The organism is Caulobacter sp. GW821-FHT09H08 (assembly GCF_059415885.1).
Genome location: NZ_JBWKOC010000002.1, coordinates 1 through 53,260 on the forward strand (window position 1 = coordinate 1; position 53,260 = coordinate 53,260).

At 67.2% G+C, this 53,260-nt stretch carries 65 protein-coding genes and 2 pseudogenes (1 of these 67 cut by a window edge); 52 read left to right on the forward strand and 15 right to left on the reverse strand.

The genetic code is table 11. From position 1 onward, the window contains the following. Positions 1-102: 102 nt before the first annotated feature. A complete protein-coding gene (locus AC07NN_RS05265) occupies positions 103-729 on the forward strand; it encodes a YdeI/OmpD-associated family protein (RefSeq protein WP_494638220.1) in 627 nt (208 codons plus the stop codon). 5 nt (positions 730-734) lie between these two features. On the opposite strand, the gene AC07NN_RS05270 is transcribed toward AC07NN_RS05265, so the two are convergent. Together AC07NN_RS05270 and AC07NN_RS05275 are read right to left on the reverse strand one after the other, a co-directional pair. After that, positions 735-1,040 (reverse strand): UBP-type zinc finger domain-containing protein, encoded by a 306-nt coding sequence (locus AC07NN_RS05270; protein WP_494638222.1) that lies wholly within the window; start codon positions 1,038-1,040, stop codon positions 735-737. Positions 1,041-1,052: 12 nt separating this feature from the next. Continuing rightward, complete coding sequence (locus AC07NN_RS05275; protein WP_494638224.1) at positions 1,053-2,696, reverse strand: FAD-dependent oxidoreductase; 1,644 nt, start codon at positions 2,694-2,696, stop codon at positions 1,053-1,055. 119 nt (positions 2,697-2,815) lie between these two features. Between AC07NN_RS05275 and fdhD the strand changes: the two genes are divergently transcribed. From fdhD to AC07NN_RS05295, 4 genes are all read left to right on the forward strand, one after another. Then, positions 2,816-3,631 carry a formate dehydrogenase accessory sulfurtransferase FdhD gene (fdhD, locus tag AC07NN_RS05280; protein WP_494638226.1) on the forward strand — a complete coding sequence of 272 codons (816 nt, stop codon included), beginning with the start codon at positions 2,816-2,818 and terminating at the stop codon, positions 3,629-3,631. Beyond that, the gene (locus AC07NN_RS05285; RefSeq protein WP_494638228.1) at positions 3,631-5,922 is read left to right on the forward strand and encodes an FdhF/YdeP family oxidoreductase; all 2,292 of its coding nucleotides are present in this window, start codon (positions 3,631-3,633) and stop codon (positions 5,920-5,922) included. The genes fdhD and AC07NN_RS05285 overlap by 1 nt, the downstream gene beginning before the upstream one ends. 57 nt (positions 5,923-5,979) lie before the next feature. After that, entirely contained in the window at positions 5,980-7,131 is a 1,152-nt protein-coding gene (locus tag AC07NN_RS05290) for a GNAT family N-acetyltransferase (RefSeq protein ID WP_494638230.1), read from the forward strand. Between the two features lie 193 nt (positions 7,132-7,324). Next, a complete protein-coding gene (locus AC07NN_RS05295) occupies positions 7,325-8,167 on the forward strand; it encodes a GIN domain-containing protein (protein ID WP_494638232.1) in 843 nt (280 codons plus the stop codon). A 96-nt stretch (positions 8,168-8,263) separates the two neighbouring features. On the opposite strand, the gene AC07NN_RS05300 is transcribed toward AC07NN_RS05295, so the two are convergent. Beyond that, entirely contained in the window at positions 8,264-9,025 is a 762-nt protein-coding gene (locus AC07NN_RS05300) for an outer membrane protein (RefSeq protein WP_494638234.1), read from the reverse strand. Between the two features lie 403 nt (positions 9,026-9,428). Here AC07NN_RS05300 and AC07NN_RS05305 point away from each other — a divergent pair. The 28 genes and pseudogenes from AC07NN_RS05305 (at position 9,429) to rplQ (ending at position 24,078) form a co-directional block, all read left to right on the forward strand. Continuing rightward, positions 9,429-9,617 (forward strand): annotated as a pseudogene (locus AC07NN_RS05305) (hypothetical protein). A gap of 13 nt (positions 9,618-9,630) precedes the next feature. Then, a complete protein-coding gene (gene rpsJ / locus AC07NN_RS05310) occupies positions 9,631-9,939 on the forward strand; it encodes a 30S ribosomal protein S10 (RefSeq protein ID WP_004616952.1) in 309 nt (102 codons plus the stop codon). Between the two features lie 13 nt (positions 9,940-9,952). Beyond that, the gene (rplC, locus tag AC07NN_RS05315; protein WP_494638236.1) at positions 9,953-10,720 is read left to right on the forward strand and encodes a 50S ribosomal protein L3; all 768 of its coding nucleotides are present in this window, start codon (positions 9,953-9,955) and stop codon (positions 10,718-10,720) included. Further along, the gene (gene rplD / locus AC07NN_RS05320) at positions 10,720-11,358 is read left to right on the forward strand and encodes a 50S ribosomal protein L4 (RefSeq protein ID WP_492809530.1); all 639 of its coding nucleotides are present in this window, start codon (positions 10,720-10,722) and stop codon (positions 11,356-11,358) included. The genes rplC and rplD overlap by 1 nt, the downstream gene beginning before the upstream one ends. Beyond that, on the forward strand, positions 11,358-11,654 hold the full coding sequence (locus AC07NN_RS05325) for a 50S ribosomal protein L23 (protein WP_172265586.1): 297 nt from the start codon (positions 11,358-11,360) through the stop codon (positions 11,652-11,654). The genes rplD and AC07NN_RS05325 overlap by 1 nt, the downstream gene beginning before the upstream one ends. A 3-nt stretch (positions 11,655-11,657) precedes the next feature. Then, entirely contained in the window at positions 11,658-12,497 is an 840-nt protein-coding gene (gene rplB, locus AC07NN_RS05330) for a 50S ribosomal protein L2 (RefSeq protein WP_494638238.1), read from the forward strand. 3 nt (positions 12,498-12,500) lie between these two features. After that, positions 12,501-12,779 (forward strand): 30S ribosomal protein S19, encoded by a 279-nt coding sequence (rpsS, locus tag AC07NN_RS05335; protein ID WP_099442405.1) that lies wholly within the window; start codon positions 12,501-12,503, stop codon positions 12,777-12,779. Positions 12,780-12,781: 2 nt separating this feature from the next. Further along, complete coding sequence (gene rplV / locus AC07NN_RS05340; protein WP_010919132.1) at positions 12,782-13,162, forward strand: 50S ribosomal protein L22; 381 nt, start codon at positions 12,782-12,784, stop codon at positions 13,160-13,162. Then, a complete protein-coding gene (gene rpsC, locus AC07NN_RS05345) occupies positions 13,162-13,914 on the forward strand; it encodes a 30S ribosomal protein S3 (protein WP_223394543.1) in 753 nt (250 codons plus the stop codon). The genes rplV and rpsC overlap by 1 nt, the downstream gene beginning before the upstream one ends. Positions 13,915-13,927: 13 nt before the next feature. Beyond that, a complete protein-coding gene (rplP, locus tag AC07NN_RS05350; RefSeq protein WP_223394544.1) occupies positions 13,928-14,359 on the forward strand; it encodes a 50S ribosomal protein L16 in 432 nt (143 codons plus the stop codon). Between the two features lie 2 nt (positions 14,360-14,361). Continuing rightward, positions 14,362-14,553 carry a 50S ribosomal protein L29 gene (gene rpmC / locus AC07NN_RS05355; protein ID WP_047413099.1) on the forward strand — a complete coding sequence of 64 codons (192 nt, stop codon included), beginning with the start codon at positions 14,362-14,364 and terminating at the stop codon, positions 14,551-14,553. Between the two features lie 10 nt (positions 14,554-14,563). After that, positions 14,564-14,803, forward strand: coding sequence for a 30S ribosomal protein S17 (rpsQ, locus tag AC07NN_RS05360; RefSeq protein WP_354073205.1), 240 nt, complete (start codon positions 14,564-14,566; stop codon positions 14,801-14,803). Positions 14,804-14,820: 17 nt separating this feature from the next. Continuing rightward, positions 14,821-15,189 (forward strand): 50S ribosomal protein L14, encoded by a 369-nt coding sequence (rplN, locus tag AC07NN_RS05365; protein ID WP_125159663.1) that lies wholly within the window; start codon positions 14,821-14,823, stop codon positions 15,187-15,189. Next, complete coding sequence (gene rplX, locus AC07NN_RS05370) at positions 15,189-15,503, forward strand: 50S ribosomal protein L24 (RefSeq protein WP_494638241.1); 315 nt, start codon at positions 15,189-15,191, stop codon at positions 15,501-15,503. Before rplN ends, rplX begins: the two co-directional genes overlap by 1 nt. Continuing rightward, positions 15,496-16,053 (forward strand): 50S ribosomal protein L5, encoded by a 558-nt coding sequence (rplE, locus tag AC07NN_RS05375; protein ID WP_494638243.1) that lies wholly within the window; start codon positions 15,496-15,498, stop codon positions 16,051-16,053. The genes rplX and rplE overlap by 8 nt, the downstream gene beginning before the upstream one ends. Positions 16,054-16,074: 21 nt before the next feature. Beyond that, the gene (gene rpsN / locus AC07NN_RS05380; RefSeq protein WP_494638245.1) at positions 16,075-16,380 is read left to right on the forward strand and encodes a 30S ribosomal protein S14; all 306 of its coding nucleotides are present in this window, start codon (positions 16,075-16,077) and stop codon (positions 16,378-16,380) included. A 10-nt stretch (positions 16,381-16,390) separates the two neighbouring features. Next, positions 16,391-16,789 (forward strand): 30S ribosomal protein S8, encoded by a 399-nt coding sequence (rpsH, locus tag AC07NN_RS05385; RefSeq protein ID WP_099579526.1) that lies wholly within the window; start codon positions 16,391-16,393, stop codon positions 16,787-16,789. Between the two features lie 18 nt (positions 16,790-16,807). Next, positions 16,808-17,341 (forward strand): 50S ribosomal protein L6, encoded by a 534-nt coding sequence (gene rplF, locus AC07NN_RS05390; protein ID WP_492923356.1) that lies wholly within the window; start codon positions 16,808-16,810, stop codon positions 17,339-17,341. 3 nt (positions 17,342-17,344) lie between these two features. Further along, a complete protein-coding gene (rplR, locus tag AC07NN_RS05395; protein WP_013078658.1) occupies positions 17,345-17,695 on the forward strand; it encodes a 50S ribosomal protein L18 in 351 nt (116 codons plus the stop codon). Between the two features lie 10 nt (positions 17,696-17,705). Further along, complete coding sequence (gene rpsE / locus AC07NN_RS05400) at positions 17,706-18,311, forward strand: 30S ribosomal protein S5 (RefSeq protein ID WP_096051657.1); 606 nt, start codon at positions 17,706-17,708, stop codon at positions 18,309-18,311. Between the two features lie 3 nt (positions 18,312-18,314). Further along, entirely contained in the window at positions 18,315-18,500 is a 186-nt protein-coding gene (gene rpmD, locus AC07NN_RS05405) for a 50S ribosomal protein L30 (protein WP_494638248.1), read from the forward strand. A 172-nt stretch (positions 18,501-18,672) separates the two neighbouring features. After that, positions 18,673-19,158, forward strand: coding sequence for a 50S ribosomal protein L15 (rplO, locus tag AC07NN_RS05410; RefSeq protein WP_494638250.1), 486 nt, complete (start codon positions 18,673-18,675; stop codon positions 19,156-19,158). A 220-nt stretch (positions 19,159-19,378) separates the two neighbouring features. Then, entirely contained in the window at positions 19,379-20,734 is a 1,356-nt protein-coding gene (gene secY / locus AC07NN_RS05415; RefSeq protein ID WP_494638252.1) for a preprotein translocase subunit SecY, read from the forward strand. 133 nt (positions 20,735-20,867) lie between these two features. Next, on the forward strand, positions 20,868-21,437 hold the full coding sequence (locus AC07NN_RS05420) for an adenylate kinase (protein WP_494638254.1): 570 nt from the start codon (positions 20,868-20,870) through the stop codon (positions 21,435-21,437). A 174-nt stretch (positions 21,438-21,611) separates the two neighbouring features. Beyond that, on the forward strand, positions 21,612-21,980 hold the full coding sequence (gene rpsM / locus AC07NN_RS05425) for a 30S ribosomal protein S13 (RefSeq protein WP_252634399.1): 369 nt from the start codon (positions 21,612-21,614) through the stop codon (positions 21,978-21,980). 13 nt (positions 21,981-21,993) lie between these two features. Next, entirely contained in the window at positions 21,994-22,383 is a 390-nt protein-coding gene (rpsK, locus tag AC07NN_RS05430) for a 30S ribosomal protein S11 (RefSeq protein WP_013078663.1), read from the forward strand. 78 nt (positions 22,384-22,461) lie between these two features. After that, positions 22,462-23,478 (forward strand): DNA-directed RNA polymerase subunit alpha, encoded by a 1,017-nt coding sequence (locus tag AC07NN_RS05435; RefSeq protein WP_047413138.1) that lies wholly within the window; start codon positions 22,462-22,464, stop codon positions 23,476-23,478. 186 nt (positions 23,479-23,664) lie between these two features. Beyond that, the gene (gene rplQ, locus AC07NN_RS05440) at positions 23,665-24,078 is read left to right on the forward strand and encodes a 50S ribosomal protein L17 (RefSeq protein WP_492081018.1); all 414 of its coding nucleotides are present in this window, start codon (positions 23,665-23,667) and stop codon (positions 24,076-24,078) included. Between the two features lie 65 nt (positions 24,079-24,143). On the opposite strand, the gene AC07NN_RS05445 is transcribed toward rplQ, so the two are convergent. The 5 genes from AC07NN_RS05445 to AC07NN_RS05465 all read right to left on the reverse strand — a co-directional run bounded on the left by AC07NN_RS05445 (position 24,144) and on the right by AC07NN_RS05465 (position 27,785). After that, positions 24,144-24,608, reverse strand: coding sequence for a hypothetical protein (locus tag AC07NN_RS05445; RefSeq protein WP_494638256.1), 465 nt, complete (start codon positions 24,606-24,608; stop codon positions 24,144-24,146). A gap of 106 nt (positions 24,609-24,714) precedes the next feature. After that, positions 24,715-25,560, reverse strand: a complete 846-nt coding sequence (locus AC07NN_RS05450; protein ID WP_494638258.1) for a DUF6624 domain-containing protein — start codon at positions 25,558-25,560, stop codon at positions 24,715-24,717. A gap of 72 nt (positions 25,561-25,632) precedes the next feature. Further along, complete coding sequence (locus tag AC07NN_RS05455) at positions 25,633-25,947, reverse strand: hypothetical protein (protein ID WP_494638260.1); 315 nt, start codon at positions 25,945-25,947, stop codon at positions 25,633-25,635. A 96-nt stretch (positions 25,948-26,043) separates the two neighbouring features. Continuing rightward, the gene (locus AC07NN_RS05460; RefSeq protein WP_494638262.1) at positions 26,044-26,871 is read right to left on the reverse strand and encodes an ABC transporter permease; all 828 of its coding nucleotides are present in this window, start codon (positions 26,869-26,871) and stop codon (positions 26,044-26,046) included. Next, positions 26,871-27,785 carry an ABC transporter ATP-binding protein gene (locus AC07NN_RS05465; RefSeq protein ID WP_494638264.1) on the reverse strand — a complete coding sequence of 305 codons (915 nt, stop codon included), beginning with the start codon at positions 27,783-27,785 and terminating at the stop codon, positions 26,871-26,873. Before AC07NN_RS05465 ends, AC07NN_RS05460 begins: the two co-directional genes overlap by 1 nt. A 181-nt stretch (positions 27,786-27,966) precedes the next feature. On the opposite strand from AC07NN_RS05465, the gene AC07NN_RS05470 reads away from it, so the two are divergent. Continuing rightward, positions 27,967-29,205, forward strand: coding sequence for an alkaline phosphatase family protein (locus AC07NN_RS05470; RefSeq protein WP_494638266.1), 1,239 nt, complete (start codon positions 27,967-27,969; stop codon positions 29,203-29,205). 101 nt (positions 29,206-29,306) lie between these two features. Here AC07NN_RS05470 and AC07NN_RS05475 read toward each other — a convergent pair whose 3' ends face one another. Further along, positions 29,307-29,963, reverse strand: a complete 657-nt coding sequence (locus tag AC07NN_RS05475) for a class I SAM-dependent methyltransferase (RefSeq protein ID WP_494638268.1) — start codon at positions 29,961-29,963, stop codon at positions 29,307-29,309. A gap of 82 nt (positions 29,964-30,045) precedes the next feature. Here AC07NN_RS05475 and AC07NN_RS05480 point away from each other — a divergent pair, with 82 nt between their 5' ends. The 10 genes from AC07NN_RS05480 to AC07NN_RS05525 all read left to right on the forward strand — a co-directional run bounded on the left by AC07NN_RS05480 (position 30,046) and on the right by AC07NN_RS05525 (position 37,888). Next, positions 30,046-30,741 (forward strand): AraC family transcriptional regulator, encoded by a 696-nt coding sequence (locus AC07NN_RS05480; RefSeq protein ID WP_494638270.1) that lies wholly within the window; start codon positions 30,046-30,048, stop codon positions 30,739-30,741. A 63-nt stretch (positions 30,742-30,804) separates the two neighbouring features. Further along, positions 30,805-31,263, forward strand: a complete 459-nt coding sequence (locus AC07NN_RS05485; RefSeq protein ID WP_494638272.1) for a VOC family protein — start codon at positions 30,805-30,807, stop codon at positions 31,261-31,263. After that, the gene (locus AC07NN_RS05490; RefSeq protein ID WP_494638274.1) at positions 31,260-31,595 is read left to right on the forward strand and encodes an MmcQ/YjbR family DNA-binding protein; all 336 of its coding nucleotides are present in this window, start codon (positions 31,260-31,262) and stop codon (positions 31,593-31,595) included. The genes AC07NN_RS05485 and AC07NN_RS05490 overlap by 4 nt, the downstream gene beginning before the upstream one ends. After that, complete coding sequence (locus AC07NN_RS05495) at positions 31,592-31,921, forward strand: ArsR/SmtB family transcription factor (protein WP_494638276.1); 330 nt, start codon at positions 31,592-31,594, stop codon at positions 31,919-31,921. The genes AC07NN_RS05490 and AC07NN_RS05495 overlap by 4 nt, the downstream gene beginning before the upstream one ends. Beyond that, positions 31,918-32,412, forward strand: a complete 495-nt coding sequence (locus AC07NN_RS05500; protein WP_494638278.1) for an SRPBCC domain-containing protein — start codon at positions 31,918-31,920, stop codon at positions 32,410-32,412. The genes AC07NN_RS05495 and AC07NN_RS05500 overlap by 4 nt, the downstream gene beginning before the upstream one ends. Beyond that, the gene (locus tag AC07NN_RS05505; protein ID WP_494638280.1) at positions 32,413-33,675 is read left to right on the forward strand and encodes a TCR/Tet family MFS transporter; all 1,263 of its coding nucleotides are present in this window, start codon (positions 32,413-32,415) and stop codon (positions 33,673-33,675) included. Between the two features lie 92 nt (positions 33,676-33,767). Next, positions 33,768-35,204 carry a Do family serine endopeptidase gene (locus tag AC07NN_RS05510; RefSeq protein WP_494638282.1) on the forward strand — a complete coding sequence of 479 codons (1,437 nt, stop codon included), beginning with the start codon at positions 33,768-33,770 and terminating at the stop codon, positions 35,202-35,204. 47 nt (positions 35,205-35,251) lie between these two features. Further along, on the forward strand, positions 35,252-36,553 hold the full coding sequence (locus tag AC07NN_RS05515; protein ID WP_494638284.1) for a replication-associated recombination protein A: 1,302 nt from the start codon (positions 35,252-35,254) through the stop codon (positions 36,551-36,553). Next, entirely contained in the window at positions 36,550-37,359 is an 810-nt protein-coding gene (locus AC07NN_RS05520; RefSeq protein WP_494638286.1) for an RluA family pseudouridine synthase, read from the forward strand. Before AC07NN_RS05515 ends, AC07NN_RS05520 begins: the two co-directional genes overlap by 4 nt. A 19-nt stretch (positions 37,360-37,378) precedes the next feature. Continuing rightward, positions 37,379-37,888 carry a CC0125/CC1285 family lipoprotein gene (locus tag AC07NN_RS05525; protein ID WP_494638288.1) on the forward strand — a complete coding sequence of 170 codons (510 nt, stop codon included), beginning with the start codon at positions 37,379-37,381 and terminating at the stop codon, positions 37,886-37,888. Here the strand turns inward: AC07NN_RS05525 and AC07NN_RS05530 are convergent. Beyond that, positions 37,885-39,114, reverse strand: a complete 1,230-nt coding sequence (locus AC07NN_RS05530; RefSeq protein ID WP_494638290.1) for a hypothetical protein — start codon at positions 39,112-39,114, stop codon at positions 37,885-37,887. The two genes, AC07NN_RS05525 and AC07NN_RS05530, sit on opposite strands and share 4 nt — an antisense overlap. Before the next feature lie 163 nt (positions 39,115-39,277). Between AC07NN_RS05530 and crcB the strand changes: the two genes are divergently transcribed. Further along, positions 39,278-39,661 (forward strand): fluoride efflux transporter CrcB, encoded by a 384-nt coding sequence (gene crcB, locus AC07NN_RS05535; RefSeq protein ID WP_494638292.1) that lies wholly within the window; start codon positions 39,278-39,280, stop codon positions 39,659-39,661. After that, on the forward strand, positions 39,658-40,653 hold the full coding sequence (locus tag AC07NN_RS05540; RefSeq protein WP_494638294.1) for an RluA family pseudouridine synthase: 996 nt from the start codon (positions 39,658-39,660) through the stop codon (positions 40,651-40,653). Before crcB ends, AC07NN_RS05540 begins: the two co-directional genes overlap by 4 nt. Before the next feature lie 34 nt (positions 40,654-40,687). Here the strand turns inward: AC07NN_RS05540 and AC07NN_RS05545 are convergent, their stop codons facing one another. Both AC07NN_RS05545 and AC07NN_RS05550 read right to left on the reverse strand, forming a co-directional pair. Further along, entirely contained in the window at positions 40,688-41,977 is a 1,290-nt protein-coding gene (locus AC07NN_RS05545; protein WP_494638296.1) for a DUF1501 domain-containing protein, read from the reverse strand. Further along, positions 41,974-43,425, reverse strand: a complete 1,452-nt coding sequence (locus AC07NN_RS05550; protein WP_494638298.1) for a DUF1800 domain-containing protein — start codon at positions 43,423-43,425, stop codon at positions 41,974-41,976. Before AC07NN_RS05550 ends, AC07NN_RS05545 begins: the two co-directional genes overlap by 4 nt. A 55-nt stretch (positions 43,426-43,480) precedes the next feature. Between AC07NN_RS05550 and AC07NN_RS05555 the strand changes: the two genes are divergently transcribed. From AC07NN_RS05555 to AC07NN_RS05570, 4 genes and pseudogenes are all read left to right on the forward strand, one after another. Next, complete coding sequence (locus AC07NN_RS05555) at positions 43,481-44,203, forward strand: ATP12 family chaperone protein (RefSeq protein ID WP_494638300.1); 723 nt, start codon at positions 43,481-43,483, stop codon at positions 44,201-44,203. Then, entirely contained in the window at positions 44,203-44,529 is a 327-nt protein-coding gene (locus tag AC07NN_RS05560) for a YnfA family protein (RefSeq protein ID WP_494640017.1), read from the forward strand. The genes AC07NN_RS05555 and AC07NN_RS05560 overlap by 1 nt, the downstream gene beginning before the upstream one ends. 129 nt (positions 44,530-44,658) lie before the next feature. After that, a complete protein-coding gene (locus tag AC07NN_RS05565) occupies positions 44,659-46,191 on the forward strand; it encodes an acyl-CoA carboxylase subunit beta (protein ID WP_494638302.1) in 1,533 nt (510 codons plus the stop codon). 360 nt (positions 46,192-46,551) lie between these two features. Continuing rightward, a pseudogene (locus AC07NN_RS05570) lies at positions 46,552-46,646 on the forward strand (hypothetical protein); the annotation flags it as partial. Between the two features lie 397 nt (positions 46,647-47,043). Here AC07NN_RS05570 and AC07NN_RS05575 read toward each other — a convergent pair. Then, positions 47,044-47,457, reverse strand: a complete 414-nt coding sequence (locus tag AC07NN_RS05575; protein ID WP_494638304.1) for a DUF1761 domain-containing protein — start codon at positions 47,455-47,457, stop codon at positions 47,044-47,046. A gap of 169 nt (positions 47,458-47,626) precedes the next feature. Between AC07NN_RS05575 and metG the strand changes: the two genes are divergently transcribed. Both metG and AC07NN_RS05585 read left to right on the forward strand, forming a co-directional pair. Next, positions 47,627-49,336 (forward strand): methionine--tRNA ligase, encoded by a 1,710-nt coding sequence (metG, locus tag AC07NN_RS05580; protein ID WP_494638306.1) that lies wholly within the window; start codon positions 47,627-47,629, stop codon positions 49,334-49,336. Between the two features lies 1 nt (position 49,337). Continuing rightward, positions 49,338-50,537 carry an MFS transporter gene (locus AC07NN_RS05585; protein ID WP_494638309.1) on the forward strand — a complete coding sequence of 400 codons (1,200 nt, stop codon included), beginning with the start codon at positions 49,338-49,340 and terminating at the stop codon, positions 50,535-50,537. 128 nt (positions 50,538-50,665) lie between these two features. Here AC07NN_RS05585 and cysN read toward each other — a convergent pair whose 3' ends face one another. Continuing rightward, the gene (gene cysN / locus AC07NN_RS05590) at positions 50,666-52,573 is read right to left on the reverse strand and encodes a sulfate adenylyltransferase subunit CysN (RefSeq protein WP_494638311.1); all 1,908 of its coding nucleotides are present in this window, start codon (positions 52,571-52,573) and stop codon (positions 50,666-50,668) included. Beyond that, positions 52,573-53,260: the 3' portion of a sulfate adenylyltransferase subunit CysD gene (gene cysD, locus AC07NN_RS05595; RefSeq protein ID WP_494638313.1), read on the reverse strand. It continues 278 nt past the right edge of the window; only the last 688 of its 966 coding nucleotides appear in the window; the start codon falls outside the window, past its right edge; it ends in the stop codon at positions 52,573-52,575. Before cysD ends, cysN begins: the two co-directional genes overlap by 1 nt.

Genomic DNA, 53,260 nt, shown 5'->3' on the forward strand with positions numbered 1-53,260 from the left:
TAATCGATCGATCTCAGCAACAGCTGACCTGATCTAAGCGAAGGCCCCGGAGAGCAATCTCCGGGGCCTTTTGCTTTGTCCCGAATGGTGGAAGGAGAAGGCATGGCGATGATCACCGATCCCGACGACTTCTTCACCAAAGGCTGTGGCCGCTGCGCCCGGTTCGCGACGCCGGACTGCTCGACCCGGCCGTGGATCGATGGGTTGAACGCCCTGCGCCGGATCTGCCTGGACGTCGGGCTGCAGGAAACAGTGAAGTGGGCTCACCCGTGCTACATGCACGCCGGGCGCAACATCGCGATCATGGGCGCGTTCCGCGACGATTTCCGGTTCACGTTCCTGAACCCGGGATTGCTGGTCGATAGCGAAGGTGTGCTGGAGCCTCAGGGACCCAACAGCGGCACGCCCGGCATGATCCGCTTCACCGCCAACGACCAGGTGGCCGAGAAGGAGCCGGTGATCCGGGCCTATCTGCGCCAGCTCATGGAGCACGCCGAAGCGGGGACCAAGCCTCCGAAGGTCGAGCGCGAGATCGAGATGCCCGACGAGCTGATCGACGCGCTGGACGCGGATGCGGAACTGGCCGAGGCCTTCCATGCGCTGACGCCGGGGCGCCAGAAGAGCTACTTCTTCGCCCTGAACCAGGCCAAGCAGTCGGCGACCCGCGTGGCGCGGATCGAGAAATTCCGGGGCAAGATCATCGCCGGCAAGGGCGCCCTGGAGCGCTAGACGCGCTAGTCCTTCACGAACCGCGGGATCGGCCCGACCTGTTCGGTCTGGTCGGGAAGCTCGACGAACTCCTCGTCGACGAAGCACCAGCCCCAACCCTCTGGCGGATCGTAACCCTCGATGATCGGGTGCTTGGTCGCCCGGAAGTGGGCGGTGGCGTGCCGCGCGGGGCTGTCGTCGCAGCAGCCGACGTGGCCACAGGTCCGGCACAGGCGCAGGTGCACCCACCAGCCGCCCGCCTTCAGGCAGTCCTCGCAACCCTTGGCGCTGGGGGTGACCAGGCGGATGGCGTCGCCGTGCATGCAGGTCATGGCGGAGGTCTCCTAGGCGTCGGCCAGGTAGGCGTGGATGGCGGCCACGGCCTGGGCGCCTTCGCCCACGGCGGCGGCCACGCGCTTGACCGAGCCGGCGCGGACGTCGCCGATCGCGAACACGCCCTTGCGGCTGGTCTGCAGCAGCGGATGGCCCGGAGAGAGGTCTGTCCCGGTGCGGACGAAGCCGTGGTTGTCCAGTTCGACATGGCAGTGGGTCAGCCAGGCCGTATTGGGCGCGGCGCCGATGAACAGGAAGAGGTGGCTGATCGCCTGGCTGGTCTCCTGGCCGTCGGGGCCGCGCCAACGGATGGCCGACAGCTGGCCGTTCTCGCCCTCGAGGTCGACGACCGCGCTGCGGACCACGACCTCGATATTGGGCGTGCTCTCGATGCGGTCGATCAGGTAACGGGACATGGTCGCGGCCAGGCTCTCGCCGCGCACGATCATCAAGACCTTCTTGACCTGGCTGGCCAGATAGACCGCCGCCTGGCCCGCAGAGTTGCCGGCCCCGACCAGGGCGACCTCCTGGCCCGCGCACAGCTTGGCCTCCAATGGCGAGGCCCAGTAGTGGACCGACGCGCCTTCGAACTGGTCGAGGTTCTCAACCTCCAGCCGCCGATAGCGGGCGCCGCTGGCGATAACGATGGTGCGGGCCTGGGCGGTCTCGCCGCTGGCCAGGGTCAGGCGGTAGCGGTGCGCGCCGTCCTGCTCGCAGACGAGGTTGGCGACCTCGTCCGGGATGGCCAGTTCGGCGCCGAACTTCTGGGCCTGGCCATAGGCGCGGCCCATCAGGGCCATGCCGGTGATGCCGGTCGGGAAGCCCAGATAGTTCTCGATCCGCGCCGAAGCCCCGGCCTGACCCCCGAAGGCGCGGGTATCCAGGACCAGCACCGACAGGCCTTCCGAGGCGGCATAGACGGCCGTGGCCAGGCCCGCCGGTCCGGCTCCGACCACGGCGACGTCATAGAGCCGGTCGGCGTCGATCGGCCCGACCAGGCCGATGCAGCGACCCAGCTGGTGGTTGGTCGGCTGGCGCAGGATGGCCCCGTTCGGGCACAGCACGATCGGCAGCTCGCTCTCGTCCACCTCGAACCGCTGGATCAGCACCTTGGCGCAGTCCATCTGGTCGGGATCGAGATGCTGATAGGGATGGCCGTTGCGGGCCAGGAAGCCGGACAGGCGGATGACATCGCTGTCGGCCTCGCGGCCGACGATGATCGGACCACCGGCGCCGGTCTCGATCAGGCTGACCCGGCGCAGGATCAGGGCCCGCATGATCCGCTCGCCCAGCTCGGCCTCGGCGACCAGCACGGCGCGCAGGCGCTCGGGTGCGATTAACAGGGCCTCGACTTCGGTGAGCGCGGTGACGTCGACCAGGGAAGGGCGGCCCGACAGCTGGGCGATCTCGCCGACGAACTGGCCGGCGTCGTGTTCGACGATCGGCTGGCTCTCGTTGTGGGCGTCGCGGCGCGCGATCGCCACCCGGCCGGCCAGGATCACGAAGAGGCCGGGTGAGGGCACGCCCGAAGTCGCCAGCGCTTCGCCGACCTGGGCGTGCATCACCTGGCCGAAGCGGCGAAGGCGGTCGATCTCCGCCGGCTCCAGCCGGGGAAACATCTGGGCGCGTCGGGTGTCGAAGGTGGTGCCAGCCATGGGCCCAGATTGCGCCAGGAACGGCGTTCGGTCATCCGCCGAACGATGATGGTTTTGTACAATCCTGCGATCGCATCACCGGGTGTACCCATCGGCGCCCGAAGAGTAGGCTCCGGCGCATGTCGCGTTCTTCCGCCACTCCTCGTCCGGCCGTGCAATGGCGCGCCGGGTGTTCTCCGCAATCCCTTGCCCGTGACCTGCCCAGCGAGGTCGCCGTCGGGCTCTCGTTCGATGGCCGCCCGCACACCGTGCTGATGGCGACGCCGGATCAGGTCGAGGACCTGGCGCGGGGTTTCGTGATCACCGAAGGGATCGCGCGGGCGGTCGAGGTGCTGGAAATCGTCCGCAAGGACGAGCCGCAGGGCATCCTGATCGACATCCGCCTGGCGCCGGGCGCGACGGCTAGGAAGGCTCGGCCGCGCAACCTGGAGGGCCGGTCCAGTTGCGGGCTCTGCGGGGTGCAGCGCCTGTCCGACGCCGTTCGGCCGCTGCCGGAACTGGGCGCGGGCGTTCGCATCGAACACGCCGCCATCCCCCGCGCGCTGGCGGCGCTGGAGGCCGAGCAGGCCCTGGGCCGCCTGACCCGCGCCACCCACGCGGCGGCGTTCTTCACGGCCGAAGGCGCGCTGGTCGCCGTCCGCGAGGACGTCGGTCGCCACAACGCGCTCGACAAGCTGACTGGCGCGATGGCGCGCGAGGGGATCGACGCGGCGAGCGGCTTCGTCGTCGTCACCAGCCGGGCCTCGTTCGAGATGGTCGAGAAGACCGCGCGGATGGGCTGCGCCATCCTGGTCGCGGTCTCGGCCCCGACTGAGCTGGCGGTGGCCAAGGCGCAGGAGGCTAACCTGACCCTGGTGGCCCTGGCCCGCGCCGACGGCCACGCGGTGTTCGCTGGCGGCGAGCGCCTGTTCGAATCCGAGATGGAGCCGGCCTGATGTCCGACACCAAAGTGCCCGGCGTCCGCCCCTACAACCAGCCCGCCGGTGGCTGGGGCGCGCTGAAGGCCGTGGCCGGCGCCCTGGCCGACCAGGAGACCATCGTCGAAGGCGGCAAGACGCTGATGCGGGCCAACCAGCCCGAGGGCTTCGACTGCCCCGGCTGCGCGTGGCCCGATCCCAAGCACACCAGCTCGTTCGAATTCTGCGAGAACGGCGCCAAGGCCGTGGCCTGGGAGGCGACCTCCAAGCGCGCCACGCCCGAGGTCTTCGCCCAGCACACGGTCAGCGAGCTCCTGACCTGGACCGACCATAAGATCGAGGACCTTGGCCGGCTGACCGAGCCCATGGCCTATGACCCCACCGACGACCGCTACAAGCCGATCACCTGGAACGAGGCCTTCGCCCGCACGGCAGCGGGGCTGAAGGCGCTGGCCGATCCCAATGAGGCGGAGTTCTACGCCTCGGGCCGGGCCAGCAACGAGGCGGCGTTCCTCTATCAGCTGATGGCGCGGCGGTTCGGGACCAACAATTTCCCCGACTGCTCGAACATGTGCCATGAGCCGACCAGCGTCGGGCTGCCGGACTCGATCGGCCTGGGCAAGGGCTCGGTGACCCTGGAGGACTTCGACCACGCCGACCTGATCATGTGCTTCGGCCACAACCCGGGCACCAACCATCCCCGGATGATGGCCACGCTGCGCGAGGCCAGCCGGCGCGGCGCGACGATCCTGGCCTTCAATCCGCTGAAGGAGCGGGCGCTGGAGAAGTTCGCTTCGCCGCAGGATCCGGTCGAGATGGCGACCCTGGGCTCCACGCCCATCGCCTCGGCCTATTATCAGCTGACCATCGGCGGCGACGCACTGTTCGTGCAGGGCATGATGAAGGCGGTGCTGGCCCTGGAGGCGCGCGACGGTGGCGTCCTGGATCACGGCTTCATCGCCGAGCATACCGCCGGCTTCGAGGCGATAGCGGCGCATCTCGAGGCGCTGGACTGGGCGACCATCGAGGCCGGCTGCGGCCTGTCGCGCGCCCGGATCGAGGAGGCGGCGGCGACCTACGCCAAGGCCAAGGCGGCCATCCTCTGCTACGGCATGGGCCTGACCCAGCACCGCGACAGCTCCGGCACGGTGCAACAGCTGGTCAACCTGCTGCTGCTGAAGGGCAATATCGGGCGGCCGGGCGCGGGGATCTGTCCGCTGCGGGGCCACTCCAACGTCCAGGGCAACCGCACGGTCGGCATCGCCGAGAAGCCGTCGGCGGCCATGCTGGACTCCATAAGAGACGTCTTCGGCTTCGAGCCGCCCCGCGAGCACGGCCACACGGTGGTGGAATCCATCGCCGCCATCGAGCGCGGCGAGAGCAAGGTGTTCATCGGCCTGGGCGGCAACTTCGCGGTGGCCGCGCCCGACCCGGTGCGGACCTTCGCGGCCATGCGCCAGCTGGACCTGGCCGTCCACGTCGCCACCAAGCCCAACCGTACGCACCTGCTGATCGGCAAGGAGTCGATCCTGCTGCCGTGCCTTGGCCGCACCGAGAAGGATGTGCGGGCCGGCGTGCGCCAGTCGGTGACGGTCGAGGACTCGATGTCGATGGTCCACGCCTCGCGCGGCCTGAACCCGCCGGCGTCCGAGCACCTGATGTCGGAACCGGCCATCGTGTCCGGCATCGCGGCGGCGCTGTTCGGCGATGACCCGTTGGTCGACTGGCTGGGCCTGGCCGACGACTACGATGCCATCCGTGACCTGATCGCCCGGGTCTTCCCCGGCGCCTTCGACGACTACAACGACAAGGTCCGCGTACCGGGCGGCTTCCGCCTGCCCGTCGGGCCGTCGGACCGGGTCTGGAAGACGGCGTCGGGCAAGGCCAACTTCCTGGTCTTCACGCCCAACGGCGGCGACCCGCGCCGGGGCGATGCGGGGGTGATGCTGCTGACCACCTTGCGCAGCCACGACCAGTACAACACCACCATCTATGGCGACGACGACCGCTATCGCGGCGTGTTCGGCCGGCGCGACGTGATCTTCGCCAATCCCGACGACATGGCTCGGCTGGGGCTGGCGCAGGGCGACCTCGTAGATCTGGGCGCGGCGTTCGACGACACCGGCGAGCGGATCGCCCAGGCCTTCACGGTGGTGGCGCGGGACATCCCGACCGGCTGCCTGGCGGCCTACTATCCCGAGACCAATGTGGTGATCGCGCTTGACGACCACGACCGGCGCTCGGGCACGCCGGCCTACAAGTCCGCCCCTGTGCGGCTGCGCAGGCACCAGGGGACGTGGCTCAACTAAAGCGCTTGTTAAAGCCCTTTAGGCTTAATGGCCTCCGACCCGTAGGGAGTGGGCCGCGTGCAACGAGACGGTTTGGAGGTCGAGACCATCCAGGTCTCGCAGCTGGGCGCGACCGAGCTTGAGCTCTGGCGCGGTTTCCGCGCGGCCGATCCTGTCCTGGCCAGTCCCTATTTCGATCCGCGTTTCGTCCAGGCCGCCGGCGAGGTCACGCCCGGCGCCCAGGTGGCGATCATCCGCGAGGGCGGGGCGATCCGGGGCTTCCTGCCGTTCCAGCAGCGCGGCGGCCTGCTGCAGCCCCTGGCCGCGCCGCTCACCGACTTCCACGGCGTGATCGGCGAGCCCGGCGTGGCCGTGTCGAGCCTGCTGCCCCGCATGGAAGGCATCCGCCGTGCGCGGTTCAACGGCTTGGTCGGCGCTGGCGGCTCCGACCTCGAGGGCCTGTCGCCCCGCCGGGCCATGGCCGCCGATCTGTCGCAAGGTTTCGAGGCCTATCTGGCCGGTCGCGATGCGCGGTTCCTGAAGGACAAGCGCCGCCGCCGTCGCGCCCTGGAACGAGACCACGGCCTGGTGTCGTTCGTGTTCAAGCGTCCGACGGCGATCCAGGTCGACCACATCATCGAACGCAAGCGGGCCCAGATCGCCCGGACCCATCAGTACGACGTCTTCGCCTGCGGCTGGACCAGCGAGCTCCTGCGCCGGCTGGCCGAGGGGGATGACCCCGACTTCGGCCTGCGGGTCGCGGCGCTGAAGGCCGGCGACACCTTGGTCGCCGCCGAGCTGGGCCTGACCTCGGGCGGGCGGCATCACCTGTGGTTTCCGATCTACGATCCGGCCTATGCCCGCTACTCCCCGGGGGGTCTGATGACGTTGGATACGCTGCAGGCGGCGGCCAGCGCGGGAATCACGCGGGTCGATTTCGGCGTCGACGCCGACGCCTACAAGCACGACTTCGCCGACCCGGCCGAGATTGTGTTCGAGGGGCTGATCGAGCGCCGGATCTCCTCGCGCGGCCGGCGGATGCGGGCCATGGGCGCTTCGCGCCTGGCCCGGCGGTTCGACCGCATCGTCGCCTGCGAGCCCAGCCTGGTGGGGCAGATCAAGGGCGGGACCAACTTCATGGCCGCCATGGCGCGCCGCCACCCGAAGGTGGGCGCGGGCGTGGGGTTGGGCGTCGGACTGGGCTTGGGCTTGGCCTTGATGGTCGACTAAGCGCGCGAGGCGAAAGTGTGAGCGGTTTCGCCGCCCGAGTGCGCGCCCTGGATATCTAGCTTAGAGCCTTCTTGGCTCTAAGCGACGGCCTTTCCATGACTTTTGGGTCATGACCTCGAATTAAGTCGAAACCTGGGCGGCCCGTCGCTAGCTTCCCCTCATCGAATTCAACGCATCCGAGGGGAACGTATCGATGCGCACCGCCACCACCCTGGCCGTCCTGGCCGCCGCCACTCTCACCGCCGCCGCTGGCGCTGCTTCGGCCGCGCCGTCCGTGAAGATCAAGGACGCGGTCGCCCGCGTCGTGATCATCCCCGAGAACCGCACCGACGTGAAGGTCGAGGTGCTGACCACCAACGCCAGCCTGCCGCTGGACGTCCGCACCAACGGCGACGAGGTGATCGTCGACGGCGACCTGCGCCGCAAGATCAACGGCTGCAACAGCCGCAACGGCAAGGTCTGGGTCAAGGTCCGCGGCGTGGGCGAGGTCGCCTATGAGAACTTCCCGCAGATCGCCATCCGCACGCCGATGAACGTCAAGGTCCAGGCGGGCGGCGCGGTTTTCGGCGACATCGGTCGCTCGGACAGCGTCAACCTGGGCAACGCCGGCTGCGGCGACTGGACGATCGCCAACACCAAGGGCGAGCTCGAGATCAGCCAGGCCGGCTCGGGCGACACCAAGGCCGGCTCGGCCGGTTCGGTCGAGATCAGCATCGCCGGTTCGGGCGATGTCAGCACCCAGGCGGTCGCCGGTGACCTCGAGGTCAACATCGCCGGTTCGGGCAACGTCGCGGTCGCCAGCATCGCGGGCAAGATGGAAGCCAACATCGCCGGCTCGGGCGACATCAGCGTCACCGGCGGTCGCGCCCGCTCGGTCGACATTAGCGTGATGGGCTCGGGCGACGTGAGCTTCGGCGGCGAGGCGGAATCGGCCGACGTGTCGGTGGCCGGCTCGGGCGACGTGAAGATCGCCAAGGTCAACGGCCCGGTGAAGAAGCACGTGGCCGGCTCGGGCGACGTCACCATCGGCCAGTAAGCGGCCGGCGTCTCAGGCGCACATAGTATATAGAGAGAGAAGGCCCCGGGGATCGCTCCCCGGGGCCTTCCTGCATCTGGACCTGAAGTCCTGAGCTTAGCGGACGCCGAAGCCGAACAGGTCGCCGGCCGTGGCCAGGTCGGCGCCGGCGCGGTCGCGATCCTTCAGGCTGCCGCCGAAGGTGTAGCGCAGGCCCACCTTCACGGCGTCGGCGTTCAGGTCGGCCAGGTCGTTGGACTCGCTGTGGACGTACTTGGCGAAGGTGCTCCAGCCGCTGCTGGCGAACTTGTACTCACCGCCGACATTCACGTCCCACAGGTCCGCGTTGATGTTGGTGTCGATGCGCGACCAGGCCGCGCCGGCGTCCAGGCGGAAGTTGTCCGAGACGAAGTAACGAACGTCGCCGCGCACGGTGTAGAGGTCGGCGTTCAGGTCGTTCGACTGGCCATAGGCCGCGACGCCCGACAGGGTCGCGTTCGACAGGTACTTGTGCGCCTCGCCGCCGACGGCCCAGACGGTGTCGTTGGCCGGGCGGGAGAGGGCGGTAAAGCCGCCGACGCGCCAGCTGTCGCCGATCTTGGTGGTCAGGTGGGCGGCGCCCGAGGCGACGGTGTCGTTGCTGAGGTCGTTGTCAGAGATCGAGACGTCGCCGTTGGCGGTCACGGTCCAGGCGCCCTTCAGCGGGATGGCGACCGAGCCGTCGATCACGACGGACGAGCCGTTGCCGTTGAACAGCTTGCTGTCGACGTCGGTGTAGTTCACCGCGGCGCCGACCGAGCCGACGTTTTGCGCGAAGGCCGGAGCCGAGACGGCGGTGGCGGCGACCAGGGCGGCGGTGGCGAGAAGCTTGGTATTCACTTGGGTTATCCCCTTACACATGAGTGGCTCCTCCGGCTGGCTGGACGGTCGTTGGATGGGGGAGGGGCCGCCCAGTCCGTCGGGGAGGAGCGGCATCTATGCCGTCAGGAGGCGCGCTCAAGGCCAGCGGCGGCGCTCGACGGCAGAACAATGCAAATTTGTGACAGTTGCGGAGGCCAGGATTTCGCCTATGCGCCAGCGAGCGCACGTTCTTGCTCTCATTGCCGCCAGGGTGGTTAAAAGCAGACCGACGTTATGTTTCGGCAGGTCTTGCACGAGCGGGGCGAGGCGCCTATTCAGAACCGGCCCGACGACTCGCGTCTCCCAAAGTCGCGACGAACCGGACAGAGCGCTTGACGAAACCGATTCCGGCTCGTACAAGCGCGCCTCTGTTGGACCGGCTGTGAGCTTTCGAGCTCAAACGCGGTTCGCGAGACGCCCGGACATAGCGCCCTAAAGGCGCAATATCTGGTCATCACCCCTGGCAGGCGACTGTTGGGGACCTTTGTTTTGCGGACGCTGCGTACGGACTCCCATCTGGGGGTTCGGGTTGGTCTTTGAAATGGTTCGAGACGCGGGCGCAGCCCACTAGGAAACCGAGCGATATGGATCGTCAGAACATCCGCATCCGGCTCAAGGCCTTCGATCACCGCGTGTTGGATCATTCCACGCGCGAGATCGTCAATACGGCCAAGCGCACGGGTGCGACGGTGCGGGGCCCCATCCCCCTGCCCACGCTTATCGAAAAATTCACCGTCAACCGTTCGCCGCACGTCGACAAGAAGTCGCGCGAGCAGTTCGAGATCCGTACGCACAAGCGCGTTCTCGATATCGTTGACCCGACTCCGCAGACCGTGGACGCGCTGATGAAGCTCGACCTGTCGGCCGGCGTTGACGTCGAAATCAAGCTGTAAGGAGGGCCGATCCATGACTCTCCCCACCCAACGCACTGGCGTCCTCGCCAAGAAGCTCGGCATGACCCGCTTCTTCGATGAAGCCGGTCAGCACGTGCCGGTCACCGTCCTGTCGCTCGACGGTTGCCAAGTCACGGGCCAGCGCACGGTCGAGAAGGACGGTTACACCGCCCTGCAACTCGGCGCCGGCGCTAAGAAAGCCAAGAACACCTCGAAGGCCCTGCGCGGCCACTTCGCCAAGGCGGCCGTTGAGCCGAAGCGCATCGTCGCGGAATTCCGCGTCGAAGAAAGCGCCCTGATCGAAGTTGGCGCCGAGCTGACCGCTGATCACTTCGTTGCCGGCCAGAAGGTCGACATCCAAGGCATCACCGTCGGTAAGGGTTTCGCCGGCGCCATGAAGCGCTGGAACTTCGCTGGTCTCCGCGCCACCCACGGTGTCTCGGTCTCGCACCGCTCGCACGGTTCGACCGGTAACCGCCAGGACCCGGGTCGCACGTTCCCGGGCAAGAAGATGGCTGGTCACCTCGGTCAAGAAACCGTCACGACGCTGAACGTCACGATCTGGAAGGTCGACGTTGAGCGCGGCCTGATCCTGGTCAAGGGCGCCGTCCCGGGCCACGAAGGCAGCTACGTGAAGGTTCGCGACGCCGTGAAGAAGGCTCTGCCTGCCGACGCTCCGCGTCCGGGCGCCTTCCGCAAGGCTGGCGAAGCCGCTCCGGTGGCCGCTGAGACCCCCGCTGAAGAGGCCCCCGCGGCTGCGACCGAAGAGGGCGAAGGCTAATGAAACTCGACGTCATCAAACTGGACGGCGGCAAGGCTGGTTCCGTTGATCTCGACGACGCCATCTTCGGCATCGACGACATCCGCGGCGACATCCTTCAGCGCGTCGTGACCTGGCAGCTGGCCAAGCGCCGCTCGGGTAACCACAAGATTCAGGTTCGTAACGAGGTCTCTCGTACGAGCAAGAAGATGTACAAGCAAAAGGGCACCGGCGGCGCTCGTCACGGTTCGCGCCGTGCGGCTCAGTTCGTCGGCGGCGCCAAGGCCCACGGCCCTGTCGTCCGTAGCCACGCTTTCGACCTGCCGAAGAAGATCCGGGCCCTGGCTCTGCGCCACGCCCTGTCCTCGAAGGCCAAGGCCGGTTCGCTGGTCGTGGTGGACAGCGTCGCTCTGACCGAAGCGAAGACGGCCGCCCTGCGCGCCACCTTCGACAAGATCGGTCTGAAGAACGCCCTGGTCATCGCCGGTCCGGAAGTGGACGCGAACTTCAAGCTCGCGGCCCGCAACATCCCGAACGTGGATGTCCTGCCGAACGCCGGCCTGAACGTCTACGACGTGCTGCGTCGCCAAACCCTCGTCCTGACCAAGGACGCGGTCGAAGCGATCTCGGCCCGTTTCGCTGAGAAGGAAGCCGCCTAATGGCCGCCACCGCTCGCCACTACGACACGATCCTGTCGCCGGTGATCACTGAAAAGACGACCCTGCTCTCGGAGCAGAACAAGGTTGTCTTCAAGGTGGCCAACGATGCGTCGAAGGACGAAATCGCCGCCGCTGTCGAAGAGCTGTTCAAGGTCAAAGTGACCAAGGTCAACACCATCGTGACCAAGGGCAAGACCAAGCGCTTCCGTGGCATCGTCGGACGTCGCAACGACGTCAAAAAAGCTATCGTGACCCTGGCCGAAGGCCAGTCGATCGACATCACGACGGGGCTCTAAGACATGGCCTTGAAGCACTTTAATCCGACCAGCCCCGGCCAGCGCGGCCTGGTGCTGATCGACCGCAGCGAACTTCACAAGGGCAAGCCCGAGAAGAAGCTCGTTGAAGGTCTGACCAAGTCGGGCGGTCGCGGCGGCAATGGCCGTATCGCGGTCCGTTTCCGCGGCGGCGGCGCCAAGCGCCTGTACCGTCTGGTCGACTTCAAGCGTCGTAAGCAAGGCACGGCCACGGTCGTTCGTCTTGAGTACGATCCGAACCGCACCGCCTTCATCGCCCTGATCAAGTATCAGAGCGACGGTGAGCTGGCCTACATCCTGGCCCCGCAACGCCTCAAGGCCGGCGACGAAGTCGTCACGGCTGAAAAGGTCGACGTGAAGCCGGGTAACACCTCGCCGCTGCGCACGCTGCCGATCGGTACGATCATCCACAATATCGAGCTGAAGCCCGCCAAGGGTGGTCAGATCGCCCGTTCGGCTGGCGCCTACGCCCAGCTGGTCGGTCGTGACGCCGGCTACGCCCAGATCCGCCTGAACTCGGGCGAACTGCGCATGGTGCTCGATACGTGCCTGGCCACCGTCGGCGCCGTTTCGAACCCCGACCATATGAACCAGAACCTCGGCAAGGCCGGTCGTTCGCGTCATATGGGCCGTCGCCCGCACGTCCGCGGTGTCGCCATGAACCCGGTCGACCACCCCCACGGTGGTGGTGAAGGTCGTACCTCGGGCGGCCGCCACCCGGTGACCCCGGCTGGTAAGCCGACCAAGGGCGCCAAGACCCGCGTCAACAAGGCCACGGACAAGTTCATCATCCGTTCGCGCCACAAAGCGAAGAAGGGCCGCTAAGCCATGACCCGCTCCGTCTGGAAAGGCCCGTTTGTCGACGGGTACCTCCTGAAGAAGGCCGACGCCGCACTGTCGTCGGGCCGCAAGGATGTCATCAAGACCTGGTCGCGTCGCTCGACGATCATGCCGCAATTTGTCGGCCTGACCTTCGGCGTCCACAATGGCCACAAGCACGTCCCGGTCTCCGTGTCGGAAGACATGGTCGGCATGAAGTTCGGTGAGTTCGCTCCCACCCGTAACTTCCCCGGCCACGCCGCCGACAAGAAGGCCAAGAGGAAGTAATCATGGCCAAGCAGAAGCAAGAACGCCGCCTGCCGGCCGCCGAAGCGATGTGCAAGGTGCGCACCCTGCGCACCAGCCCGCGGAAGCTGAACCTGGTCGCTCAGTCCATTCGTGGCCTGAACGTCCAGCGCGCTCTCAACGAGCTCGAGTTCAGCCACAAGCGTATCGCTCAGGACGTCCGCAAGGCGCTGTATTCGGCGATTTCGAACGCCGAAAACAACCACAACCTCGACATCGACTCCCTGGTCGTCGCCGAGGCCTATGTGGGCAAGAACCTGATCATGAAGCGTTTCTCGCCCCGCGCTCGCGGTCGCGCGACGCGCGTTGAGAAGCCGTTCTCCGAGATCACGATCGTGGTCCGCGAACTGGGTGAGGCCGCCTAATGGGTCAGAAAGTCAATCCGGTCGGGCTGCGGCTCGGCGTGAACCGCACCTGGGACAGCCGTTGGTTCGCCGACGGCGCCCAGTACGGCAAGATGCTGCACCAGGATCTCGCGATCCGCGCCGCCCTGAAGAAGCGCCTGTACCAAGCTGGTGTCTCGCGCATCATCATCGAGCGTCCGCACAAGAAGTGCCGCATCACGATCTATGCCGCTCGTCCGGGCGTCATCATCGGCAAGAAGGGCGCTGACATCGACAAGCTCCGCAAGGACCTGTCGATCAAGACCGAGGGCGAAGTCCACCTGAACATCGTCGAGATCCGCAAGCCGGAAACCGACGCTCAGCTGGTCGCGGAGTCCATCGCTCAGCAGCTGGAACGCCGTATCGCTTTCCGTCGCGCGATGAAGCGTTCGATCCAGTCGGCCGTGCGCCTCGGCGCCAAGGGCATCCGGATCAACGTCTCGGGCCGCCTCGGCGGCGCTGAAATCGCTCGTATGGAGTGGTATCGCGAAGGCCGCGTGCCGCTGCACACCCTCCGTGCGGACATTGACTTCGGTTTCGCCGAAGCCAAGACCACCTACGGCATCATCGGCGTGAAGACCTGGATCTTCAAGGGCGAGGTGCTGGAGCATGATCCGATGGCGCTCGACAAGCGTCTCGCCACTGAATCCGGCCCGGCCGGCGAAGGTGGTGGCCGTGAGCGCGGCGATCGTCCCGACCGGGGCGACCGTCGTGACCGTCGCGATCGCGCCTAAGGATTAGATCGCCATGCTGTCTCCGAAAAAGACCAAATTCCGCAAGCAGTTCAAGGGCCGCATCCACGGCACTTCGAAGGGCGGCACGCTGCTGAACTTCGGTTCGTACGGCCTGAAGGCCGTCGAGCCGGAGCGCATCACGGCTCGCCAGATCGAAGCCGCCCGTCGCGCCATCACCCGCCAGATGAAGCGTCAAGGCCGCGTCTGGATCCGTATCTTCCCGGACGTGCCGGTCACCGGCAAGCCGGCGGAAGTCCGGATGGGTAAGGGTAAGGGCGCCGTGGATTACTGGGCCGCTCGCGTGGCTCCGGGCCGCATCATGTTCGAAATCGACGGCGTGCCGGACGATATCGCGCGTGAAGCTCTCCGCCTGGGCGCCGCCAAGCTGCCGATCCGCACCCGTGTTGTCACCCGCATCGATGCGGGCGTGGCCGTGGAGGCTTGATCATGAAGATTGCTGACATCCGGGGCCTGACCCCCGACCAGCTGGCCGACACCCTGATCAGCCTGAAGAAAGAGCAGTTCAACCTGCGCTTCCAGGCTGCCACGGGCCAGGTCGAGAAGACCCACCGCGTCAACGAGATCCGCAAGGATATCGCGCGGATCAAGACCGTGCTGCGCGCCAAGGCCGCGGCTTAAGGAGAACGATATGCCCAAGCGTATCCTCGAAGGGGTCGTCGTCTCCGACAAGGGCGATAAGACCGTCGTGGTGAAGGTTGAACGGACTATCGTTCACCCGATCCTGAAGAAGATCGTGCGTCAGTCGAAGAAGTACCACGCGCACGACGAATCCAACGCGTACAAGGCCGGCGAAGCAATTCGCATCGTCGAGTGCGCTCCGAAGTCCAAGCTGAAGACCTGGGAAGCACTTCCCAAGGCTTCGGCTTAATCTGGAAGGTTTAGACCATGATCCAGATGCAAACTAACCTGGAAGTTGCCGATAACTCTGGCGCTCGCCGGGTCATGTGCATCAAGGTGTTGGGCGGCGCAGGCCGTCGCTACGCCAGCGTTGGCGACGTCATCGTCGTCTCCGTGAAGGAAGCCATCCCGCGTGGCCGTGTGAAGAAGGGTGACGTGCTTCGCGCCGTCGTCGTTCGGGTGAATCAAAATCTGAAGCGCAAGGATGGCTCGGTCATCCGCTTCGATAAGAACGCCGCGGTCATCGTGAACAAGGCGAGCGAGCCGGTCGGCACGCGGATCTTCGGCCCGGTTCCTCGTGAACTGCGCGCCAAGAACCACATGAAGATCATCTCCCTCGCTCCGGAGGTGCTGTAATGGCTGCTAAGATCAAGAAGGGCGACCGCGTCGTCGTTCTGGCCGGCAAGGACAAGGGCAAGCAAGGCGCTGTCCTGCAAGTCCTGCCGAAGGACAACCGGGTTGTCGTGGAAGGCGTGAACATGGTTTCGCGTCACACCAAGCCGACCCAAGCCGACCCGCAAGGCGGCATCAAGCACAAGGAAGCCGCGCTGCACGTCTCGAACGTCGCCATCGCGGACTCCAACGGCAAGCCCACCCGCGTCGGCTTCAAGATCGAAGGCGACAAGAAGGTGCGCGTCGCCAAGACGACCGGCGAGGTGATCAATGGCTGATCAAGCTTACGAGCCCCGGCTGAAGACCGTTTATCGCGAGCGTATCCGCGCCGCGATGAAGGAGCAGTTCGGCTACACCAACGAGATGCAGATCCCCAAGCTGGACAAGATCGTCCTGAACATGGGTATCGGCGAGGCCGTGGCCGACTCCAAGAAGGCCCAGACCGCTCTGAAGGACCTGCAGGCGATCGCCGGCCAAAAGCCCGTCGCCACCAAGGCCCGCAAGTCGATCGCCGGCTTCAAGCTGCGCGAAGGCATGGTGGTCGGTGGTAAGGTCACCCTGCGCAAGGACCGGATGTACGAATTCCTGGACCGCCTGGTCACGATCGCGCTGCCGCGCGTGAAGGACTTCCGTGGTCTGAACGGCAAGAGCTTCGACGGCCGTGGCAACTACGCCATGGGCCTGAAGGAGCACCTGGTGTTCCCGGAAATCAACTATGACCAGATCGAACAGATCTGGGGCATGGACATCATCGTCTGCACCACTGCGAAGTCCGACCAGGAAGCCAAGGCTCTCCTGAAGGAATTCCAGTTCCCGTTCACGAATTAAGAGCGGGAAGGGAAAAGCACCATGGCAAAGAAAAGCGCCGTCAACCGCAACGAAGCCGTCAAGGCTCTCGTGAAGAAGTTCGCCGAGAAGCGCGCCGCGCTGAAGGCGATCGCCAACGACGAAAGCCTGCCGCTTGAAGAGCGTTTCGACGCTCGCCTCAAGCTCGCCAAGCTGCCCCGCAGCAGCTCGGCGATCCGCATTCGCAACCGTTGCGAAGTCACGGGCCGTCCGCGCGCCTACTACCGCAAGCTGAAGATGAGCCGGATTGCGCTCCGCGAACTGGGTTCGCAGGGTCAGATCCCCGGCCTCGTCAAGTCGAGCTGGTAAGGACGATCAGATGTCGATGAACGATCCCCTGAGCGACCTGATCGCTCGCATCAAGAACGCCGCCACGCGCAAGCGCAACAAGGTCTCGACGCCGGCTTCCAAGCTGCGCGCCCGCGTCCTCGACGTGCTGGCCGATGAAGGCTACATCCGTGGCTACTCGCTGATCGAGAAGCCCGGTGCGTTCCCCGAATTCGAGATCGAGCTCAAGTACTTCGACGGTGAGCCCGTGATCGCCGAGATTAGCCGCGTGTCCAAGCCTGGCCGTCGCGTCTATTCGTCGATCAAGGACCTGAAGCCGATCAAGAACGGCCTGGGCATCTCGATCCTTTCGACGCCGAAGGGCGTCATGTCGGACACCGCTGCACGCGACGCTAATGTCGGCGGCGAAGTCCTCTGCCGCGTCTACTAGGCGCGGGAGGGAAAGAGCATGTCACGTATCGGTAAGAAAGCCGTCGCAATCCCCTCGGGCGTCACCCTGACGCTCGAAGGTCAGACGGTCACGGTGAAGGGCCCCAAGGGTCAGCTGTCGTGGACCATCGCCGACGAAGTCGAAGTCAAGCAAGAGGGCGCTGAGCTCCTTCTGACTCCGCGCGTCGACACCAAGCGCGCCAAGGGCATGTGGGGTCTGTCCCGCACGCTGGTGGCCAACATGGTGCACGGTGTCACCGCCGGGTTCGAGGAAAGCCTCGAACTGGTCGGCGTTGGTTATCGCGCGGCCTTGAAGGGCACCGCCCTGAGCCTCCAGCTCGGTTTCAGCCACGATGTGGACGTCGAGGCTCCGGCCGGCGTCACCTTCGCCGTGCCGAAGCAGACCGAAATCAAGATCGCCGGCATTGATAAGCAGGTGGTCGGCGAGATTGCCGCGAAGATCCGTCGCATTCGTCCGCCGGAGCCCTACAAGGGCAAGGGCGTGCGCTATGCTGGCGAGAAGGTTCGCCGCAAGGAAGGCAAGAAGAAGTAAGCCATGGCCCTTTCTCCTCGTGAATCGGCGGCCAAGCGCGCTCAGCGCGTTCGCACCCGCCTCAAGAGCCTCGCCAACGGTCGTCCGCGTCTGTCGGTCTTCCGTTCGTCGAAGAACATCTACGCCCAGGTCATCGATGATGAACGCGGCGTGACCCTGGCGTCGGCTTCCACTCTGGAAGCCGAAGGCAAGGGCGCGGACAAGGATGCCGCCGCCGCCGTGGGCAAGCTCGTCGCCGAGCGCGCCATCGAAAAGGGCGTCAAGGACGTCGTTTTCGACCGTGGTGGTTACATCTTCCACGGCCGGGTGAAAGCCCTGGCCGACGCCGCGCGCGAAGCCGGCCTGAACTTCTAAGGGAACAGAAATGGCTCGTGGTGAACAACAGCGCGGTGAAGGCGGTCAACGCCGTGACCGTCGCGACCGCAACGCCCCCGAAGAGCGGGTCGACAGCGACATCGTCGAAAAGCTCGTCCACATCAACCGCGTCGCCGCCACCGTGAAGGGTGGCCGTCGCTTCAGCTTCGCTGCTCTGATGGTCGTTGGCGACCAAAAGGGCCGCGTCGGCTTCGGTCATGGCAAGGCGCGTGAAGTGCCGGAAGCCATCCGCAAGGCGACCGAAGAAGCCAAGAAGACGATGATCCGCGTCCCGCTGCGTGAATCCCGCACCCTGCACCACGACGGCGCTGGCCGTTGGGGCGCTGGCAAGGTGATGATGCGCGCGGCGCCTCCCGGCACCGGCGTCATCGCCGGCGGTCCGATGCGCGCGGTTCTCGAAACCCTGGGCGTCCAGGACGTCGTGGCCAAGTCGACGGGTTCCTCGAACCCGTACAACATGGTTCGCGCTACGTTCGAGGCCCTGAAGGTCCAGTCGTCGCCCCGCCAGATCGCCGCCAAGCGCGGCAAGAAGGTTGGCGACATCCTCGGCCGTCGCGCCGACGGCGCTTCGTCGCCGGAAGCCATCGAGGGTTAAGTCATGGCTGACGCTAAGCAAGTCACGGTCCGCCAAACGGGCAGCCCGATCCGTCGTGAAAAGGACCAGCGCGCCACGCTCGCCGGTCTGGGTCTCAACAAGCTGGGCCGTACGTCCACGCTGGAAGACACCCCGTCGGTCCGCGGCATGATCCGCAAGGTCGCGCACCTGCTGGAAATCGTCGAGTAGTTCGCTACGCGACGACGAAATACGCCACCCCGGAGCGATCCGGGGTGGTTTTCGTTTGAAATCGCCTTTTCGCCATTGAGTTCTTTGGCGATTTAGGGTTTTAAGCGCGCTCTGATTTTCAAAAGCCGAGTCCAGCCGCTGGCTGGGCGCAGATCTCCAAGGAGAGGCACATATGACCAAGCTGAACGAACTGGCCCCGCAGGAAGGCTCGACCAAGAACCGCATGCGCGTCGGCCGTGGCCCGGGTTCGGGCAAGGGCAAGACCGCCGGTCGCGGTGTGAAGGGCCAGAAGGCGCGCTCGGGCGTCGCCATCGCCGGCTTCGAAGGCGGCCAGATGCCGCTGCACATGCGTATGCCGAAGCGCGGCTTCAACAACCCCTTCCGCCTCGAGTTCGCCGAAGTGAACCTGTGGCGCCTGGAGCAGGCCGTCGCCGCTGGCAAGTTCAAGAAGGGCGCCGAGCTGGGCGCTGCTGAACTGGTCGCCGCCGGCGTCATCCGTCGTGAACTCGACGGCGTGAAGCTGCTGGGCAAGGGCGAGATCAAGACCGCCCTGAAGCTGACCGTCTACTCGGCTACCGAAGCCGCCATCAAGGCCGTCGAGGCCGCTGGTGGTTCGGTCACCGTGACCAAGAAGGCCAAGGTTCAAGCCGAAGCCTAAGACTATATGTCATCCCGCCGAGCGCTTGGCGCTCCCGGGACTTAGTTTCCATCGGGATGACAGAAATAGGGGGCTCGCCGTGACAACACGGCGGGCCTCACCTATTTGTGGCGCTCTCCTCGGATCAGCCTGATCCAGGAAACCAAATTTCAGAGCGTGATGGCCGCTAGGAAGCGGTATTCACTTCCGGCAATCGCGCTCCTGAGTCGTGGGGATCTGAATGGCCTCGGCCGCCGAACAACTCGCAGCCAATATGAATTTCGCGTCGTTCCAAAAGGCGACCGAACTTCACAAGCGTATCTGGTTCACGATCATCGCCCTGGTGGTCTATCGCCTGGGCACCTACGTGCCGATCCCCGGCATCGACGCCGCCGCCTTCGAGCGCCTGTTCAATGGCAGCTCGGAAGGCATCCTGGGCATGTTCAACATGTTCTCGGGCGGCGCCGTGTCGCGCATGGCCATCTTCTCGCTGAACGTGATGCCCTACATCAGCGCCTCGATCATCGTGCAGCTGATGGGCTCGGTGTATCCGCCGTGGGAGAAGCTGAAGAAGGAAGGCGGGGAGGCGGGTCGCAAGACCCTCAACCAGTACACCCGCTACCTGGCCGTGGTTCTGGCCGTTGTGCAGTCGGCCTCGATCGCCATCGGCCTGCAGGCCCAGCCCGGCGTGGTCGCCAGCGGCGTGGGCTCGATGTTCTTCGTCGTCTCGACGGTCGTGGCCCTGACGGGCGGCACCCTGTTCCTGATGTGGCTGGGCGAGCAGATCACCAGCCGCGGCGTCGGTAACGGCGTCTCGCTGATCATCTTCGCCGGCATCGTGGCCCGCCTGCCGATCGTGCTGGGCCAGATGTTCGTCCAGGCCCAGACCTCGGGCAGCTTCACCCCGCTGTTCCTGGTGGTGATCGGCTCCGTGGCCGCCATCCTGGCCATCGTCTTCATGGAGCGCTCGCAGCGCCGCCTGCTGGTCCACTATCCCAAGCGACAGCAGGGCAATCGCATGATCGGCGGCGAAAGCTCGTTCATGCCGCTGAAGATCAACACCGCGGGCGTGATCCCGCCGATCTTCGCCTCCAGCTTGCTTCTGCTGCCGACGACCGCCATGCAGTTCATCCAGACGACCAACCTGCCGGCATGGGCTTCGTGGCTCCCGAGCGTGGTCGGCGCGCTGCAGCACGGCCACCCGGCGTTCCTGGTCTTCTACGCCCTGCTGATCATCTTCTTCTCGTTCTTCTACACCTCGGTCGTGTTCAACCCCGAGGAGACGGCCGAGAACCTGCGCAAATACGGCGGCTTCCTGCCGGGCATCCGTCCGGGCAAGCGCACCGCCGAGTACCTGGACTACGTGCTGACCCGCCTGACCGTGATCGGTGCGGGCTACATCACCGCCGTCTGCGTCGCGCCGGAACTGGTGATGATGGCGATCAAATCGAACCAGTTCGCCCTGGGCGGCACCTCGATCCTGATCGTCGTGACGGTGACCATGGACACCGTGGCGCAGATCCAGTCGCACCTGCTGGCCCACCAGTACGAGGGCCTGATCAAGAAGTCGAAGCTGCGCGGCGGTCGCAACCGCTAAGCTGGGCTTCAATTTTATTAGAAGCGTCGGAAGCCGGTTTGTCACAAAACCGGCTTCCGTTTTCTCCCGGCGCAATCTAGGTCTGCTGCGGGAGGGCGGGCTTCAAGACCCGTCAACGCGCGAAGGGGCATCCATGAATTTGATCCTGTTCGGTCCGCCGGCGGCGGGGAAGGGGACCCAGGCCAAGCGCCTGGTCACCGAACGCGGCATGGTCCAGCTGTCGACCGGCGACATGCTGCGCGCGGCCATCGCCTCGGGCTCGGAACTGGGTCTGCGCGTCAAGGGCGTGCTGGACCGTGGCGAGCTGGTGACCGACGAGATCGTCATCGCCCTGATCGAGGACCGCCTGCCCGAGGCCGAAGCGGCCGGCGGCGCGATCTTCGATGGTTTCCCGCGTACGGTTGCCCAGGCCGAGGCCCTGGATAAGATGTTGTCGGCGCGGGGTCAGCAGATCGACTCCGTTCTCCGACTCAAGGTAGACGAGCCCGCTCTGATCGAGCGGATCAAGAAGCGGTTCGACGAACAGGGACGGCCTGACGACAATCCCGAAGTCTTCGTGACTCGCCTGGCCCAGTACAATGCCCAGACCGCGCCGCTGCTGCCCTACTATGAAGGGCAGGGGAAGCTGACGGAACTGGACGGAATGGGTTCGGTCGAAGCCGTCGCCAATTCCATCGACGAAGCCTTGAGCGTCGTCGCTTAAAGAAGCCCCGGATTCATTGGTCTTCCAGTGGATTCAGTTGTTGACGGAAGCGAAACGATCCCTATAACGGGGCGCTTCCGCGAAAGGGCGCGATCCGTGCGCGCCGGTTTGGATCTCCGATCCGGCCGGGCGCGCCGTTCGCGTCTTTAGTGCGTGACTAGGAGAACATTAGACGTGGCCCGTATCGCAGGCGTCAACATCCCGACGAACAAGCGCGTTCTGATCGCGCTTCAGTACATTCACGGCATCGGCCAACGGTCGGCCCGTGAGATCATCACGAAGGTGGGCATCGAGGATGCGCGTCGGGTCAACCAACTGACCGACGCCGAAGTCCTGCAGATCCGCGAGACCATCGACCGCGACTACACCGTCGAGGGCGATCTGCGTCGCGAGAACTCGATGAACATCAAGCGTCTGATGGACCTGGCCTGCTATCGCGGCCTGCGTCACCGTAAGGGCCTGCCGGTCCGCGGTCAGCGCACCCACACGAACGCTCGTACCCGCAAGGGTCCGGCCAAGCCGATCGCCGGCAAGAAGAAGTAAGGTAGCCTGACCGATGGCCAAGGAACCGGGTCGCGTTAAACGCCGCGAACGTAAGAACATCACCTCGGGCGTGGCGCATGTGAACGCCTCGTTCAACAACACCATGATCACCATCACCGACGCCCAGGGCAACACGATCTCGTGGTCCTCGGCTGGCATGATGGGCTTCAAGGGCTCGCGCAAGTCGACCCCGTACGCCGCTCAGATGGCTGCGGAAGACGCGGGCAAGAAGGCTGCCGAGCACGGCGTGAAGACCCTCGAGGTCAACGTGTCGGGTCCGGGTTCGGGCCGTGAATCGGCTCTGCGCGCGCTGCAAGCGGCGGGCATGACCATCACGACCATCCGCGATGTCACGCCGATCCCGCACAACGGCTGCCGTCCGCCCAAGCGTCGTCGCGTCTAGTACTTTTTAGACCACCAATCTCCTTCGCCGGCTGCGCAAAAACGCGGCCGGCGAGCCGCGTTCAAGGGACCCGACCACGTGATCGAAAGAAACTGGAACGAGCTGATCCGTCCTGAGAAGCCGCAGATCGAAACCGGCGCCGATGCGACTCGCAAGGCCCGTATCGTCGCCGAGCCGCTCGAGCGCGGTTTCGGTGTGACGCTCGGCAACGCCCTGCGTCGCGTTCTGCTCTCGTCGCTGCAAGGCGCCGCCGTCACCGCCATCCAGATCGATGGCGTGGTGCACGAATTCTCCTCGCTCGAAGGCGTCCGCGAAGACGTCGTCGACATCGTTCTGAACATCAAGCAACTGGCCGTTCGGATGCATGCCGAAGGTCCGAAGCGGATGACCCTGCGCGCCACGGGCCCCGGCCCGGTGACCGCTGGTCAGATCGAAACGCCTGCCGACATCGAAATCCTGAACCCCGACCACGTGCTCTGCACGCTGGACGACGGCGCTTCGGTGCGCATGGAGTTCACGGTCAACAACGGCAAGGGCTACGTCCCGGCCGACCGCAACCGTCCGGAAGACGCGCCGATCGGCCTCATCGCCGTCGACGCCCTGTACTCGCCGGTCAAGCGCGTCGCCTACCGCGTCGAGCCGACCCGTCAAGGCCAGTCGCTGGACTATGACAAGCTGGTCCTGGAAGTGGAAACCAACGGCGCCGTCACTCCGGTGGACGCCGTGGCCTACGCCGCCCGGATCCTGCAGGACCAACTGCAGATCTTCATCACCTTCGAGGAACCGAAGGCCAAGTCGGCCGACGAGTCCAAGCCGGAACTGCCGTTCAACCCGGCCCTGCTGAAGAAGGTGGACGAGCTGGAACTGTCGGTCCGTTCGGCCAACTGCCTGAAGAACGACAACATCGTCTACATCGGCGACCTGATCCAGAAGACCGAAGCCGAGATGCTCCGCACCCCGAACTTCGGCCGCAAGTCGCTGAACGAGATCAAGGAAGTTCTCGCCGGCATGGGCCTGCACCTCGGCATGGACGTGCCGAACTGGCCGCCGGAGAACATCGAAGACCTGGCCAAGAAGTTCGAAGACCAAATCTAAGAACCTCGAAGCCTACCGCGCTAAATCCGGGCCGCTCTTTCGGGGGCGGCCTGGGCCTTTTGAAGCCGCATCGCGGTGGAGGGCCCCGGCGCTTCGCTCTGACCCGGTCGGGACGGACCAGGATTGGTGACAGTCAGGCGCTCACACGTTTTGCGCCGCTCGGGCTCAATGCCCAGGAGATAGAAAATGCGTCACGGTAAAGCTCACCGTAAACTCGGCCGTACTTCGGCTCACCGCATCGCCATGTTCGCGAACATGTCGGCCTCGCTGATCAAGCACGAGCAGATCGTCACCACCCTGCCGAAGGCCAAGGAACTGCGTCCGATCGTCGAAAAGCTGGTCACCCTGGCCAAGCGCGGCGACCTGCACGCGCGTCGCCAAGCCATCAGCTCGGTTCGCGACGTCGAACAAGTCGGCAAGCTCTTCGCGGTCCTCGGCCCGCGCTACAAGGACCGTCAGGGCGGCTACATCCGCGTCCTGAAGGCCGGCTTCCGCTACGGCGACAACGCCCCGCTGGCCGTCATCGAGTTCGTCGACCGCGACGTCTCGGAAAAGGGCAAGGACTCGGGTCCGGTCTACACGAACGAAGCCGAAGACTAAGATCTGTCAGCCTAGGCTGAACGTAGAGGCCCCGGAGAAATCCGGGGCCTTTTTCGTTGCGCGCCTCAAGGCTTGGCGGCGGCGCGGGCGCGGATCATGTTCAATTGGTCCGCCTGCTTGGCCAGGGACGGCACGCCCAGCTCGCCGCGCAGGGCGTCCGAAACCAGCTCGCGATTGTAGGGCTCCTGGCCCATCTCGCCTCTGAACTGGGTGCCGTAGATCTGCGGCTTGCCAATCATCATCAGGTAGCGGTCCAGCGAGGCGCTGGCGATCCACAGGGATGCGCGATCGCCCTTGCCCACCGCCACCATCGCAAGGGTGTGGGCCAGAAGGTAGTCGTCCGGCGTGCCGCCGTGCTGGAAGATGAAGGCGGCGTGGTTGAAGTCGGCGGCCGTGTGCAGAGCGCCTGTATCCAGCAGTGTTCGGGTGGCGCCCCGGCGCTGTTCGTCGCGAAGGCTGACCTTGCCCCAGTCGATGGCCGCGAGGTCACCGGTCCGGTCGGCTTGATCCTCGGTATAGAGCTGGGTCATTTCGGGGTTCGATGTCGGGGGCGCGGCCTGCTGTCGGGCGAGGGCGGGAGTCACTGCAAGGATCCCGCCGGCGAGCGCGAGGAGGACAAGCTTCTTCATTTTTCCCTCAGTGGGCATTGCAGGCTCTCTTCGAAATGCTGGCGACGTACTCAGCGATCGGCGGCAGGCCCATGGCCGCGCGACGCTGGTCGAGATTGGCGGGATCTTCGGTCTTGAATGGCGTCCAGACGCCGGGGCCAGTGCAGTCACCTTGGCTGCCGTATCGTTGAGGACGCCGCTCGCCGATGGCGACGCGGTCGTAGAGCATGGCGGCGCTGCTCGGCTTGGTCTTGCCTTCGAGCGCCAGCTTTTCAAGCTGCGGCAAGACTTCGGCCTGAAAGGCCGGGTCTTGATCGGCGTGCTGGACGATCAGGAAGGCCGCGCTGTCCGCGTCCTTGCCGTACTCCGGGATCGTGAACCAGCCGTGGGCCTTCAGTCGCGCCTTCAGCCAGGCGGTATTGGCTTCGTCGGAGCCGCAGGCGTCCAGGCCCACGACCCGAAAGGCGTAACCGAAGGCCGGCTCGGAGAGCCCCGAGGCCCAGTGGGTGCGCGCGATGGCGACGTCCCATTGGGTACGCACCAGGGCATCATGCGCGGCGCGCCGGAGAAGTTCGGCAACCTCGGGCGACGCCGCGACGGCGGCTGGTTTGGCGAAGCGCGTTACGCGGTTGTAGGGCGCGGGCACGTCGCGACCGGCCAGCGCATCCTCCTTCAACGTCGCGGCGATGGCGACGGCTGTGTTGGCCGCGGCCAGGTCGGCGTCGAAGGCCGTTGAGATCTGCTTGAGCAGCTTGGTCGCGGCGTCAGGCGGACCGGGATCGCAGGACTTGGTCTGGGCCTGTGCGGACGAGATACCAAGGCCCCCGCAGGAGGCGACAGCGAGCGCGGCGGCGAGGACAAGCGGAACTCTCATACGGCCGAGCTTGGCATGATTTGCCGGAAAGTTGAGTCTCTCCGCGCTTCATCCCACAGGTGGAGTTGGGCGCTAGGTTCGACGCGCCGCGCGAACGAAATCCCGAACGAGAAGGACAAACCATGCCGCCGCACTCAGAAGGCCAGCGACGAGAAGCGGCAGTACCTCGCCGTTGCGTTGCCCGCTGAGCCCGCAAAGCAGAGCGGTCAGGACCAGAGCGGCCGTTCTTGGCCAGACGACAACACCGTAGTGGCGGCGGAATTCGCGGTGCTCCTGCCTGCCGCTTCCTAGAAACAGACCCGCGTAGAGCAGCAGCGGGAAGGGCAGACCGAAGTCGAGGGCAAAGAGGAAGGCCAGGATGACGATCAATTCGATCACTTCGATCACGTTCGGCTTCCCCTAGCGCCAAATCGGGTCGTGCTCAGATCAGGTTCAACGCCTCACGGTCCGCAGGTTGCCCGCAGGTGGCGCACGGTTCGCCTGCTACTCCTTTGTCAGGTCCTGCCGTCCGAACAGGAAGACCGCGCCGGTCGCCAGGGCGAGGATCCACACCGCCAGCACCGCGAAAGCCACGCCGGCCGAGCTCGACGCCGCGCCCAGGGCGGCGGGATCCAGCAGGGCCCCGCGCAGCAGCTCGGCGTCGAACACCGGCATGGCCAGCAGTTTCCAGCTGGGCTGGCCCTGCTCCATCATCCGCAGCGCGCCCACCAGGAGGGTCTGGATGAAGCGCGCGCCGAGGCAGGCGACGACCACGCCCATGGTCGAGCGCGTCAGCACCCCGACGCAGGCCGCCAGCGAGGCCAGGGTCATGGCCTCCAGCCAGGTGATGGCCAGGGCGCCGATCACGTCGAAGGCGTTGCGGCCGAACATCGACAGGGTGATGGCCTTGCCGTTGATCCCCGCGCCGATCACCGCTGCGGCGGCCGACAGGATCGCGGTCAGGAGCAGGCTCCAGAACACCGCCTCGCCGACGACGGTCAGCTTGGCCAGCAGCAGGTTGCGTCGGGTGTTGCGCGGGGTGAGCAGCCGCCAGGTCTCCCAGCGGTAGTCGCCGGCCAGGATGGCGGCCGCGCCGATCATCAGGAACAGCGCCCCGAAGGTCGAAGCGCCGCTCGACAGCGCCTTCAGCATCTGGTCGACGAGGCCGATAGTGATCCCCGGCATCGGCTTCCTGATCACGTGGCGCAGGAAGAGGTCGCCGCCCACATTGACCATGAACCCGACGATCGGAGCGAAGCAGAACCCCCAGAAGAGGGCCGAGCGGTCGCGCAGCAGGCGGAAGCGTTCGGCGGCGATGGCGTCGGCGAGCATCAGGCGGCTCCCTCGGTACGATCCAGAGTCTTCAGGTAGACGCCTTCCAGGTCGGCCTCGCGCCAGCGGGCCTCGACGATCTCGACGCCGGCGTTGACGAGGTCGCGGATCAGGGCCGGCGCCTCCTCGCGGCGGATGTCGGCCAGCACCGCATCGGGTCCGTCCGCCGCGCCCTTCTCGCCCAGCGTGGCCAGCACCTGGGCGATGGGAGAGGCGGCGACGATGCGCAGGCGCACTTCGGCGGCGGTGAGTTCGGCCACCCCGCCCTCGGCCACGACCTTGCCCCTGGAGAGGATGGCGACGCGCTCGCAGACGCGCTTGACCTCGTCCAGCTGGTGGCTGGCCAGGATGACGGTGACGCCCTCGCGCTTGGCCAGGTCGACGATCAGGGCGCGGATCTCCTGGATGCCGGCCGGGTCCATGCCGCTGGTCGGCTCGTCCAGGATGACCAGCTCTGGCTTGGTGAAGAAGGCTGCGGCCAGGCCCAGGCGCTGCTTCATGCCGACGGAGTAGCCCGAGGTCGACCGGTCGGCGGCGTGGGCGATGCCGACCCGCTCCAGCCAGCCGTCGATGTCGGCGCCCCCCTTTCCGCTTTTTGGGGCCCCGCTCTCCAGGGCCAGCATCTTCAGGGTGTCGCGACCGGTCAGGTAGGCCGGATAGCGCGGCGTTTCGATCATCGCCCCGACCTTGCGCAGAGCGGTGATGTCGCCGGGCGCGGCGCCGAACAGGCGGGCCGTGCCCTCGGTCGGACGCACCAGGCCGAGCGCGATACGGAAGAGGGTGCTCTTGCCCGCGCCGTTGGGGCCCAGGACCCCGAACACGCCGCCGGCCGGAATGGCGATGGAGAAGTCGTCCAGGGCGCGCACGGCCCCGTACGTCTTGGTGAGGCGGTCGGCCTCGAGCGCGATCGACATGCGGACGGTTCCGGGCGCCGAGCGACTCGGCTGGACGACGCGACTATGGAGAGCACGGCGAGGCCCGCCAAGTTAAGAGCCGGTCATGCGGTCTTTCGGGCGCGAGCGAACGCCGGTTGTCATACGCCTGCAATCAAGGACGATGATCAGGGCCGAAATCTCAGTTTCCGCGAGACCTTCGATGATCGCCCGCCGTCTTCTTTCCCTGGTCCTGGCTATGGGGCTGGCGTTGAGCGGCGGGGCGGGCTTGGCGCGGGAGAAGGCGCCGCACCTGACGATCCTGGTCTCGATCGACGGCTTCCGCGCCGACTATCTGGATCGCGGCGACACCCCGACCCTGAAGGCCCTGGCCGACGACGGTGCGCGCGGCTCGATGCGGCCGTCGTTCCCCAGCCTGACCTATCCGAACCACTACACCCTGGTGACGGGCAAGCGGCCCGACCATCACGGCGTGGTCGGCAACGAGATGGAGGACGCCATCATCGGCGGCTCCAAGTTCTCGATGAACGGCCCGACCGCGAACGACCCGCGCTGGTGGAACCAGGCCAAGCCGTTCTGGATCTCGGCCGAGCAGCAGGGACGCAAGGCCGCGGCGATGTTCTGGCCGGGCTCGGAGACCGAGATCGACGGGACCCGCCCGACCCACTGGATGAAATACGACGGCAAGTTCCCGCACGACGCCCGCGTCGACCAGATCTTCGCCTGGATGGACGGCGCCGACGGCCCGCCGCTGGCCTTCACCACGCTCTATTTCGACGTGGTCGACACCGAGGGTCATCACTTCGGTACGGACTCTCCGGAGGTGCGCGCCGCTGCCGTCGAGGTCGACCGCTCGCTGACCCGCCTGGTCGAGGGGCTGAAGGCGCGCGGCCGGTTCGAGAGCACCGACATCGTCATCGTCGCCGACCACGGCATGGCCCCGCTGCCGGCGGCCAATCGCGTGGTGCTGGACGACCTGATCGATCCGGCGAAGATCCATCTGGTGACCCGTGGCGCGGTCACCAGCCTGTCGCCCGAGCCAGGCCAGGAGCGGGCGGTCGAGAAGGTCTTCCTGGGCAAGGCCCTGCCGCACATGGCCTGCTGGAAGAAGCGCAGGATCCCGGCGCGTTTCCACTACGGCCGCAGCAAGCGCGTGCCCGCGATCATCTGCCTGTCGGAGACCGGCTGGTACACGACGACGGCAGCCGCCCAGGCCAAGCCCGGCAAGTGGGACGGCAAGGACGGCGGCGCGCACGGCTTCGATCCCTACGACCCGCGCATGCGCGCCGTGTTCATCGCTCATGGGCCGTCGTTCAAGCCGGGCGTTGTGCTGCCGGTATTCGACAATGTCGACGTCTATTCGGTGCTGGCCAAGGTCACCGGCGTGAAGCCCGAGAAGGGCGACGGCTCGCTGAAGGTGCTGGGGCGGGCGCTGCGGTAGACGAAACCTCGCCCTTCGACAGGCTCAGGGTGAGGTTTCCAGTGATGGGGCGCTGAAAATAGTCCTCACCCTGAGCTTGTCGAAGGGCGAGGACGGTCGCGCTACCCCGCCCGCGTCACATAGAGCGAGATCGAGCCCGTCGGCGTCGCGATCCGGTCGCGCTCGGTCACCGCCGACAGGCCGCTGGATCGCATCAGGCCGGGCAAGGAGCCCACGGCGTTGAACTCCGTCGGCTCGAAGCCGTCGACCGCCTGGACCATGCGAAACAGCAGCCGCATCAGCCCGCGCTGGCGGCCGTAGTCGGCGATCAGGACGCGCCCACCCGGCTTGGCCAGCCGCGCCATTGCCCGCAGAATCTCGCCCTTCACCGGCGCATCGCACTGGTGCAAGACCAGGCTGGAGATCACCGCGTCGGCCGCGCCTTCACCGATGAGCGAGGCGGCCTGGCCGCCCAGGCCCTGGACCCACTCGATCTGGACGCCGGCCCGTTCGGCCTTGGCTCTTGCGATAGCCAGCACGGCCGGATCGGGATCGACCCCGACGACCCGCGCGCCGGGACAGCGCCGCTTGATCGCGATGGCCTGGGAGCCCGTGCCGCAGCCGATATCGACGATCAGCTCACCGTCGCGTGGAGCCAGGGCCTCCAGCAACGCCTTGCGCCAGCGGCCCTCGCGGGCGACCAGGGCCAGGACATGGTCGTAGAGGCCCGTCAGTTCGGGGCGGCCCAGGGCGGGCACATACTGGGCTTGTTCGGTCATGCGAGGTTCTCCATGTCCTCGACCATGGCGGATCCTCGCGAGGAGGGTCTTGGACCGAACGCTTGTGGGAGGGGGTGACGGGATGCGCGACGCCGGATGGTCCGGACGGCTGTGGATCGGCCGCGACTGGTGGTGCTTCGAAGGCGCCAGCGGCGACTCGCGAGCGCACAGCCACCTCTGCGCCCAGGTGGTGGCGGGGCAGGGCGATCTCGCTCGCGTCGAGACCGAGACGGGTCTGGTCGAGGCGCCTGTGGTCATCGTACCGCCCGGCGCTCGCCATCGGCTGATCCGGTCCGAGCGGCTGCGGGTGATCTATCCCCGGCCGTTGGGACGCCTGGCGCGGCGTTGGAGCTCTGGCGGATGGCCCACGACCGTGACCGCCGCGCCGCCGGCCTGGACCGCGCCGCTCGCGGCCGAGCGCCTCGATACCGTGCTCGATGCCGAAGCCGACCTGGGCGAGGTCCAGCCGCTGGATCCGCGCCTGCGGACCGTGCTGGACGAGTTGGGCGGCCAGCAGGACCTGACCCAGCTCGCGGCGCGGGCCGGGCTATCGGCGCCGCGCCTGCGGGCCTTGGCCCAGGCCGAGCTCGGCGCGCCCTTGGCCCACTGGCGGCTGTGGCTGCGGCTGGAGACGGCGATGCTGAAATTGCGGGAGGGCGAGGGTCTGGCCGCCGCCGCCGTCGAGGCGGGCTTCGCCGACCAGTCGCATCTGAACCGCGCCATGCGCCGCTTCTTCGGCGTCACCCCACTGACGGCCTTCCAACTGCTGGAGCGATAACAGCGATTGCCAAGATAGTTTCGATATGCGTTAAATATTTTCGCATTTCGAAAGGAAGCCGCCATGTCCGATTCCCGCCCAGGCCTCGTCTCCGCCGTCAGCTATCGCGACCCCAAGGCGGCGATCGCGTTCCTGGAGAAGGCGTTCGGCTTCGAGCTGACCTTCATGATCGAGGACGCCGACGGCAACCTGGCCCACTCGCAGATGAAGTACGCCGACAGCACGATCATGATCGGCAACGAGTGGAGCGAAAACCACGCCAGCCCGGTCTCGCTGGGCGGCAAGACCACCCAGACGGTGCACATCTACATCGCTGGCGACGTCGACGCCCATTGCGCGCGGGCCAGGGCGGCCGGGGCAGAAATCCTGGCCGAGCCCGCGACCCAGTTCTACGGCGCGCGCACCTATCGTTGCCGTGACCCCGAGCAGCACATCTGGACCGTCTCGGCCGATGTCGAGGTGGTCTCGACCGAGGAGATGGAAAAGCGCAGCGGCCTCAAGATCGCGGTCGGCGCGGAATGATTTCTCCGGAGGACTTCCGCCGGCTGGCCCTGTCGATGCCGCAGGCGGTCGAGAGCTCGCACATGGGCACGGTCGATTTCCGGTGCGGCAGGATCTTCGCGACCCTGGGCAATCCCGACGACGCCTGGGCGATGGTCAAGCTGACTCCGGACCAGCAGGAGATGCGCGTGGCCGCCGAGCCGGACGTCTTCGTTCCTGTACCGGGCGGCTGGGGGAAGGGCGGGGCGACCCGCCTGCGTCTCTCCGCCTGCGACGAGGCCACGGCGCGGGGCGCCCTGAACGACGCCTGGCGCAACGCCGCGCCGAAGAAGCTGCTGGATGCACAAGCGTGAGCCAGGCGATCGATCGCACCCTGGCCGCCTTGGCCGATCCGCACCGGCGGCGGACCGTGGACCTGCTGCGCGAAAGGCCGCGTCGCGCCGGCGAGCTGGCCGAAAGCCTTGGCCTGACCCCGCCGGCCATGAGCCGCCATCTGAAGGCGCTGCGCCAGTCGGGCCTGGTCGAGGAAAGCCATCCCGAGTTCGACGCCCGGGTCCGGGTGTATCGCCTGCGCCCCGAGCCCATGACCGAGCTGAAGGCCTGGCTTGAGGCGGCCGAGGAGCACTGGGTCGACCAGCTTTCGGCCTTGAAGGCGCACGTGGAGTCGAAATCCCGGTGAGTTCCAAGATCCTGGTCGCCCTGCGCATCGCCGCCCCGCCGGAGGTGGTGTTCGACGCCTTCACCGACGATATCGCTCTCTGGTGGCGGCCCAATTCGCTGTTCGCCTTCACCCCGCGCTCGCCCGGCGTCATGGCCTTCGAGGACGGCCGCCTGGTCGAGCGCCTGCCGACGGGCAAGGTGTTCGAGGTCGGCAAGGTCAGTGTCTGGGAGCGCGGCGCGCGGCTGGTGTTCGGCTGGCGGCAGGCGGCGTTCACGCCCGACATGCACACCGAGGTCGAGGTCCGCTTCGAGACGGCCGAGGACGGCCAGACCCGCGTCACCGTCGAGCATCGCGGCTGGGACAGCGTCCCGGCGCCGCACGTGGCGCGGCACGGCTTCCCGAACGCCTTCTTCCTGCAGCGGCACGGCGAATGGTGGCGGGGGCTGCTGGCGGGTCTTGCGAGCCGCGCGAACAGCGTCCACCTAGGGACCGCCGGGGAGGGCGCGTAAATGAACCAGACTATCGTGGGCGGGCGGCGACAGGCGGCCCTGGGCTTCATCTTCGTCACCGCGATCATGGACGTCCTGTCCCTGGGCGTGATGATCCCTGTCCTTCCCAACCTGGTGAAGCAGTTCGGTGGCGGCGACACCGCCATGGCCGCCGACTGGAATATCCTGTTCGCCACCACCTGGGGCGTGATGCAGTTCTTCTGCTCGCCGATCCTGGGCCTGATGTCCGACCGCTGGGGCCGCCGGCCGGTGATCCTGACCTCGATCTTCGGCCTAGGCGTCGACTTCCTGTTCATGGCCTTCGCACCGAGCCTGTGGTGGCTGTTCGTTGGCCGGATCTTCAACGGCATGACGGCGGCCAGCTTCTCGACCGCCGGCGCCTATATCGCCGACGTCACCACGCCGGAGAACCGCGCCAAGGGCTTTGGCCTGATGGGCGCGGCGTTCGGCGTCGGCTTCACCTTCGGCCCGGCCCTGGGCGGCTGGCTGTGGACCTTCGACCATCGCGCGCCGTTCCTAGTCTGCGCGGCCCTGGCCCTGTGCAACTGGCTCTATGGCTTCTTCATCCTGCCGGAGTCCCTGCCGCCCGAGCGCCGCCAGCCGCGCTTCGACTGGAAGAAGGCCAATCCGGTCGGCTCGCTGCAACTGCTCCAGCGCCATCCGGGCCTCTTGGGCCTGGCCGGCGTCGGCTTCCTGTTCCAGCTGGCCCATAACGTCCTGCCCAGCGTCTTCGTGCTGTACATGGGCTTCCGCTACAACTGGTCGCCCCAGACCATCGGCCTGACCCTGATGGCCAGCGGTATCTCGGGGATCATCGTCCAGGGCCTGATCGTCGGCCGCGTGGTCAAGGCCGTGGGCGAGCGCGGCGCGCTGCTGATCGGGCTGGTCTCGGGCTTCGCGGGCTTCATGATCTACGCCCTGGCCCCGACCGGCTTCCTCTATCTGTGCGGCCTGCCGATCTTCGCCCTGACCGGCCTGATCCAGCCGGGCCTGCAGGGCCTGATGACCCGCCGCGTGGCGCCGAACGAGCAGGGCCAGCTGCAGGGCGCCAACTCGGCCATGATGGGCATCTCGTCGATCATCGGCCCGGCGCTGTTCCTGCTGCCGTTCGCCTTCGCCGTCCGCCACGACGCGACGCTGCACATGCCCGGCCTGCCGGTGCTGATCGCCGCGGCGCTGATGCTGGCGGGGAGCGTCCTGGCCTACGCCAAGGCCCGGCCGCTGCCTCAGGCGGAGCCCGCGCCGGAACCGCAGGCGGTCTGACGTATTCAGCCCTCGCCGAAACCTCGACCTTTCCCCGCCTTAGACTCGCCCGAAAGCTCGGCTGAGGTCATGGGGAACCGTTAGGAGCTTCCTTGAACGCCATGCGTCACCTTCGCGCCCTGCTGCCCGCCGTCGTCCTGCTGGCCGCGTGCTCGAACCCGACCGGACAGTCCAACGCCCAGTCGGTCGCCAGCGGGCCGACCCCGGACATGCCGCAGCCGACCCGTCGCGTGCCGGCCGACGCCGCCTCGATGAAGCTGTCCTTCTCGCCGGTGGTGAAGAAGGCGGCGCCGGCCGTCGTCAACGTCGCCAGCCGCCGGGTGGTGCAGCGCCGCGTCGATCCCTTCTGGGACTTCTTCATGGGCGGCGGCGGCCAGGGCGGCGCCCAGGTGCAGGGCTCGCTGGGCTCGGGCGCCGTGGTGCGCGCCGACGGGGTGATCATCACCAACCACCACAATATCGACGGGATGAGCGACATCACCGTCCAGCTGGCCGACCGTCGCGAGTTCCCGGCCGTGGTGCTGCTGGACGATCCGCGCGCCGACCTCGCGGTGCTGAAGATCGACACCAAGGGCGAGAAGCTGCCCGTCATGGCCATCGACGACCAGGACCAGATGGAGGTCGGCGACCTCGTCCTGGCGCTGGGCAATCCGTTCGGCGTCGGCCAGACCGTGACCAACGGCATCGTCTCGGCCCTGGCCCGTACGGACGTTGGGGCCGCTGACTTCGGCAGCTACATCCAGACCGACGCGGCCATCAATCCGGGCAATTCCGGCGGCCCGCTGGTCGACATGGATGGCGACCTGGTCGGCATCAACACCTTCATCATCTCGCGCTCGGGCTCGTCGAGCGGGGTGGGCTTCGCCATCCCCGCCGCCGTGGTCCGCCAGGTCGTGTCGGCGGCCCTGGGCGGCGGCCACAGCGTCGTGCGCCCCTGGCTGGGCGTGAAGGGCCAGCCGGTGACGGGCGAGATCGCCAAGAGCCTGGGCATGCCGGCTCCGCGCGGCGTGCTGATCGCCCAGGTCTATCCCGGCTCCTCGGCCGAACGCGCCGGCCTGAAGGAAGGCGACGTCATCGTCTCGATCGACGGCAAGCCGGTGAACGACGAGGGCGGCGGCGCCTTCGCCATCGGCACCCACAAGGTCGGTGACCGCGTGCCGATGCAGGTCCATCGCGCCGATCGCGAGCAGACGATCACCGTCCGCGCCGACGCCGCGCCGGAGGCCCCGGCTCGCGACGAACGCGCCATCAGCGGCAACAACCCCTTCAACGGCGCGACGGTCGTGAACCTGTCGCCGGCCGTCGCTCAGGACCTGGGCGTCGATCCGTTCGCCGGCAAGGGCGCGCTGGTCACCAGGATCGGCGCCGGCTACGCCCAGAGCTGGCTGCGGCCGGGCGATTTCGTCCGCGCGGTCAACGGCAAGCCTATCGGCACGGTGGCCGAGCTCGCCGCCGCCGCCGCAACCAAGCCGGCCCGCTGGACCATCACCATCGAACGCGGCGGCCAGCTGATCCAGGCGCAGTTCTAGGCGCGCGCCGGGAGGACTTAGACCCGGTGGCCTGCTAGGAAAGGATCATGTCCGATCTCTTCCAGGCCGCCGGCCTGACGCCTCACGCCCCAGCGCCGCTGGCCGACCGGCTGCGGCCCCAGAGCCTCGACGAGGTGGTGGGGCAACAGCATCTGCTGGGTCCTGAAGGTCCCATCGGGCGCATGGCCGCGGCGCATCGCCTGGCTTCCATGATCCTGTGGGGCCCGCCCGGCACCGGCAAGACCACCATCGCCCGCCTGCTGGCCAAGGCCGGCGGCTACGAGTTCCAGCAGATCTCGGCCGTGTTCTCCGGCGTCGCCGACCTGAAGAAGGCCTTCGAGCAGGCGCGGATGCGCCGCGCGGCCGGCCAGAGCACTCTGCTATTCGTCGACGAGATCCACCGCTTCAACCGCGCCCAGCAGGACGGTTTCCTGCCGTTCGTGGAGGAGGGGATCGTCACCCTGGTCGGCGCGACCACCGAGAACCCCTCGTTCGAGTTGAATGGCGCTCTGCTGTCCCGCTGCCAGGTCTTCGTGCTCAAGCGTTTGACCGAGGAGTCGCTGGACCAGCTGCTGCAACGCGCCGAGGTCGCCGAGAACCGGCCGCTGCCGATCGACGCCGAGGCGCGTTCGACCCTGGTCTCGATGGCCGATGGCGATGGGCGCTATCTGCTGACCCTGGCCGAGACCCTGTTCTCGATCGGCACCGACAGTCCGCTGAACCCGACCCAGCTGGGCCAGTTCCTGCAGAAGCGCCGCCCGGCCTACGACAAGGACCGCGAGGAGCACTACAACCTCATCTCGGCCCTGCATAAGTCGGTGCGCGGCAGCGACCCGGACGCGGCTCTCTACTGGCTGGCGCGGATGCTGGAGGGCGGCGAGGATCCACTGTTCATCGCCCGCCGCCTGGTGCGCATGGCGTCGGAAGACATCGGCGCGGCCGATCCGCTTTCTTTGCTCCTGACCACCGCCGCCAAGGACGCCTACGACTTCCTGGGCAGCCCCGAGGGCGAGCTGGCCCTGGCCCAGGCCGTGGTCCACATGGCGTCGGCCCCCAAGTCGAACGCCGTCTACAACGCCTACAAGGCCGCCCGTCGCGCGGCCAAGGAAACCGGCAGCCTGATGCCGCCGTCGCACATCCTCAACGCCCCGACCAAGCTGATGAAGAGCCTCGGCTATGGCGACGGCTATGCCTACGACCACGATGTCGAGGGCGGGGTGTCGGGCCAGAACTACTTCCCGGACGGCATGGCGCGGCCACGCTTCTACGAGCCCAAGCCCGTCGGCGCCGAGGCCAAGGTGCGAGAGCGCTTGGAAGCCTGGGGCAAGGTGCGTAAGGACGGCAAATGAGCAGCCCGAAATTCCGCCGCCCGCCCGGTGTCGCCAAGCCCAAGGCCATCGAGTGCCCGATCACCCTGACACAGGAGGAGATCGCGGCGGCCCAGTCGTGGGTGCTGTACGAGGACGAGGCGATCATCGCGCTGGACAAGCCGGCCGGACTCTCCAGCCAGGGCGGCCGCATCAAGGTTCACACGCTGGATGACCTGCTGTGGGCGTTCGCCAAGCCGGGCAAGGCGCGGCCGCGCCTGATCCACCGCCTGGACCGCGACACCTCGGGCGTGATCCTGACAGCCAAGACCAAGCCGGGGGCGGCCTTCCTGGGCGAGGCCATGATGGCCAAGCGCTTCCGCAAGTCCTACCTGGCCATCGTCGCCCCGGGCGCGCCGGAGCCGAAGGGCGGCATGATCGACAGTCCGTTGCGTCGCGAGTCCATCGGTCGCGAGGCCTATATGCGGGTCTGCGAACCGGACCATCCCGACGCCGAGACCGCTCGCAGCCGCTATCGCACCCTGGCCAGCAATGGCGTGGCGGCCCTGGTCGAGCTGTCGCCGGACACGGGCCGCATGCACCAGCTGCGGGTGCATATGGCGTCCATCGGCCGGCCGCTGGCGGGCGACAGCCGGTATGGCGGGGCGCTGATGCTGGGCGGCGTGGCCGTGCCGCGCCTGATGCTGCACGCGGCCAGGCTGACCTTCCCGCACCCATTGGGCGGCGAGCGCAAGGTTGCGGCCCCGCTTCCGACCGATTTCGCGACCATGCTCAAGGCCTTGGACCTGGCGGTTCCGGAACAGCCTGCGCCGGAAGACCGTTCCTAAGGGTCTGAAGAGGCAAGCCATGAAGATCGCCAAACCCCTTATTGCAGCCGCCCTCGCGGGTTTCCTGCTGACCGCCTGCGCCAGCGCCCCGACCGTCTATCGCTCGGCCGAGGCCAGCCCGACCGCCGTGGGCTATTCGGAATACAAGCTGGAGGCCGGTCGCTACCGCGTCACCTTCCAGGGCGGCCCTGGCGCGCCCGAGGCCCAGGTCGCCGACTACGCCCTGCTGCGGGCCGCCGAACTGGCGATCCGCGACGGCTACGAATGGTTCCGGATCGCCGACCGCTCGACCACAGCCAGCGGCGTCGACCGCGGTCCGCGCCTGTCGGTCGGCGGCGGTTCGGCCAGCTTCGGCCGCCATACCGGCGTCGGCCTGGGTGTCGGCACGAGCTTCAACCTCGGCCCGGGCCCGTCCATCTCGCGCTCGATCGAGGTGGTGTTCGGCAAGGGTCCCGCGCCGCGCGACCGCGACGCCTATGACGCGCGCGAGATCGTCAAGGTCGTCGGCTACGGCCGGGGCCGCGCCTAGGCCGCGGCCTTCTTGGCCAGCGGATAGAACGCCCGGATGCCCGCATGGGTCAGGCCGGCCGTCTCGGCGGCGGCGAAATAGCCGTCCTGCGGCAGGCCCTGCAGCGAGGTCATGGGCGCCAGGCCTTGGGCGTCTCGCCCGAAGGTCATGATGTCCATGGCGATGTTGTTGGCCTCGCCGGTCAGGTCCGAGGCGTCCAGCGTCAGGCCGGCCAGTCGGGCGTCCTTCAGCACGCGCAGGGCTTCCTTGTCCGGCGGCACGCGGGCGATGACGCCACGGGTGAGGGCGCGCAGCAGGCCGACCACTTCCAGCAGGCGACCGGCGGGCGTGCCGCGCGTGACGTCAACTAACTCGACCATGACGCCGCCGCGCAGCAGGCTCAGCGACAGGCCATTGGTGCCGGTCAGCAGGTCGCGGCCGCGCTGGGTGCCCAGGGTGCGGAACGAGGCCGGCACGATCAGCTCGGGTGTATGCGGCCCCTGGACCGAACGGGCGAAGACGGCCGCGTATTTCAGCGTCGCCTCGTCGATGAAGGCCACGTCGCGGTCCGACAGCTTGGTCAGGGCGCGGGACGAGGCCTGGCGACCGCTGGCCAGGTGGGTGACCATCGGCTCGATGCGCACGGCGGTGGTGATATTCCGGCGCAGGCTGACCATGTGCTCGAGCGTGAAGTCCACGCGCAGGGCCGCGCCGCCGCCGGTGGTGAAGGCCACGGGCGTGCGGCGGCTCTCGTCGGTCGGGTCCACCGCGATACGGACGGGCGAGCGCTGGGAGTCGCGGCGGGCGCGGGCGGCCAGCACCATGGCGGCGTTGATCGGCTTGCAGACCGCCTCGCCGTCCTCGATCCCCACGACCGAGCGGATGCCCAGGTCCATCGGAGAGGCCGCGCCCAACAGGTGGGTCAGCACGTCCTCGAGGATCTTCACGCTGGTCGCCTGGGCGGCCAGGCCCTGATCGTTGTTCATGGCGATCAGGAATTCGCTCTCGGAAATGCGCGCGCGCATGTCGCTGCGGTCCAGATGCTCGCCGAGCTTCAGCTCGACATACTTCCAGACGTCGGTGCGCTTGTCGCTCCACCAGTCTCCGGCCCACTGCTTGATGGCCTTGATGCTGATGACGTTGACAGAGCCGCGCCCCACCAACTCGGAGCGAGCCAGGCGCTGGGCCACGGGGCCGGGGAGGGCCACACGTTCGGTCGCATCGTTTGGGGGGGTGTCGAAGGGCATGGTTCTGGCGCTGTTACTACGCCTGAAGGATGCGGCCCCGGCTTTAACCGCTCGTTTGGAAATAGGGTTTCCGAGACCGTTTACCCTGAGAAAAACCGGGGAAAATCAAGGGAACGCGGGCGGGGCGCTTGGCGTTCGCGCCCGCTCAGCGCATAAGGCGTTCATGAACAAGCTGCTCCTGGTGGCCGCCGGCGGGGCCGTCGGCTCGGTCGCGCGCTACATGGTCGGCGTGGCGGCCATGCGGGTCATGGGACCCGGCTGGCCGTACGGCACCTTCACGGTCAACGTCGTGGGCGGTTTCCTGATGGGTTGCCTGGCCTCGTGGCTGGCCCATCGCGGGGCCGTCAATCAGGAAACCTGGCGCGTGATGCTGGGCGTCGGCGTCCTGGGCGGGTTCACAACCTTTTCGTCGTTCTCGCTGGAGACCGCGCTGATGATCCAGAAGCGCGCCTACGGCCAGGCCTTCTCCTATTCCGCCGCCAGCGTGCTTCTGTCCGTGGCGGCCCTGTTCGCGGGCCTGCTGGTCGCCCGCAAGGTTTTCGCATGAGCACCAAGGAAGTCCGCACCCTGTACGTCGACGCCGGCGAGGACGGGGTCCGCCTCGATCGCTGGTTCAAGCGACGCTGGCCGCACCTGAACCACATCCAGCTCAACAAGCTGTTCCGCTCGGGCCAGGTCCGGGTCGACGGCTCGCGCGCCAAGGCCGACACCAAGCTGGCGGCCGGCAGCCAGATCCGCGTGCCGCCGCTGCCGGACGCGCCGGACCCGACGGACAAGAACAAGCTGTCGCCGCGCGACATCGCCTACGCCAAGTCGCTGGTGCTGTACGAGGACGAGGAAGTCCTGGCGCTGAACAAGCCCGCCGGCCTGGCCGTGCAGGGCGGCACCAAGACCACCAAGCACGTCGACAAGCTGCTGTCGGCCTGGGGCGAGGGCGTCGATCGTCCGCGGCTGGTCCACCGCCTGGACCGCGACACCTCGGGCGTGCTGCTGCTGGGCAAGACGCCCAGCGCCGCCGCGCGCCTGTCTGGCGCCTTCGCCAAGCGCAAGGCGCAGAAGACCTACTGGGCCATCGTCGCCGGCAACCCGCACCCGACCGAGGGCGTGATGGAGCTGCACCTGGCCAAGCGCGGCGTCGGCGACCGCGAGCTGGTCGTGCCGGCTCAGCCCAAGGACCCGGACGCCCAGCCGGCCGAGACGGAATTCGTCACCATCAGCCGCGCCGGTCCGCGCGTCACCTGGATGGCGCTGCGTCCACACACCGGCCGCACGCACCAGCTGCGCGCCCACATGAAGGCCATGGGCCACCCGATCCTGGGCGATCCCAAGTATGGCGACGAAAAGTCCGCGCCGCTGTCGGAAGGGCTGAAGCTGCAGCTGCACGCCCGCTCGATCCTGCTGCCGCACCCGTCGGCCGGCATGCTGCACATCGAGGCGCCGCTGAGCCCGGAGATGAAGGACGGCTTCGCCAAGTTCGGCTTCTCGGAAGACGAGGCCGAGACGGAACCCTTCGCGCGTAGGCAGACCAGGCGGCGGTAAGACAAACCTCCTCCCCCAGGAGGGGGAGGAGAGCCTAAACCAAGCCGACCACCGGCTTCGCCGCCGCGCTGTCCGGGAACACCTTGGTCTCCAGGATCTTGCGATCCACGCCCATGTGGTCGGCCAACACGCCCTTGAAGAGGCCGCGCATGTCGACGGTCGGGGCCGTGTCTCGGTTCTCGAACAGGGCTGACTGGGCCAGGCCCGGCCAATCGCCGACGATGCCGCCCTTCTTCAATGCGCCACCCAGCACGAGGCCGGTCGAGGCGGTGCCGTGGTCGGTGCCGCCGGTGCCGTTGACGCGGGCGGTGCGGCCGAACTCGGTGACCGCGATGACCACGGTGTTCTTCCACTCCGCGCCAAGACCCGTGTGCAGGCCGTCCAGCACCGCGTCCATGTAGGACAGGCGCGTGGCGATCTGGCCCGCCTGGTTGGCGTGGGTGTCGAAGCCGTCCAACGAAATGGCCGCGATCTGCGGGCCGCCGGCCTGGGTCATGAACCCGCCCAGGGTCGAGCCCAGCTTTCGTGCGGCCTCGGAGCCGGCGCGGTTCTGGCGGTCGTTGGCCGCCGTAGAAGAGATTGGGGTCGGCGACATGCTGGCCGGCTGCATCATGTTGGGCGTCGAGGCGGCCGCGACGTTCATCGCCGGCGTCGCGGCCATGGCGGTCATGGCCGTCTGGGCCATGGTCTCGGTCTCCAGGCCCCGCGCGAAGGCCGGACCCAGCATCGGATCGTTGCGATAGAGGTCCTGCAGCAGGGTCGGCAGGCGAGCGGTCTCGTCGACGCCCTTGCCCGGCGACCAGCTGGCCGCCTGGACCTTGCCGCGCAGGATCAGCGGAGCGGTGGTGCCGACCGACAGGCCCTCGACCTTGCGGACCGGGGCGAGGGCTTCCAGCGTGCGGTTCAGCCAGCCGGTCTCGGTCCCGTAGACATGGGCCGCGCCGGTTTCCAGCACGTCCTGGGCCTCGAAGTGCGAGCGGGCGCGGTCGGGGCTGGCGATGGCCGGCGCGATGCGGGCCTCGCCCTTCATCGCCAGCTTGTGGACCGTGTCCAGTTGCGGGTGCAGGGCGAAGGTCTCGTCCAGCTTCAGCACCTGGTCCGGCTTCATGGCGATCGAGCCGCGCAGGGCCGCGTAGTTGGCGTCGCCCACCGGCGGCGAGACGGACAGGCCGTCCATGCCGCCCCGGCAGATGACCACGACCATCTTCTTCTTCGACAGGTCGCCCTCGGACGCGGCGAAGGCCTGGGTCCCGAGAAAGTTGACGCTGATACCGAGGCTGGCGCCGAGGCCCAGCAGCGAGCGGCGGTTCATTTGAGCGGTCATCGGCGCAGGAACTCCGGGCTCATGACGAGAAGGGCGAAGGCTTCGCGGCGGGTCTCGGCCCGCGACACGGCCTTGGCGACGGCGGGCGTCAGGCGATCGCCCAGGGCCGAGGCGGCCAGGGCGTTGGGATCGGTGCGGTCGGCGACCACGGCGGCGAAGCCCTGGGCCCACTGCATCCGCTTGACCAGGCCATCGGGCGAGGCCCAGGTCTGGGCGTCCTCGGCCCAGCCCTTGGGGGAGGGGGCGGAGAAGGGCTTCTGGCCCAGGCCCGTCAGGATCGGCGCCAGGCGCTCGATGGCCGACGGCTGCGCCCCGATCAGGCGCCAGGTTGACAGCGTGTATTCGTAGGGCGTCTTGAACTTGGCCGGGGTCGGGTCCCAGGCCTCCGGGCTCTCGACCAGGGTCTTGGCGACGGCGGCCAGGTCGCCGCCGGTCTCCATCCAGCGCTTTTCCAGCCGCGCGGTCAGGGATGGCGGCGGGGTGTCCGAGACGAAGTGGCGAGCGATCTTGCCGCAGACATGCTTGGCCGTGCGCGGATCGGCGGCCAGGTCCTTCAGCACCGCCAGGCCCTGCTTGATGTCGGCCTGACCGTACGACCGGCCCATGATGGTCCGCGCGCCAGGCTCGTGGGCGGCGACGTGGAACACGAAGGCCCCGGACCGGTCCTCGCCCTCGCGTCCGAGTGAGAAGCCCGTGAGGGCGCGGGCGAATTCGGTGACGTCGGCCTGGGTGTAGCCGGCGTCGACGCCGACCGTGTGCAGCTCCAGGATTTCGCGGGCCAGGTTCTCGTTCAGGCCCGGCGCCTTGTTGTTGCGACGCCCCGCGAAGGCCGCCGCCCGGCTGTTGGGACCGATCGACTGGGCCTGGTCCAGATAGGTCAGCATCGCCGGATGGGTCGAGGAGGCGACCAGCAGGTTCTCGAAGCTGTTGAAGACGTAGGGCCGGATGGCCTCGCGCTCGAACGGACCGACCAGCACCGAGGTCAGCTGCTTGGTCGCCGAAACCGTGAAGTGGTTGGCCCAGAACAGCGCCCAGCGCTCGCGGAAGGCGGCCGGCGTGTTGGCCCCGAGGCGCGCGCGGGCCAGGAAGTCGGCGCCGACCTTCTCACGCAGCTGCCGCTGGGCGTCGATGAAGGTCCGGGCGTTGGCGGCGGTCTTGTCGCCTTCGCTTTCACCATCCTTCTTCTGGCGCTCCATGCGGCGCTGCTGCTGGTAGTCGCGCATCTGCTGGAAGCGGACCGGAGCGCTTTCGCCGCCGTCCTCCGGAATATCCGCGCCTTCGCGGCGGATCTGGGCGGTCAGGAAGCCCTGCGGATCGGCCTTGGCGGCCTCGATCTCGCCGGGGCGGGCTCCCAGGCCGAAACGGGTGACGGCGATGGCGGCCATCATGTCCTTGGACGGTAGGCTCAAGCGGCGCTCTCCCTTGCGCTGACACGCGATCTTGCTCATTCAACGCGGGAGTTTGGTCGTTCCGTCGCGAGCGGCCCGAAAAATGAGATCGCCCGTGTCCGACAAGTCCGAACTGCTGCTGAAACCCAAGCGCTTCTACAAGGTCGCCGCCGCCGCGCCCGTGGATGGCGGCTTCGCGATCCAGCTGGACGGCCGCACGCCCAAGTCGCCGGCCAGGAAGCCACTGGTCGCGCCGACCAAGGCCCTGGCCGACGCGATCGCCGCCGAGTGGGACGCTCAGGTCGAATATATCGACAACAGCCTGATGCCGGCCACGCGCCTGGCCTTCACCGCTATCGACCGCATCGCCGAGACCCGCGCCGAGGTGGCCCGGGAGGTCACCGCCTACGCCGCCTCCGACCACCTCTGCTATCGCGCGGAACACCCCACGCCCCTGGTCGAGCGCCAGGACCGCGAGTGGGGCGCGATCCTGGACTGGGCCAAGGCCGAGTTCGGCTTCGTCTTCACGCCGGTGGCCGGGATCATCCACCAGCCCCAGCCGCCGGCCACCCTGGCGGCGGTCGAGGCGCTGGCCCTGACCCTGGACGACTTCGCCCTGGCCGGCGTCGCTTTCGCCTCGGGCCTGTTCGGCTCGACGGTGCTGGCCCTGGCCGTGCGCGCCGGACGCCTGACCGGCCGCCGGGCGCTCGACCTGTCGCGCCTGGAGGAGGTGTTCCAGGCCGAGCAATGGGGGCAGGACGCCGAGGCCACGGCCCGCGCCGAGTTCCTGGCCGTGGAGGCCGAGATGATCGACCGCTGGTTCGCAGCGCTCCGTTGATCAAGGCCGTCAGCCTCTACGCCCTGGCGGCGCTGGCCGAGATCGGCGGCTGTTTTGCCTTCTGGGCCTGGCTACGCCTGGGCAAGACCCCGTGGTGGGCCGGGGCGGGGACCTTGTCGCTGATCGTTTTCGCCCTGCTGCTGACAAGGATCGACGCCAGCGTCGCCGGGCGCGCCTTCGCGGCCTATGGCGGCATCTACATCGTCGCCTCCATCGCCTGGATGCGCCTGGTCGAAGGCGCGCGGCCCGACCGCTGGGACCTGATCGGCGGTACGATCTGCCTGGTCGGCGCGGCGATCATCCTGCTCGGCCCACGGACGAACTGAGCCCGCGCGCCACAACCTATGCTGCGCTGCCGCAAGGTCCGCCTTGCCTAGCTGCCCTGGCCTCGCTACGGCTGAATTCATAAGGTGGATGAACCGCCAGAATAACGATCCGGGCAGGGGAGTACGCGCGTGCAGCACATTCTCGAGGAACTCGAACGTCGTCGCCAGCAGGCCAAGATCGGCGGTGGCGAGAAACGGGTCGCGGCCCAGCACGCCAAGGGCAAGCTGACCGCCCGCGAGCGCATCGACCTGCTGCTGGACGAGGGTTCGTTCGAAGAGTTCGACATGTTCGTCGAGCACCGCAGCGCCGACTTCGGCATGCAGGACCAGAAGATCCCCGGCGACGGCGTCGTCACCGGCTGGGGTACGATCAACGGCAAGGTCGTCTACGTCTTCTCCAAGGATTTCACCGTGTTCGGCGGCAGCCTGTCGGGCGCCCACGCGGCCAAGATCGTCAAGGTCCAGCGCCAGGCCATGAAGGTCGGCGCGCCGATCATCGGCCTGTTCGACGCCGGCGGCGCGCGCATCCAGGAAGGCGTCGACAGCCTGGCCGGCTATGCCGATATCTTCCTCGAAAACGTCATGGCTTCGGGCGTGGTGCCGCAGATCAGCGTGATCATGGGCCCGTGCGCCGGCGGCGACGTCTATTCGCCCGCCATGACCGACTTCATCTTCATGGTGAAGGACACGAGCTACATGTTCGTGACCGGCCCCGACGTCGTGAAGACCGTCACCAACGAGGTCGTCACCGCCGAGGAACTCGGCGGGGCCCGCGTCCACGCCGCCAAGTCGGGCGTCGCCGAGGGCGCGTTCGAGAACGACCTGGAAGCCATGACCCAGGTCCGCCGCCTGGTCGACTTCCTGCCCTCGTCCAACCGCGAGAGCGCCCCGGAACGCGAGAGCTTCGACGAGGCGCTGCGCGACGAGGCCAGCCTGGACACCCTGATCCCGGCCGACGCCACCAAGCCCTACGACATGAAGGAGCTGATCCTGAAGATCGTCGATGAGGCGGACTTCTTCGAGATCAGCAGCGAGTGGGCCAAGAACATCATCTGCGGCTTCGCCCGGATGGACGGCGAGAGCGTCGGCATCGTCGCCAACCAGCCCCAGGTGCTGGCCGGGGTGCTGGACATCGACAGCAGCCGCAAGGCCGCCCGCTTCGTGCGTTTCTGCGACGCCTTCAACATCCCGATCATCACCCTGGTGGACGTCCCGGGCTTCATGCCGGGGACCAAGCAGGAGTACGGCGGCCTGATCAAGCACGGCGCCAAGCTCTTGTTCGCCTATGCCGAGGCCACGGTGCCGAAGATCACGGTCATCACCCGCAAGGCCTATGGCGGCGCCTATGACGTGATGAGCTCCAAGCACCTGCGCGGCGACCTCAACTACGCCTGGCCGACCGCCGAGATCGCGGTGATGGGCGCCAAGGGCGCGGTGGAGATTATTTTCCGCCAAGAGGCGAAGGACCCCGAGGCCTTGGCCGCCCGCGAGGCCGAGTACAAGGAGCGCTTCGCCAACCCGTTCGTCGCCGCCTCGCGCGGCTATATCGACGACGTGATCATGCCGCACGGCACCCGCCGCCGGATCGTGCGGGGCTTGAAGAGCCTGAAGGGCAAGGAACTGTCCAACCCCTGGAAGAAGCACGACAACATCCCGCTGTAAGGATCCGCAGCGACGGGCGCGGGCGTTGAATCCCTCTCTCATAGAGAGAGGGAGGGGCCCGCGCCGTAGGCGTGGGAGGGTGAGAGGTTTCGCTGCTGGCCGTTCAGTCCACCACCCCAACAACCGTCATTCCCGCCCTTGTGGCGGGAACACCTTGTTCAGCTGACACGAGAGACGCAAGCGACGTGCTCAGCACGTCGCCCCAACTGCACCTGCGACCGACAGAGGGGTTCCCGCCACAAGGGCGGGAATGACGGTGGTTTATGGGGATTGGCGGGTGTCTATCCTCGGAGTTCAAGAGATATAACATAACGAAATCAATGACTTGTTGATTTCACACACCGCTGAATCATCCGCGCTCAAACCGCCCCCATACTCATAGCCATCCCCGTCGCGGGGGAGGGCGTTTGGATCCGGCCCAAAACGGCGGCGGGGCTAGGTTGAGCGGGGCCGCTGGCGGCTCCCGGAGGCTCGAAGGTCGTCGCATCCTCCATGAGGATCGGCAGGCGATCGGGCAGCGCCGGGATCAAGCCGACAGCGGAGCGACAGGGCGGTGATCGTACAAGCCGCCTATCGTGGATCGTCGGGCTGGAAACGGATGTAGCCGATCCAGTTGGTCCGCGCCCGTCCGGGGGCTAGTGGGGTCCCGAGCAGACAACGCTCACGCCTCCCGACCTCACGGGCAAGAACAGCCTGGCGGAGCGGTCTGCGAGCCGAAACACAACAAACCCTCACGGTCTCCGGGTTCGCCCGGCCGCTCCGTCGCCTCCCCACACATCTTCAGCGGCCAGCCGCGTGAAGCGGCGACGCCGTATCCAAACTCCTCCCCCGCGAGGGGGAGGCGCCGGAAATCTAAGCCGCCTTCGGCTTCAGCTTCAGCCCGCCCAGCAGCGCGCCGGCGATGGCGTAGGTCAGCAGCTGGTAGCCGCCATCGATCCACAGCAGCGTCAGGGCGCCGCCGGCATAGATGTAGTTCAGCGCCGCCACCGTGATCGCGAAGCAGACGCAGGCGATGAGCGCCACCTTCGCGCCGCCGACGAAGCCGGACGCGCCGAGGCGGCGGATCAGCCAGTCCAGGCCCAGCAGGATGACGACCATGTTCACGACGCCCAGGCCCATCTTCCATTCCTGGCCTGCGGCTTTCGCCTCGGTCATGCCGGTGGCTTTCATCCAGGCTTCGGCGAAGACATTGCCGTACCAGACGATGCCGATCACCTGACCGGCGACGAGGCCGGCCACGAGGCCCAGCCAGTTCACATTCTTCATTCGCGTTTCCCCCGAAACGTCCGGACCATGATCGTCCGGCTCAGCTTTCGGTAGGCTGCATCCAAGAACGTCGTTCGGTCAATCCGGTGAAGCTTTCGTTTCGGGCGCGAGCCTTCTATATGCGGACGCTCTCTAGCGTTCCCCGACTTCCCCGAAAGGCCGCGCCCGCATGGCTCGCATCCTGATCACCTCGGCTCTGCCGTACATCAACGGCATCAAGCACCTGGGCAATCTGGCGGGATCGATGCTGCCGGCGGACGTCTATGCGCGGTTCCAGCGGGCTCGGGGCAACGAGACGCTCTACATCTGCGCCACCGACGAACACGGCACCCCGGCCGAGCTGGCCGCCGCCGCCGCGGGCCAAGACGTGGCGACCTACTGCGCCGAGCAGCACATCCTGCAGCGTGACGTGGCCGCCGCGTTCGGCCTGTCGTGGGACTGGTTCGGCCGCTCGTCCTCGCCGCAGAACCAGAAGCTGACCCAGCACTTCGCCGAGGTGCTGGAGGCCAACGGCCTGATCGAGGAACGCGTCGACCAGATGGTCTATTCCATCGACGACAAGCGCTTCCTGCCTGACCGCTATATCGAGGGCACCTGCCCGCACTGCGGCTTCGAGAAGGCGCGCGGCGACCAGTGCGACAACTGCGGCAACCTGCTGGACCCGACCGACCTGAAGAATGCCTATTCGGTGATCTCCGGCTCGCGGAACCTGGAAGTGCGCGACACGCGACACCTCTACCTCCTTCAGACAAAAATGGCTGACCGCATTCGGGCCTGGGTCGACGGCCACGGCGACTGGCCGGCGCTGGCGCGGTCGATCGCCTACAAGCACCTGGACGAAGGCCTGATCGATCGGGGCATCACCCGCGACCTGGCTTGGGGCGTGCCGGTGGTCAAGGACGGCGGTCCGCGTCCGGGCATGGAAGGCAAGGTCTTCTACGTCTGGTTCGACGCCCCCATCGAATACATCGCCGCCACCCAGGAATGGGCCGACGCGGAGGAGGGCCGCGACTGGCAACGCTGGTGGCGCACCGACGCGGGCGCGCAGGACGTCCGCTATGTCGAATTCATGGGCAAGGACAACGTCGCGTTCCACACCGTCAGCTTCCCGGCGACCATCCTCGGCTCGGAAGAGCCGTGGAAGAGCGTCGACATGCTCAAGGCCTTCAACTGGCTGAACTGGTACGGCGGAAAGTTCTCGACCTCGTCCAAGCGCGGCGTGTTCATGGACGCGGCTCTGGAGATCCTGCCGCCCGATCTGTGGCGCTGGTACCTGACGGCCAACTCGCCGGAGAGCAGCGACACTGCCTTCACCTGGGAGCAGTTCGCCAGCGCCGTGAACCGCGACTTGGCCGACGTGCTGGGCAACTTCGTCAACCGCATCCTGAAGTTCAACGAGAGCAAGTTCGAGGGCGTCGTGCCCGAGGGCGGCGAACCGGGCCCGCTGGAAGAGAAGCTGTTCGCCGACGTCTCGGCGCGCCTGGCGGATCTGGCCGAACAGATGGACGCCATCGAGATCCGCAAGAGCGCCCAGGCGCTGCGGGCCCTGTGGGTGGTCGGCAACGAGTACCTGCAGGAAGCCGCGCCGTGGACCGCGATCAAGACCGATCGCGACCGCGCCGCCGTCATCGTCCGCACGGCGCTGAACCTGGTGGCCCTCTACGCCAAGCTCTCGGCCCCGTTCATCCCGTTTGCGGCCGAGAAGATCGGCGGAGCGTTCGACCTGGCGTTCCCGGCGCAATGGCCGTCGAACGACGCCAAGGCCGAGCTCTCCAAGCTGGCCGTCGGTACGGCGGTGACCGTGCCGGACGTCCTGTTCAAGAAGATCGAGGAAGACCAGATCGCCGAATGGACGGCCCGCTTCGGCGGCGCGGAGTAAGGTGCCGGATACGGCGTACAGGACCGACGGCAAGGGTCTTCCGACCCTCGTCCGCCTCTGCCTGTTCTACGCCGCGATCTATCTGAGCTCGGGCGTCAGCCTGCCGTACATCGGTACCTATCTGCGCTCGCGCGGCATGACCGGTGGCGAGATCGGCCTGATCCTGGCCGTGCCGCTGCTGCTGAAGCCCTTCACCGGCGCTTCGTTGGCCGTCTGGGCCGACGGCTTCACCCTGCGGCGCACGCCGATGGTGTTGCTGCTGGTCGGGGCGGGTCTGGGCTATGCGGGCCTCTTGGCCAGTTCGAACCTGCTTTGGCTGATCCTGGCCTGGTTCATCGGCCAGACCCTGCTGTCGACCGTCTCGCCGCTGATCGACGTCATCACCCTGCGCCGGGCGCGGACCGAGAGCTTCAACTACGGCATCCCGCGTGGCACGGGCTCTTCCGCCTTCATCGCCGCCAACCTGGCGATGGGTGCGATCCTGACCTTCGCCGCTCCGACCATCATCGCCATCTGGATCGCCGCCGCCTGCTTCATCGGCGCCCTGGCCGCCGCGATCTGGGTGCCGCCGGAGCGTGTCCACGCCGAGGGCGCGAAGCCGCCGCGCGCCGAGCGCTGGAAGGGCCTCTCCGAACTGCTGCGCAACCGCACCTTTGTGCTGGCGGTGGTCACGGCGGGCCTGATCCAGGGCGCGCACGCCTTCTACTACGGCTTCTCGGCCATCCTCTGGCGCAAGCAGGGCATCTCCGAGCCGATGATCGGGATCCTGTGGGGCGTCGGCGTCGCGGCCGAAGTCGGCTTCATGTGGTTCCTGGAGCCGTTGCGCCGCCGCTGGGGGCCGGAGCGGTTCCTGATCCTGGGGGCGAGCGCGGCGGTGATCCGTTGGTCCTGCTACGCCTTCGAACCGCCGCTGTGGGCGCTGTTCCCGCTGCAGGCCCTGCACGCCATGACCTTCGCGGCCTCGTTCCTGGCCTCGCTGCGCCTGATCGAGAAGCTGGCGCCGGCCGCCAGCGCTTCGCCGGCCCAGGCAATCAATTCTGCCCTGTCGTCGGGCTTCACCCTGGGCATCGCGACCCTGGCCTCGGGACCACTGTTCGACGCCCTGGGCGCGAAGGGCTACCTCGCCGTCGCCTTCATGGCCCTGCTGGGCCTGGGCGGCGCGATCCTGCTTAGTCGGAACGCACGGCCTCAACAAACTTAGGATCCCAAAACACCGCTCATCCCCGCGAAAGCGGAGACCCAAGCGGGCTCTCGGGAGGTGGCGCGGCCGTGGATAATCCGCTGACTCGGCTTGGGTCCCCGCTTTCGCGGGGATGAGCGGAGAGGGGGTTAGATCGTGTAGTCGATCTCCTGGCCTTCCAGCCAGGCGACGATCTGCTCGGCCGCTTCCACCGGATCGATCGAGGTCGTGTCGATCCGCAGTTCGGGCTTCTCCGGGGCCTCATAGGGGCTGTCGACGCCGGTGAAGTTCTTCAACTGGCCCGAGCGGGCCTTCTTGTAGAGGCCCTTCACGTCGCGGGCCTCGGCCACGGCCAGGGGCGTGTCGACGAAGACCTCGATGAACTCGCCGGGCTCCAGGATGTCGCGCGCCAGCTGGCGTTCGGCCTGGAACGGCGAGATGAAGGCGGTCAGCACGATCAGGCCGGCGTCGACCATCAGCTTGGCGACCTCGGCCACCCGGCGGATGTTCTCGACGCGGTCCTCCTCGGTGAAGCCGAGGTCCTTGTTGAGGCCGTGACGGACGTTGTCGCCGTCCAGCAGATAGGTGTGACGGCCAAGCGCGTGCAGGCGCTTCTCGACCAGGTTGGCGATGGTCGACTTGCCCGCGCCCGACAGGCCTGTCAGCCAGACGACCTGGCCTCGCTGGCTCTTCAGCGCTGACCGCGAGGCCTTGCTGACGTCGGTGTGCTGCCAGTGGATGTTGTCGGCCCGGCGCAGGGCGAAGTTGATCATCCCGGCGCCGACGGTGCGGTTGCTGAGGCGATCGACCAGGATGAAGCCGCCCATCTGGCGATTGTCGGCATAGGCCTCGAACGGGATGGCCTGGTCGAGCGAGAGGTTGCAGACCCCGATCTCGTTCAACTCCAAGCGCTTGGCCGCCGTCTTCTCCAGCGTGTTGACGTTCACGCGGTGCTTGATGTCGGTGACGCTGGCGCTGACCGTGCGGGCGCCCAGCTTCAAGAGATAGGTGCGGCCCGGGGGCAGGGGCTCGTCGTCCATCCAGACGAGCGTGGCCTCGAACTGGTTGGCGACCGGGGCCGGGGCCTCGGCGGTGGCGATGACGTCGCCGCGCGAGATGTCGATCTCGTCTTCCAGGGTCAGGGTCACCGACTGGCCGGCGACGGCCTGGTCGAGATCGCCCGGCAGGGTGACGATGCGGGCCACGCGGCTTTCGCGGCCCGAGGGCAGGGCGCGGATGCGGTCGCCCGGCTTGATCGAGCCCGAGGCGATCAGGCCCGAGAAACCCCGGAAGTCGAGGTTCGGACGGTTGACCCACTGCACCGGCATGCGGAACGGCTTGGCCTGCAGGTCGTCCTCGACCTCGACGCCTTCCAGCCAGTCCATCAGGATCGGCCCCTTGAACCACGGCGTATGCTCGCTGCGGCTGGCCATGTTGTCGCCGCCCAGGCCCGAGATCGGGATGGGCGTGAACACCGTCAGGCCGATCTGCTCGGCGAAGGCGCGGTAGTCGGCGACGATCCGGTCGAACACGGCCGGGTCCCAGCCGACCAGGTCCATCTTGTTAACCGCCAGCACCACATTGCGGATGCCGAGCAAGGACACGAGATAGCTGTGGCGGCGCGTCTGGGTCAGCACGCCCTTGCGCGCGTCGATCAGGATCACGGCCGCGTCGGCGGTCGAGGCGCCGGTGACCATGTTGCGGGTGTACTGCTCGTGGCCGGGAGTGTCGGCGACGATGAACTTGCGCTTCTCGGTCGAGAAGAAGCGATAGGCGACGTCGATAGTGATGCCTTGCTCGCGCTCGGCGGCCAGGCCGTCGACCAGCAGGGCGAAGTCGATCGCGCCGCCCTGCGTGCCGACCTTCTTGGAGTCGGCCTCGAGGGCCGCCATCTGGTCCTCGAAGATCATCTTGCTGTCGTACAGCAGGCGACCGATCAGGGTGGACTTGCCGTCATCGACGCTGCCGCAGGTGATGAAGCGCAGCAGCGACTTGTGCTGGTGCTGGTGCAGGTAGGCGCCGATGTCCTCGGCGATCAGGGCGGACTGGTGCGCCATCAGAAATAGCCCTCCTGCTTCTTCTTCTCCATCGAGGCAGACTGGTCGTGGTCGATGACCCGGCCCTGACGCTCCGACGTCGTGGTCAGCAGCATTTCCTGGATAACCTGGGGGAGGGTGGAGGCGGTGCTCTCGACGGCGCCCGTCAGCGGGTAGCAGCCCAGGGTACGGAAGCGGACGCTCTTCATCTGCGGGACTTCGCCGTCACGCAGGCGGAAGCGATCGTCGTCGACCATGATCAGCGCGCCGTCGCGCTCGACCACCGGCCGCTCGGCCGCGAAGTACAACGGCACGATCGGGATGTTCTCCAGGTGGATGTACTGCCAGACGTCCAGCTCGGTCCAATTGGAGATCGGGAAGACGCGCAGGCTTTCGCCCGGGTGCTTGCGGGTATTGTAGAGATTCCAAAGCTCGGGGCGCTGGTTCTTCGGGTCCCAGCGATGCTCGGACGAGCGGAACGAGAAGACCCGCTCCTTGGCCCGGCTCTTCTCCTCGTCGCGGCGGGCGCCGCCGAAGGCCGCGTCGAAACCGTACTTGGAGAGAGCCTGCTTCAGGCCTTCGGTCTTCCAGAGATCGGTGTGCAGGGCGCTGCCGTGATCGAACGGATTGACGCCACGCGCCTCGGCGTCGGGGTTCTTGTAGACGATCAGGTCGAAGCCCAGCTCGGACGCGACCTTGTCGCGCAGG

Excerpts from the sequence above, each read along its gene's own strand:
- rplB (WP_494638238.1), top strand. The coding sequence starts at position 11,658 with ATGGCCTTGAAGCACTTTAATCCGACCAGCCCCGGCCAGCGCGGCCTG.
- rplN (WP_125159663.1), top strand. The coding sequence starts at position 14,821 with ATGATCCAGATGCAAACTAACCTGGAAGTTGCCGATAACTCTGGCGCT.
- AC07NN_RS05505 (WP_494638280.1), top strand. The coding sequence starts at position 32,413 with ATGAACCAGACTATCGTGGGCGGGCGGCGACAGGCGGCCCTGGGCTTC.
- AC07NN_RS05295 (WP_494638232.1), top strand. The coding sequence starts at position 7,325 with ATGCGCACCGCCACCACCCTGGCCGTCCTGGCCGCCGCCACTCTCACC.
- rpsS (WP_099442405.1), top strand. The coding sequence starts at position 12,501 with ATGACCCGCTCCGTCTGGAAAGGCCCGTTTGTCGACGGGTACCTCCTG.
- rplD (WP_492809530.1), top strand. The coding sequence starts at position 10,720 with ATGAAACTCGACGTCATCAAACTGGACGGCGGCAAGGCTGGTTCCGTT.
- AC07NN_RS05465 (WP_494638264.1), bottom strand. The coding sequence starts at position 27,785 with ATGTCGATCGCGCTCGAGGCCGACCGCCTCACCAAGACGTACGGGGCC.
- AC07NN_RS05475 (WP_494638268.1), bottom strand. The coding sequence starts at position 29,963 with ATGACCGAACAAGCCCAGTATGTGCCCGCCCTGGGCCGCCCCGAACTG.
- AC07NN_RS05550 (WP_494638298.1), bottom strand. The coding sequence starts at position 43,425 with ATGAGCAAGATCGCGTGTCAGCGCAAGGGAGAGCGCCGCTTGAGCCTA.
- rpsN (WP_494638245.1), top strand. The coding sequence starts at position 16,075 with ATGGCAAAGAAAAGCGCCGTCAACCGCAACGAAGCCGTCAAGGCTCTC.
- AC07NN_RS05520 (WP_494638286.1), top strand. The coding sequence starts at position 36,550 with ATGAGCAGCCCGAAATTCCGCCGCCCGCCCGGTGTCGCCAAGCCCAAG.
- AC07NN_RS05530 (WP_494638290.1), bottom strand. The coding sequence starts at position 39,114 with ATGCCCTTCGACACCCCCCCAAACGATGCGACCGAACGTGTGGCCCTC.
- rplR (WP_013078658.1), top strand. The coding sequence starts at position 17,345 with ATGGCCCTTTCTCCTCGTGAATCGGCGGCCAAGCGCGCTCAGCGCGTT.
- rpsQ (WP_354073205.1), top strand. The coding sequence starts at position 14,564 with ATGCCCAAGCGTATCCTCGAAGGGGTCGTCGTCTCCGACAAGGGCGAT.
- AC07NN_RS05285 (WP_494638228.1), top strand. The coding sequence starts at position 3,631 with ATGTCCGACACCAAAGTGCCCGGCGTCCGCCCCTACAACCAGCCCGCC.
- rpmD (WP_494638248.1), top strand. The coding sequence starts at position 18,315 with ATGGCTGACGCTAAGCAAGTCACGGTCCGCCAAACGGGCAGCCCGATC.
- AC07NN_RS05545 (WP_494638296.1), bottom strand. The coding sequence starts at position 41,977 with ATGACCGCTCAAATGAACCGCCGCTCGCTGCTGGGCCTCGGCGCCAGC.
- cysN (WP_494638311.1), bottom strand. The coding sequence starts at position 52,573 with ATGGCGCACCAGTCCGCCCTGATCGCCGAGGACATCGGCGCCTACCTG.
- AC07NN_RS05460 (WP_494638262.1), bottom strand. The coding sequence starts at position 26,871 with ATGCTCGCCGACGCCATCGCCGCCGAACGCTTCCGCCTGCTGCGCGAC.
- AC07NN_RS05575 (WP_494638304.1), bottom strand. The coding sequence starts at position 47,457 with ATGAAGAATGTGAACTGGCTGGGCCTCGTGGCCGGCCTCGTCGCCGGT.
- AC07NN_RS05480 (WP_494638270.1), top strand. The coding sequence starts at position 30,046 with ATGCGCGACGCCGGATGGTCCGGACGGCTGTGGATCGGCCGCGACTGG.
- AC07NN_RS05420 (WP_494638254.1), top strand. The coding sequence starts at position 20,868 with ATGAATTTGATCCTGTTCGGTCCGCCGGCGGCGGGGAAGGGGACCCAG.
- rplQ (WP_492081018.1), top strand. The coding sequence starts at position 23,665 with ATGCGTCACGGTAAAGCTCACCGTAAACTCGGCCGTACTTCGGCTCAC.
- AC07NN_RS05275 (WP_494638224.1), bottom strand. The coding sequence starts at position 2,696 with ATGGCTGGCACCACCTTCGACACCCGACGCGCCCAGATGTTTCCCCGG.
- AC07NN_RS05450 (WP_494638258.1), bottom strand. The coding sequence starts at position 25,560 with ATGAGAGTTCCGCTTGTCCTCGCCGCCGCGCTCGCTGTCGCCTCCTGC.
- rpmC (WP_047413099.1), top strand. The coding sequence starts at position 14,362 with ATGAAGATTGCTGACATCCGGGGCCTGACCCCCGACCAGCTGGCCGAC.
- rplE (WP_494638243.1), top strand. The coding sequence starts at position 15,496 with ATGGCTGATCAAGCTTACGAGCCCCGGCTGAAGACCGTTTATCGCGAG.
- AC07NN_RS05470 (WP_494638266.1), top strand. The coding sequence starts at position 27,967 with ATGATCGCCCGCCGTCTTCTTTCCCTGGTCCTGGCTATGGGGCTGGCG.
- crcB (WP_494638292.1), top strand. The coding sequence starts at position 39,278 with ATGAACAAGCTGCTCCTGGTGGCCGCCGGCGGGGCCGTCGGCTCGGTC.
- rplX (WP_494638241.1), top strand. The coding sequence starts at position 15,189 with ATGGCTGCTAAGATCAAGAAGGGCGACCGCGTCGTCGTTCTGGCCGGC.
- AC07NN_RS05525 (WP_494638288.1), top strand. The coding sequence starts at position 37,379 with ATGAAGATCGCCAAACCCCTTATTGCAGCCGCCCTCGCGGGTTTCCTG.
- rpsH (WP_099579526.1), top strand. The coding sequence starts at position 16,391 with ATGTCGATGAACGATCCCCTGAGCGACCTGATCGCTCGCATCAAGAAC.
- AC07NN_RS05490 (WP_494638274.1), top strand. The coding sequence starts at position 31,260 with ATGATTTCTCCGGAGGACTTCCGCCGGCTGGCCCTGTCGATGCCGCAG.
- rpsJ (WP_004616952.1), top strand. The coding sequence starts at position 9,631 with ATGGATCGTCAGAACATCCGCATCCGGCTCAAGGCCTTCGATCACCGC.
- rplF (WP_492923356.1), top strand. The coding sequence starts at position 16,808 with ATGTCACGTATCGGTAAGAAAGCCGTCGCAATCCCCTCGGGCGTCACC.
- AC07NN_RS05540 (WP_494638294.1), top strand. The coding sequence starts at position 39,658 with ATGAGCACCAAGGAAGTCCGCACCCTGTACGTCGACGCCGGCGAGGAC.
- metG (WP_494638306.1), top strand. The coding sequence starts at position 47,627 with ATGGCTCGCATCCTGATCACCTCGGCTCTGCCGTACATCAACGGCATC.
- rplV (WP_010919132.1), top strand. The coding sequence starts at position 12,782 with ATGGCCAAGCAGAAGCAAGAACGCCGCCTGCCGGCCGCCGAAGCGATG.
- fdhD (WP_494638226.1), top strand. The coding sequence starts at position 2,816 with ATGTCGCGTTCTTCCGCCACTCCTCGTCCGGCCGTGCAATGGCGCGCC.
- rplC (WP_494638236.1), top strand. The coding sequence starts at position 9,953 with ATGACTCTCCCCACCCAACGCACTGGCGTCCTCGCCAAGAAGCTCGGC.
- rplO (WP_494638250.1), top strand. The coding sequence starts at position 18,673 with ATGACCAAGCTGAACGAACTGGCCCCGCAGGAAGGCTCGACCAAGAAC.
- AC07NN_RS05265 (WP_494638220.1), top strand. The coding sequence starts at position 103 with ATGGCGATGATCACCGATCCCGACGACTTCTTCACCAAAGGCTGTGGC.
- rpsK (WP_013078663.1), top strand. The coding sequence starts at position 21,994 with ATGGCCAAGGAACCGGGTCGCGTTAAACGCCGCGAACGTAAGAACATC.
- AC07NN_RS05485 (WP_494638272.1), top strand. The coding sequence starts at position 30,805 with ATGTCCGATTCCCGCCCAGGCCTCGTCTCCGCCGTCAGCTATCGCGAC.
- rpsC (WP_223394543.1), top strand. The coding sequence starts at position 13,162 with ATGGGTCAGAAAGTCAATCCGGTCGGGCTGCGGCTCGGCGTGAACCGC.
- rpsE (WP_096051657.1), top strand. The coding sequence starts at position 17,706 with ATGGCTCGTGGTGAACAACAGCGCGGTGAAGGCGGTCAACGCCGTGAC.
- AC07NN_RS05445 (WP_494638256.1), bottom strand. The coding sequence starts at position 24,608 with ATGACCCAGCTCTATACCGAGGATCAAGCCGACCGGACCGGTGACCTC.
- secY (WP_494638252.1), top strand. The coding sequence starts at position 19,379 with ATGGCCTCGGCCGCCGAACAACTCGCAGCCAATATGAATTTCGCGTCG.
- AC07NN_RS05325 (WP_172265586.1), top strand. The coding sequence starts at position 11,358 with ATGGCCGCCACCGCTCGCCACTACGACACGATCCTGTCGCCGGTGATC.
- AC07NN_RS05515 (WP_494638284.1), top strand. The coding sequence starts at position 35,252 with ATGTCCGATCTCTTCCAGGCCGCCGGCCTGACGCCTCACGCCCCAGCG.
- AC07NN_RS05270 (WP_494638222.1), bottom strand. The coding sequence starts at position 1,040 with ATGACCTGCATGCACGGCGACGCCATCCGCCTGGTCACCCCCAGCGCC.
- rplP (WP_223394544.1), top strand. The coding sequence starts at position 13,928 with ATGCTGTCTCCGAAAAAGACCAAATTCCGCAAGCAGTTCAAGGGCCGC.